Below are 56,365 nucleotides of genomic sequence, written 5' to 3' on the forward strand. Positions count from 1 at the left end.
TCATGAATGCGGATGCTGAGGGCGGCACGCTTGTCGTGTCGCGGGTTCTTCGTGAAGGGCGGCGGCCGTGCCTTCGTCAGAGGGTTCCTGCGAAGGCGCGGCGCTACGGTCATTCGCGCCGGGTGAAATGCCGATCAACCGGGAGCGCCCACAAAGTGCAGTGGGCGCCGCAACGGCCGCGAAAACCCGCAGTGTAGCGCCGTTGGCGCCGCACGCGGGCGAGTGGGGCGGGCTTAGTGCTTGCCTTCGGTCTTGACGTCGTGCTTGCGGTTCAATGCACGGTAGCCGATGTCGCGGCGGTATTGCATGCCGTCGAACGAGATCTGATTGATCGTCTCGTACGCGACCGATTGCGCGCTGCGTACCGAATCCGCTAGACCGACCACACACAACACGCGGCCGCCCGAGGTGGTCAGCTTGCCGTTCGTCAGCGTGGTTCCGGCGTGGAAAGTGACCGAGTCCGCGGCTTCGGCCGGGATATCGCTGATCCGGTCACCCTTGCGCGGCGTGTCCGGATAGTTGTACGCGGCGAGTACGACACCAAGTGCGGTACGGCGATCCCATTCGAGTTCGACCGTATCGAGCGTGCCGGCGATTGCCTGTTCGACCACCTTCGAAAAGTCGCCCTTCAGACGCGCCATGATCGGCTGCGTCTCGGGGTCGCCCATCCGGCAGTTGAATTCGAGCGTCTTCGGATTACCTTGCGCGTCGATCATCAGGCCGGCGTACAGAAAGCCGGTGAAGCGGATACCTTCTTTCTCCATGCCACGCACGGTCGGCTGGATGATTTCGCGCATCACGCGGGCATGCAGCTGCGGCGTGACGATCGGCGCGGGCGAGTAAGCACCCATGCCGCCGGTGTTCGGACCCTGGTCGGCGTCGAGCAGACGCTTGTGGTCCTGGCTCGAGGCGAGCGCCAGCACATGCTTGCCGTCTACCATCACGATGAAGCTGGCTTCTTCGCCGGCGAGGAATTCCTCGATCACGACGCGCGCGCCGGCATCGCCTAGCTTGTTGTCCGACAGCATCATGTCGACGGCGGCGTGCGCTTCTTCCAGCGTTTGCGCAACGACGACGCCCTTGCCGGCGGCGAGGCCGTCGGCTTTGATCACGATCGGCGCGCCCTTGGCGTCCAGATACGCGTGCGCGGCGGCGACGTCGGCGAAGGTTTCGTATTCGGCGGTCGGGATCGCATGGCGCTTCATGAACGCCTTGGCAAAATCTTTCGAGCTTTCGAGCTGCGCGGCTTCCTTGCTCGGCCCGAAAATCTTCAGACCGCGCGAGCGGAACAGGTTGACGATACCGGCGGCGAGCGGCCCTTCCGGTCCGACCAGTGTGAAGGCGATCTGCTCTTTTTCGACGAAATCGGCGAGTTCGGCCGGATCGGTGATGTCGATGTTGCGCAGACGCTCGTCCTGGGCGGTGCCGCCGTTGCCGGGAGCAACGTAGACGAGTTGGACCCGCGGCGATTGCGCGAGCTTCCATGCGAGCGCATGTTCGCGACCGCCGGAACCGACGACGAGTAACTTCATGTGAATCCCCGAGACTTAAAAACCATAAACGGCTGAAGCAGCACGCTCAGCCGTGGAATAACAGCGAGGTTTGCAATGGGCCCGCAGCCAGACAACGGCGCAGGTCACATAGCGAACCCGGGTGGAGGCGGTGTGGAAGGGCCCAAACCAGCGCCCGACCAATGCCCGTTCAGCAACAACGCGAGGGCCAACCGGCGGCGCGGGCGTGTGGTTCGATACCGATCCACGCGCGAGACGCCGCCGGGACACGCTCATTCGTCGGCGATCGCGGCGTTTGTATAGACTTCCTGCACGTCGTCCAAATTCTCCAGCGCGTCAAGCAGCTTCTGCATTTTCACCGCGTCTTCGCCCGTGAATTCGACTTCTGTCTGAGGTTTCATCGTCACCTCGGCCACTTCGGCCTTGAAGCCCGCGGCTTCAAGCGCGGCCTTCACCTTCGGGAAATCGTTCGGCGGGCACAGCACTTCGATACTGCCGTCTTCGTTCGTGACGACGTCGTCAGCGCCGGCTTCGAGCGCGGCTTCCATCAGCTTGTCTTCCGGCGTGCCGGGCGCGAACAGGAACTGGCCGACGTGATCGAACATGAACGACACCGAGCCGTCCGTGCCCATGTTGCCGCCGTTCTTCGAAAACGCGTGACGCACGTCCGCCACCGTGCGGGTGCGGTTGTCGGTCATCGTGTCCACGATCACCGCCGCGCCGCCGATGCCATAGCCTTCGTAGCGGATTTCTTCGTAGTTTGCGCCGTCGACACCGCCTACACCGCGTTGGATCGCGCGGTTGACGTTATCTTTCGGCATGTTGGCGTCGTACGCCTTTTCGACGGCGAGCCGCAGACGCGGGTTCGAGTCGATGTCACCGCCGCCCATGCGGGCCGCCACCTGAATTTCCTTGATGAGCCGCGTCCAGACCTTGCCGCGCTTGGCGTCGGCCGCTGCTTTCTTATGCTTGATGTTGGCCCATTTCGAATGACCCGCCATACTTTTCTCCATCGCGCGCGCCAGTGGGGCGCACGCATAGTGCAATTGTCGTTGCGATGTCGGGCGCGCGGCGCTGCTGATTGCGACCTTGCGCCTCGATGTCAAACCGCTCGGCGCCAGACCGCCCGGTGTCAGACCTTCCTCAGCTTGATCGCGCCCGGCCAAGCCCGGCTAACGGGACCGAAGGTCGGCGGCGCGGTTGGGGCGGGGCAGTGCGGTCAGCGGGCGGCTCAGTGGCGCCCCAAGCGCGCCGGTCCCGGCAGACCCGGCGTAAAGGCACGATGCACCGGGTGGCAGTGCAAGTCGAGCCGCTCTTTGAGCGGATTCGAATTTTATCACGCCGCGGGGGCGCGGCAGAGGGGCGCGTAGCCGGAAACTGCTCGGAAATTAAGCGGCGGCGGCGTTTTGCGCGCGCCGCCGCCGCTTTCTTCAGCCCGCTGTCAGTTTTTCGTGCCGAACAGGCGGTCGCCGGCGTCGCCGAGACCCGGCACGATGTACGCGTGCTCATTCAGGTGAGAATCGAGTGATGCCACGTACAGCTTGACGTCCGGATGGGCGTTCTGGAACACCTGCACGCCTTCCGGCGCGGCCACCAGCGCGAGAAACATGATGTTCTCGCCGGCCACGTTGCGGCGCTTGAGCACGTCCACGGCGTGCACGGCCGAGTAGCCGGTCGCGACCATCGGATCGCACAGAATGAACACGCGGTCTTCCAGATCCGGCAGGCGCACTAGATACTCGACCGGGCGATGATCCTCGGCGCGATACACACCGATGTGGCCCACGCGCGCCGACGGCACCAGCTCCAGCAGGCCGTCCGACATGCCGATGCCGGCGCGCAGCACCGGCACGATCGCCAGTTTCTTGCCGGCGATCACCGGTGCGTCGATTTCCACCAGCGGCGTGGTGATGCGGCGCGTGGTCATCGGCAGGTTGCGGGTGATCTCGTAGCCCATCAGCAGCGTGATTTCGCGCAGCAGTTCGCGAAACGTGCGGGTCGAGGTGTCCCGGTCGCGCATATGCGACAGCTTATGCTGGATCAGCGGGTGATCGAGGATGAAAAGATTGGGAAAACGGCTGTCCTGAGTCATGGCGGGGGCGCAAGCGGCGGCTAGAGGGATCGGTTTGGCGCTCCGCGCGGCCTGAAACCCGCTGGCGAACGCGCCACCGCGCAAGTTTACCGAAAGAGTGGCGCCGGAAGATACCGGAGATTGCAGTGGCCCGGCGCAGTCCGGCACCGATTCTTCTAGAATCGGGGGAAACTTTGCAACGATTGGGCAACCGCGGGGGCTCTCCGCGCTACGGCTACGCCAAGAGGATACTCACATGGACATGGGAATCGCAGGACGCACCGCGCTGGTTTGCGCGGCCAGCAAGGGACTGGGACGCGGCTGCGCGGAAGCGCTGGCAGCCGAAGGCGTCAATCTGACGATCGTCGCGCGCACCGCGGAGACTCTGGAGGCGACCGCCGCCGAGATTCGCAAGCAAAGCGGCGTGGAAGTGAAGACCGTGGCGTGCGACATCACCACGCCCGAAGGACGCGCCGCAGCGCTCGCCGCCTGTCCGCAGCCGGACATTCTGGTCAATAACGCAGGCGGCCCGCCGCCGGGCGACTTCCGCAACTTCACGCACGAAGACTGGATTCGCGCGCTGGAGAGCAACATGCTCACGCCGATCGAACTGATTCGCGCGACCATCGACGGGATGAGCGAGCGCGGCTATGGCCGCATCGTCAACATCACGAGCTCGGCGGTCAAGGCGCCGATCGACGTGCTCGGCCTGTCTAACGGTGCGCGCTCGGGGCTGACCGGCTTCGTCGCGGGACTTGCGCGCAGCAAGGTGGCCTCCACGGGGGTAACGATCAACAACCTGCTGCCGGGGCTGTTCGACACCGACCGCATCGCCACCACCTTCACGGCGCAAGCCACGGCGCAAAACATCTCCGTCGACGATGCGCGCAAGCAGCGCATGAAGACGATCCCCGCCGGCCGTTTCGGCAATCGCGATGAATTCGGCCGCGCCTGTGCATTCCTGTGCAGCGTGCATGCCGGCTACATCACCGGCCAGAACTGGCTGGTCGACGGCGGCGCTTACCCGGGTACGTTCTGAACGGGCACATTTTGAAGCCCGGCATCACCATCACTACAACAACGACATTCACAACGGTTTCAGGAGTCTTACGTCATGACCACCCGCATTGCGCTGATCGCCCACGATCACAAGAAAGACGACATCGTCAAACTGGCCGGCGAATACGTCGATACGCTCAGGCGTTGCAACATCATCGCGACCGGCACGACTGGCACGCGCATTGGTGACGCGCATGGCCTCACCGTCGAGCGCATGTTGTCCGGCCCGCATGGCGGCGACCTGCAGATTGGCGCGCAACTCGCAGAAGGGCGGGTAGACATGGTGATCTTTCTGCGCGACCCGATGACGCCGCAGCCGCACGAACCGGATATCAACGCGCTGGTGCGTGCCTGCGACGTTCACAACATTCCGTGCGCCACCAACATTTCGACCGCGCGAATGATTCTCGACGTGCTGACTTTGCGCCTCACGCAGCTGGTCTAGACCAACGCAGTGGTGCTTTACGATCGAACGAAACCACAAACCAGGGAGACATGATGGTCAAAGCAATCCGATTCGATAAAACCGGCGGCCCGGAGGTGATGAAATGGGTCGACGTCGAAGTGGGCGAGCCGTGTGCGGGCGAGATCCGCATTAAACAGAACGCGGTCGGGCTGAACTATATCGACGTGTATTTCCGCACGGGCTTGTACCAGCAGCCGTTGCCGGGTGGCCTCGGGATGGAAGCGGCGGGTGAAGTCACCGCGGTCGGCGCGGGCGTGACCGCGCTCAAGGTGGGCGATCGTGTGGCCTACGTAGCGCGTCCTCCTGGCGCCTATTCCCAGGAGCGTGTGTTGCCGGCGGCGCATGCCGTCAAGGTGCCGGACGCGTTGAGCGACGAGCAGGCGGCTTCCGTGATGCTGCAAGGGCTGACCGCGCAATATCTGTTGCGCCGCACGTATCCGGTAAAAGCGGGCGATACGATCCTGATCCAGGCCGCAGCCGGTGGCGTCGGCCTGCTGGTTTGCCAGTGGGCGAAGGCGCTCGGCGCAACGGTGATCGGTACGGTCAGCTCGGACGAGAAAGCCGAAATCGCCAAAGCGCACGGCTGCGATCACGCGATCGTCTATACGCGCGAGAACTTCACCAAGCGCGTGCGCGAGATCACCGATGGCGCAGGCGTGCCGGTCGTGTACGACTCGATCGGTAAAGACACGTTTACGGGTTCGCTCGATTGCCTCGCGCCGCTCGGCCTGTTCGTGAGCTTCGGCAATGCGTCGGGACCGTTGCCGCCGATCGATTCGTCGGAGTTCGCCGGACGGGGTTCGCTGTTCTTTACGCGCCCCACACTCTTCACCTATATCGCCAAACGCAGCGATTACGAGGCGATGTCCTCGGAGCTGTTCGACGTGCTGGAGTCGGGCAAGGTGAAGACGAGCATCAATCAGCGCTACGCGCTGGCGGACGTGGGCCGCGCTCACGCCGATCTCGAAGGCCGCCGTACCACGGGCTCGACGATTCTGCTGCCGTAAGCGCGTCAATGCCTGGGCGCGTGCCCACATCGCCACGCGGGAGCAGGCAGCACCCGGCAAGCAGCGCTCGGCAAGTCGCCGGCGCGCTGCATGCTGCCATCAAGGCGCAATAGCCACGCCATAAAAATTCCGCGCTGCACCACAGCCCGCGCGAGCGTTGCTTTTCCCCGCAAAGCCAGACCCCATGGGCCTCAGGCCGTTCCATACCCAGCGGAGCGGCCTGTTTCGTTTACGTGTTTTTTATACCACCCCTGCCATCTTTGACCAGGCCTTTACGCGGATCGGCATAACGTTCTACCCATCCAAAGTCCGCTACTGGAGAACACAAAATGGATGTGCTGTACGTCGGGGGGATGGTGCTATTCGCAGCGCTTACCTTTGCTTTGATTGCCGGCTGCGAGAAGTTGATGCAGTTCCGGCGCGGCCAGGGAGCACGCTCATGACCTGGATTCTGTGGTTATCGGGCGCTGCTACTGCGCTGCTGTTCGCTTACCTCGTCTATGCGCTGCTGCGCGCGGAGGACATTGAATGAACTCCAACAATGTCCTGCAAATGGTCATTTTTCTGGTCGTGCTGCTCGCGGCCGCAGTGCCCGTTGCCCGCTATCTGACGCGCGTGATGGACGGCACCTCTCGCGTGGTCCGCTTCGGCGGTCCGCTCGAGCGTTTGCTGTACCGTATCGCCGGGGTCGACTCGTCGACGGAAATGAGCTGGAAGCACTACGCCATCGCCACGGTCGCCTTCAACGTGCTCGGTGTGCTGGTCCTGTACCTCCTGTTGCGTGTTCAAGGCTGGCTGCCGGGCAACCCGCAAGCCTTCGGTCCGATGTCGGTCGACAGCGCCTTCAATACGGCTGTCAGCTTCGTCACCAACACCAACTGGCAGGATTACACGCCTGAGCAGACCGCCGGCTATCTGACGCAGATGCTCGGCCTGACGGTGCAGAACTTCCTGTCCGCTGCCACCGGCATCGTCGTGGTGATCGCGCTGATCCGCGGTTTCGCACGTCATACGGCGAAGACCATCGGTAACTTCTGGGTCGACATCACGCGTGTGACGCTATACATGCTGCTGCCGATGTCGGTGATTGTCGCTGGTTTGCTGATGAGCCAGGGCGTGATCCAGAACTTCAAGTCGTATCAGGACGTGCCGACTCTGCAGACCACGACCTATGCGGCACCGAAGCTCGATGCACAAGGCAACCCGGTGAAGGACGCGAAGGGCAATGCGGTGACGGTCGACACCAAGCTGACGACGCAGACCATCGCCATGGGCCCGGTGGCGACGCAGGAAGCGATCAAGATGCTCGGCACCAACGGTGGCGGCTTCTTCAACGCGAACTCGGCACACCCGTACGAAAACCCGACGCCGTTCAGCAACTTCCTGCAGATCTTCTCCATGCTGATTATCCCGGCGGCGCTGGCCCTGGTGTTCGGCCGGATGATCGCGGACCGCAAGCAGGGTATTGCTGTACTCGCCGTGATGACGATTGCTTTCGCCGCTTGCGTGGTGGGTGAAATCAGCGCGGAGCAGGCCGGCAACCCGACCCTGACCTCGCTGAACGTCGACCAGTCCGCCAATGCGTTGCAGTCGGGCGGCAACATGGAAGGCAAGGAAACGCGCTTCGGTATCGCGCAGTCGGGCATCTTCACGGTCGCCACGACGGCGGCATCGTGCGGTGCAGTCGACAACACGCACGACTCGCTGACCCCGCTCGGCGGCCTCTACCCGATGCTGCTGATCCAGTTGGGCGAAGTGGTCTTCGGCGGCGTGGGCTCCGGTATGTACGGGATGCTCGTGTTCGCCATGCTCGCGGTGTTCGTCGCAGGCTTGATGATCGGCCGCACGCCGGAATACGTCGGCAAGAAGATCGAAGCGTATGAGATGAAGATGGTGTCGATCGTCGTGCTGCTCACGCCGCTGCTGGTGCTCGTAGGTACCTCGATCGCGGTGCTGACCGATGCGGGTAAGGCAGGTATCGCCAACCCCGGTGCACACGGCTTCTCAGAAATTCTCTACGCGTTCAGCTCGGCTGCGAACAACAACGGTAGCGCGTTTGCTGGCCTGACGGTGAGCACGCCGTTCTACAACTGGTTGACCGCGATTGCGATGTGGTTTGGCCGCTTCGGCTCGCTGATTCCGGTGCTGGCGATTGCCGGCTCGCTGGCGGCGAAGAAACGCCTGGCTGTCACCGGTGGCACGCTGCCTACGCATGGTCCGCTGTTTGTGGTGTTGCTGCTTGGCACCGTGCTGCTCGTCGGCGCACTGACGTACGTGCCTGCGCTCGCTCTCGGCCCCGGCGTCGAACATCTGATGATGATCGCCGGCCATTAATACGGGCCATTCGAGAAAAACGAGGATTCAATGACTGAACATAATGCAACGCGGTCCATGTTCGATCCGGCGCTAGTGCGTCCGGCGATCGTGGACTCATTCAAGAAACTCACGCCACGCACGCAGTTCCGTAACCCGGTGATGTTCTGCGTGTACGTCGGCAGCATCCTGACGACGATCCTCTGGATCGCCGCGCTGGGCGGCCAGGCCGAAGCGCCTGCGGGGTTCATCCTCGCGGTCACGCTGTGGCTGTGGTTCACGGTGCTGTTCGCCAACTTCGCAGAAGCGCTCGCTGAAGGCCGCTCCAAGGCCCAAGCCGCGTCGCTGCGCAGTGCGAAGAAAGACGTGATGGCCAAGAAGCTCAACGAGCCGCATCCGAAGTCGCCGATTCGCATTCTGACGGCGTCCGATCTGCGTAAAGGCGACGTGGTGCTGGTCGAAACCGGCGACGTGATTCCGGCCGACGGCGAAGTGATCGACGGTGTCGCGTCGGTCGACGAATCGGCGATTACCGGCGAATCCGCACCGGTGATCCGCGAATCGGGCGGCGACTTTACGTCGGTGACGGGCGGCACGCGCGTGCTGTCGGACTGGATCGTCGTGCGCGTCACGGCGAATCCGGGCGAAGCCTTCCTCGACCGCATGATTGCGATGGTCGAAGGCGCGAAGCGTCAAAAGACGCCGAACGAAATCGCGCTGACGATTCTGCTGGTCGCGCTGACGATCGTGATGCTGCTCGCAACCGCGACGCTGCTGCCGTTCTCGATGTTCTCCGTCGAAGCCGTCAAGGCTGGCCATGTGGTGAGCATCACTGCGCTCGTGGCACTGCTGGTGTGTCTGATTCCGACCACGATCGGTGGCCTGCTGTCCGCCATTGGTGTGGCCGGTATGAGCCGCATGATGCAAGCTAACGTGATTGCAACGTCAGGCCGTGCTGTGGAGGCTGCAGGTGACGTCGACGTGCTGCTGCTCGACAAGACCGGCACGATCACGCTCGGTAACCGTCAGGCTTCGACCTTTGTGCCGGCGCCGGGCGTGACCGAAGAAACGCTCGCCGATGCTGCGCAACTTTCGTCGCTCGCGGACGAAACGCCGGAAGGCCGCAGTATCGTGGTGCTCGCCAAGCAGCGCTTTAACATCCGTGCTCGCGACATGGCGTCGTTGCATGCAGTCTTCCTCGCCTTCACCGCACAAACGCGGATGAGCGGTGTGGACCTGCCGGGCCGCGAGATCCGTAAGGGCGCAGCCGATGCCGTCAAGAACTACGTCGAAGCGAACGGCGGCCGTTATCCGACGGAAGTGAGCAACGCCGTGGCTGAAGTGGCGCGTCGTGGCAGCACGCCGCTGGTGGTGGCCGAGAAGGGCGAGCATGGCGCACGCGTGCTCGGCGTGATCGAGCTGAAGGACATCGTCAAGGGCGGCATCAAGGAGCGTTTCGCCGAACTGCGCAAGATGGGTATCAAGACCATCATGGTGACGGGCGACAACCGCCTGACGGCAGCCGCCATTGCCGCAGAAGCAGGCGTTGACGACTTCCTCGCGGAAGCCACGCCAGAAGCCAAGCTGTCGACGATCCGCGCGCACCAGGCCGAAGGCAAGCTGGTGGCGATGACCGGTGACGGTACCAACGACGCTCCGGCGCTGGCGCAAGCCGACGTCGCAGTGGCGATGAATACCGGCACGCAGGCGGCGAAGGAAGCCGGCAACATGGTCGACCTCGATTCGAACCCGACCAAGCTGATCGAGATCGTCGAAATCGGCAAGCAGATGCTGATGACGCGCGGCTCGCTGACAACGTTCTCGATTGCCAACGACGTCTCCAAGTACTTCGCCATTATCCCGGCTGCGTTTGCGAGCACCTATCCGGCACTGAACAGGCTGAACGTGATGCATCTGGCCACACCGGCCTCGGCGATCATGTCGGCGGTGATCTTCAACGCACTGATCATCGTGCTGCTGATTCCGCTGGCGCTGAAGGGCGTGAAGTACCGGCCGCTCGGTGCCTCGATCCTGCTGCGCCGTAATCTGCTGGTGTATGGCCTTGGCGGGATCATCGTGCCGTTTATCGGCATCAAGCTGATCGACATGGTGCTGGCCGCGCTCGGCTGGGTTTAACAGGCTGTGTCCGGCGGCGTTGGCTGCCGGACACGTCTAAAAGGATTGCCAATCATGAAACTTTTTCGTCCGCTTATCGTGATCTTTGTCGTGCTGTCGGCGATCACGGGCCTCGCTTACCCGGCCGTGATGACCGCCATCGGCCAGACCGCGTTCCACGATCAGGTCAACGGCAGCATGATCGAACAGAACGGCAAGGTGGTCGGCTCGAAGCTGATCGGCCAGCAGTTCGATGCGCCGCAGTACTTCTGGGGCCGTCTGTCGGCCAACAGCCCGAAACCGTACGACCCAACGAACTCGGGTGGCTCGAACCTCGGGCCGACCAACCCGGCGTTGTCGGATGAAGTCAAAGGCCGTCTCGACGCGTTGAAGGCGGCGGGTACCGACATGTCGAAGCCGGTGCCGATCGACCTCGTGACGTCGTCGGGTAGTGGCCTCGATCCGGAAATCAGCCCGGCTGCGGCGGCTTACCAGATCGACCGTGTCGCGAAGGCGCGCAAGATGTCGCCGAACGACGTGCAGGCGCTGGTCGACCGCTACACCACCGGCCGCCAGTTCGGTGTACTCGGTGAAGCACGCGTCAACGTGCTGCAGTTGAATCTCGCACTCGACGCTGCGCATCAAGGCTAAGCGGGTGGGGAGGACAAGGACGGCGCCCGGTGCGGCGCCGTCTTTGCCTTTTGTGGCGCGGCGTTTTGTGGCCGCCATTTGCGGTGAAGTCGCTGCAGTGCCACCATGTACGTGATGCAGCCCCGTGGACCCACGTAGGCTGTCATCAAACAGACCCATAAACAGAAAGCATGAACCGACCCGATCCTGACGAATTGCTCGACAAGCTGCAACGCGACGAAGAAAAGCGTCAGCGAGGCAGACTGAAGATTTTCTTCGGTGCGTCGGCGGGCGTCGGCAAGACCTATGCGATGTTGCAGGCCGCGCGGCGCCGTGCCGATGAAGGCGCGGACGTGGTGGTCGGCATTGCCGAAACGCATGGCCGCGGCGAAACCGCTGCGCTGCTCGAAGGCCTCGACGTGCTGCCGCTCGCGGTTATCGAGTATCGCGGCCGCAAGCTTGGCGAGTTCGATCTCGACGCCGCGCTCGCCCGCAAGCCGCAACTGATTCTCGTCGACGAACTCGCGCATTCGAACGTGCAGGGCGCACGGCATCTGAAGCGCTGGCAGGACGTCTACGAACTGCTCGACGCGGGCATCGACGTCTACACCACGGTCAATGTCCAGCACCTCGAAAGCCTGAACGACGTGGTCGGCCAGATTACCGGCATCCGCGTCTGGGAGACGGTGCCCGACCGCGTGTTCGATCGCGCCGACGAAGTCACGCTGGTCGACCTGCCCGCCGAGGAACTGCTCGACCGGATGCGCGACGGCAAGGTGTATTTGCCGCAGCAGGCCGAGCGCGCGGTGCGCAACTTCTTTCGCAAGGGCAACCTGATCGCGCTGCGCGAGCTGGCGCTGCGCCGTACCGCCGACCGTGTCGATGCGCAGATGCGGGAGTATCGCGCCGATCGTTCGATCCAGCGGATCTGGCAGGCGCGTGAGCGCTTGCTGGTGTGCGTCGGTCCTGGCCCGGAAGCGCCGATGCTGGTGCGCGCGGCGGCGCGCCTCGCCGCCAGCCTGAAGGCGGACTGGATCGCCGTCTATGTGGAAACGCCCGCGCTGCAGCGTTTGCCCGACGCGCGCCGCGAACGCACGCTGAACGCCTTGAAGCTCGCCGCCGAACTCGGTGCCGAAACCGCAACGCTCGCCGGTACCGATGCGGTCGCCGCACTGATCGGTTATGCGCAGGCTCGCAACGTCTCGAAGCTGGTGGCCGGCGCTTCGGCGCGCACCGGTCTCGGGCGCTGGCTGCGCCGGCCGCTCGGCGAGAGCATCGCCGAACGCGCGGGCGATCTCGATCTCACGCTGATTCGAGCGTCGTCGGAACGTGATGGCGCTGAACATCGCCGCTTACTGAACACCACCGCCAACGCGTGGCGCGAGGCGTTGAGCACGGCGCGCGAACGCCGTTCGCCGCCGCGCGCCTACGGCATCGCGCTGGCGATTTGTGCGGCCATTACGCTGCTGTCGAGCCAGCTGATCGACCATATCGATCTGACCAACCTCGTCATGCTGTACCTGCTCGGCGTGATCTTCACCGCCGTGAAGCTGGGGCGCGGGCCGGGCGTCGTGCTGTCGTTCATGAGCGTGGCGGCATTCGATTTCTTCTTCGTGCCACCGCGCATGTCGCTGTCGGTGTCCGATACGCAGTACCTGCTGACCTTCTTCGGCATGCTGCTGACGTCGCTCGTCATCAGCCATCTCACCTCGAGCCTGCGCCGTGAGGCGAGCGTGGCGCGGCGACGCGAGCAACGCACCGGCGCGATGTACGCAATGGCGCGTGAACTGGCGGCAGCGCTCACCACCGAGCAGATCGTCGGCATCGGCAGCCGGCATGTGAGCGAAGTGTTCGGCGCGCGCGTCGCGATCCTGTTGCCGGACAGCGTCGATCAGGTGAAGCAGAAGATCGAAGACCCTGACGCGGCGATCACGCTCGAAGGCGAGACGCTCGATATCGACGTCGGCCAATGGGTCTACGATCAGCAGAAGCCGGCCGGACACGGCACCGATACGCTGCCGGCCGCCGCCGCGCTATACCTGCCGCTGAAGGCGCCGATGCGTACGCGCGGCGTGCTCGCGGTCGTGATGCGGGACGAGCGCGAGCTGGACGTGCCCGAGCAGCAACGTATGCTCGACGCCTTCGCCGCGCAAATCGCGCTGGCGCTGGAGCGCGTGCACTACGTCGACATCGCGCGCGATGCGCTCGTCAATATGGAATCGGAGCGCTTGCGCAATTCGCTGCTGTCGGCGATTTCGCACGACTTGCGTACGCCGCTGACGACGATCGTCGGCTTCTCGTCGATGCTGGCGCAATCGCGTGAGGCGCACCCCGGTGCGCAACCCGGCGACGATCTCGTCGAAGCGATTCATGAAGAGGCGCTGCGCATGACCGGCATCGTCACCAATCTGCTCGACATGGCGCGCTTGCAGGCAGGCAGCCTGCAGCTGAACCAGCAGTGGACGCTTCTCGAAGAAACGGTGGGCGCCGCGCTGGGGGCGTGCAAACGCGTGCTGGCGAATCACCCGGTGCAGGTGAAGCTGCCCGCGGATTTGCCGCTGCTGCACCTCGATGCCGTGCTGATGGAGCGGCTCTTTTCGAACCTGTTCGAGAACGCGGCCAAATACACCCCGCCGGATACGCCGTTGACGATCGGTGCGCAACGTCTTGACTCGGACGGCAAGTCGTTCGTACGCGTCGCGGTCGACGATAACGGACCGGGTCTGCCAGCCGGCATGGAAGCGCGCGTGTTCGAGAAATTCACGCGCGGCGAGAAAGAGTCGGCCAAGCCGGGCATCGGCCTCGGCCTCGCGATCTGCCGCGCGATCGTGGAAGCGCACGGCGGTACAATCGGCGCGCTCAATCGGATGTCCGCGGACGGCCGCGTCGAAGGCGCGCGCTTCTGGTTCACGCTGCCGGTGGAAACGCCGCCCGAAGCACCGGATGCGCTGGAAGACGAAGGCGCCGACGCCTTGCCGGACCTCGATTCAACTCTTAACCCGCTTTCCAAGCCTAGCCATGAGTGACCCGAGCATCACTGTCGTCCTGATTGAAGACGAAAAGCAGATTCGCCGCTTCGTGCGAACCGCGCTGGAAGGCGAGGGCATCGTCGTGCACGACGCCGAGACCGGCAAGCAAGGTCTTGTCGAAGCCGCGACGCGCAAACCCGATCTCGTCATCGTCGATCTCGGCCTGCCCGACACCGACGGTCTCGACGTGATTCGCGAGCTGCGTGGCTGGAGTGAGCTGCCGGTCATCGTGCTGTCGGCGCGCACCCAGGAAGCCGAGAAAGTCGCCGCGCTCGATGCCGGTGCGGACGATTACCTCACCAAGCCGTTCGGCGTCTCCGAACTGCTGGCGCGGATCCGTGCGCATATGCGGCGCCGCAATCAGGGCGGCGCGAACGAATCGCCGCTGGTGCGCTTCGGCGCGGTGACGGTCGATCTGGCCTTGCGTCAGGTGAGCCGCGACGGCGCCGCCGTCCATCTCACACCGATCGAATATCGCCTGCTCGCGACGCTGGTGCGCCACGCGGGCCGCGTTCTGACGCACCGCCAATTGTTGCGCGACGTGTGGGGGCCGTCGCACGTGGAGAGCCATCACTATCTGCGTATTTATATGGCGCATCTGCGCGGGAAACTGGAGCGCGACCCGGCGCAGCCGGAGCATATCGTCACGGAAACGGGCGTTGGGTACCGGCTGGTCGGCGCGGTTTGACGCTACTTTGGTATAATTACAGGCTGTAAGGACGACCTTACGCATCCGCTACAAACGGGGACGGCCCCATCTGACCATGGAGCTGTCTCATGTCCTGGATTCTTCTGCTGATTGCCGGTTTGCTCGAAGTCGCATGGGCGGCCGGTCTCAAAACCTCCGAAGGCTTCACCCGGCTGTGGCCCTCCGTATTCACGGTCGTGACCGCGCTCGGCAGCTTTGTCCTGCTCGCAATGGCGATGCGCCAGTTGCCGCTCGGCACGGCCTACGCCGTGTGGACGGGGATCGGCGCGGTCGGCGCGTTCATCTTCGGCATCATCATGATGGGCGAGGCCCTGACGGCCGCGCGGGTGGCGAGCGCGGCCCTGATCGTGATTGGACTGATCGGGTTGAAGCTGTCGTCGGGGCATTGAGCCCTTGTTGTCCCGTCAGATTATCGTGTCCGCGTGCGCTCGAACCGGGCGCCAATCACCCGCTAACCACTCGCCATTAGAGCCCGTCATTTGTTCGCCGCTCTGCGTTCTGCGAATTAACGTGGCTATAATGAGATTGAATCCAACCTGAAATTGTCCGCGGCCCATTTGGCGCGGCCGGCTTGGCGCGGGTCTGACGACTTCGGTGCGGCGGCTCCCTTTCCTTTGCCCGTCGAAGCGCCCGGCACGCACAGCGCGCCTGGAGGCGGCCATGCTTGAATCACTTTCGCTCGCTGCGGGCCTCTCATGGGGCAGCGGTCTGCGCCTCTATCTGACAGTCCTGCTGGCCGGCGTGTTCGCACGTCTTGGCTTCATCCATCTCCCCGATACGCTGTCCGCTCTGTCCTCGCCGTGGGTAATCGGCGTCGCCGGCGTGCTGACGGTCACCGAATTTCTCGCCGACAAAATCCCCGCATTCGATTCCTTATGGGACGCGGTTCATACCTTTATCCGCATTCCCGCTGGCGCGGTACTGGCGGCCGGCGCGCTCGGTCATGCCGATCCCGCGCTGCTGACGGTGGCGGCACTCGCGGGCGGCACGCTGGCGGGAACCGCGCATCTGGCTAAAGCGGGTACACGCGCGCTGATCAATCTGTCGCCGGAACCGGTGTCGAATGTCGTGACCTCGACCGCCGAAGACGGTCTCGTGTTCGGCGGCATGCTGCTCGCGCTGTTCGTGCCGGTTCTGTTCCTGGTATTGATGGTGGGCTTCCTGATGCTGGCCGGCTGGGCGTTGCCGCGGCTGTGGCGCGGGGTGCAGGGCGGTTTTCGCGGGATGGCGACGCACATGGTGTCGCGGTTTGCCAGGAGTCGGCACGATTGAGCGATACGGTAAGGGGCGTTACGGCGCGGGCGGCCTCACGGCCAACCCGTCGGCTGGGCGGCGCGGATGTGCTGCGCCAGTCCATTCGCATGACGGCGCGCGACTGGCGCGCGGGCGAACTGACGATGCTGCTGCTGGCGCTGGTGCTGGCCGTCGCGGCGTTGTCGAGTGTCGGCTTTCTGGCTGACCGCTTGCATCAGGGGCTCGAGCGTGACGCGCGGCGCATGATCGCCGCCGATTTCATCGTACGCGCCGATCATCCTGTCGATTCGCAGTTCGCGCAGCAGGCGAGCGCGCTCGGTCTGAATACCGCCAGCACGGCGATCTTTCCCAGCATGGTCAATTCGGCCGGCGCGCAGCCGGTCTCGCGGCTGGCCGCCATCAAGGCGGTGTCGCCGGGTTATCCGTTGCGCGGCGCGTTGCGGATCGCTTCGGCGCCGGGTGCGGCGGACCATCCCACACAATCGATTCCGGCGCCGGGTGCGGCATGGGTCGATCAGGCACTGCTCGACGCATTGAAGCTGCATGTCGGCGACGCCGTGAAGGTCGGGTCTCGCAGTTTCACAATCGGCGCGGTCATCACCCGTGAACTCGACCGTGGCTTCTCGTTCGTCAATTTTTCGCCGCGGTTGATGCTGCGTGCCGACGATGTCCAATCGACCGGCCTCATCACCTTCGGCAGCCGCGTGACTTACCGGTTGCTGGTGGCGGGCCCGGATGCAACGGTTGCGCGCTTCGCGCAATTCGCGCATGACAAGGTGGACGGCGGCAAGATGCGCGGCGTCGCGCTCGAATCGTTGCAGGACGGCCAGCCGCAGGTGCGTCAGACGCTCGACCGCGCGGGTCACTTCCTCACGCTCGTCTCGCTGCTCACCGCGTTGCTCGCGGCGGTGGCGATCGCGATGGCCGCGCATCGGTATATGCGCCGGCATCTGGATGGCTGCGCGGCGATGCGCTGTCTTGGCGTCAGTCAGGCCACACTACGCACGCTGTTCACGCTTGAATTCATAGGGCTGGGTTTGATCGGCGGCGCGCTCGGCGTCGCGCTCGGTTACCTGGGGCATCTGGCGTTGCTGACGTGGCTCGGCAGTCTGATCGACGTCGCATTGCCGTACCCAACCGTCTGGCCGGCGCTCGAAGGTATCGCGGCCGGTCTCGTGCTGTTGCTCGGCTTCGCGTTGCCGCCGCTGTTGCCGCTGACGCGTGTGCCGCCGGTGCGCGTGCTGCGTCGCGAATGGGGCGAAGAGGGGCGCACCGCGTGGGCCGCCTATGCGCTCGGCATCGTGCTGTTCGCCGCACTCCTGATCGTCGCAGCGGGCGAGTTGAAGCTCGGCGGCATCGTCGCGGGCGGCTTTGCCGGCGGGCTGCTGGTGTTCGCGTGCATCGCGCGGCTGGCGTTGTGGGGTGCGTCGCGTGTCGTGCGCAGCGAGCGCGTGAATGCGGGAATGGGCTGGCGTTACGCGCTGGCGTCGTTGGAGCGGCGTAGCGGCGCGAGCGCGTTGCAGATCACCGCCCTCGGCATAGGTCTGATGTGCCTGTTGCTGATCGCGATGACGCGTAACGACCTCGTGGCCGGCTGGCGCAAATCGACGCCGCCCGATGCGCCGAACGAATTCGTGATCGACATCCAGCCCGACCAGCGCGAAGTCGTAACGCAATATCTGAGTACGCACGGCGTGCCCGGCACCGTGCTCTCGCCGATGGTGCGTGGCCGGCTGATTGCGATCAACGGCAAGCCGGTCAATCCGGATTCGTTCAAGGGCGACGATGCCAGGCGTCTCGTCGACCGCGAATTCAATCTGTCGTACACGACCGAGCTGCCCGACGACAACCGTCTCTCTGCCGGCACATGGTACGGCGACACGAAGACGCCGCAGATTTCGATCGAAGAGGGGCTCGCGAAGCTGATCAAGGTGAAGCCCGGTGACATGCTGCGCTTCGACGTGACGGGATTGCAGGTCGATGCACCGGTAACGAGTGTTCGCAAGCTCGACTGGGGTTCGTTCAAGGTCAACTTTTTCGTGCTGATGCCGCCGGCCTCCTTGCAGGATTTCCCGGCGACATTCATTACCAGTTTTCATTTGCCGCAAGAAAAACAGTCGACCATCGACGGGCTGATCGCCGCCTATCCGAACCTCACGGCAATCGACACCGGTCCGATTCTGGCGCAGGTGCAGCGTGTCTTGCAGCAGGTGATCGGCGCGGTGCAGTTTCTGTTCGCGTTCACGCTCGCGGCCGGCGTGCTGGTGCTCTACGCGGCGCTTGCCGGCACGCGTGATGAGCGTATGCGAGAATCCGCGCTGCTGCGCGCGCTGGGTGCGTCGCATCGCCAGGTGCGGGCGGTGCATATCGCCGAGTTTGTGGCGGTGGGGGCGCTGGCGGGTTTGATGGCGGCGATCGGCGCGCAAGTGATCGGGTGGGTGCTGGCGACGCGCGTGTTCGAGTTTTATCTGGCCTTCGATCCGTGGCTGTTGCCTGCGGGTATTGCAGCCGGAATCGCCTGCGCGGGCGTGGGCGGCTGGCTCAGCTTGAGGCATGTGCTGGCGCGGCCCGCGTTGCAATCGCTGCGGGACGCGTGATTATTCTCTTTTGGTTTTTGTGATTGGGTATGAGCGATCTTAACGATGAGGTGTCCGCCGCACAGCCGACGGCCTTCGAACTGGTGGGCGGTGAAACGCGTGTGCGTGAACTGGTCGACCGGTTTTATGACTTGATGGATCTCGAAACGGAATTCGCCGGGATCCGGGCGTTGCATCCGGAGTCGCTCGATGGCTCGCGCGACAAGTTTTTCTGGTTCTTGTGCGGGTGGATGGGTGGGCCCGATCATTACATCAGCCGGTTCGGCCATCCCAGGTTGAGGGCGAGGCACATGCCGTTTCCGATTGCGTCCAGCGAGCGGGATCAGTGGCTTCGCTGCATGGCGTGGGCGATGGAGGACGTTGGGCTTTCCGAGCAGTTGAGGGAGCGGTTGCTGGCGTCGTTCTTCGAGACCGCGGACTGGATGCGTAACCGCAATGGATGATGGAGCAGGGGGGGCAGAGGGGCCGGAAGCGGCAGAGGCGCGCGCAGTCCTGGACTGCTGGTTCGGCGCCCCGAATTCACCCGCCTTCGGCCAGGCCCGCAAGCTCTGGTTCTCCCGCGACAAGGCCTTCGATGCGATGCTGCTGGAACGCTTCGGGGCACTAATCGACGCGGCGCGCGAAGGGTCCCTCGACAGCTGGACGGCGACACCGCTCGGCGCGTTAGCGCTGGTCATCGTGCTGGATCAGTTGTCCCGCAATTGCCACCGCAATACACCGCGCGCTTTCGCTGCCGATTATCAAGCGCTGCGCATCGCGCAACAGACGATCGCAAGCGGCGCCGATCGCTTATTTCCGACCGTGCATCACCGCGCGTTCGCGTATTTACCGTTCGAACACGACGAAACGCTCGCCAGCCAGCACGAATCGTTGCGCCTGTTCAAACAGCTGAAGGCCGAGCCGGGTGGCGCGTCCTACTACTCATCCGCGGTCAGGCACGCCAGAATCATCGAGCGTTTCGGACGCTTTCCACATCGCAATGCGCTGCTCGGGCGGCCTTCGACGGATGAAGAAACGGCTTTCCTGAAAGGACCCGGCTCGTCGTTCTAGGCGCGAGGTAAATGCGCAAGCACCGGACAGAGACCGCCCGGTGCCACGCACTACTCGCCTTGCGCGGGCCTGGCCGGAGTCCGCACGAACACCCGCAACAACTCGTCGGTGTCGCCCGGGCGCGCGCCTGACCAGAACAGCCGCCAATCGCCTGCCGGCGCACGTGCATTGTCGCGGCGGCTCTGTTCAATCAGCCACGTGCATGCGGTCGTCGCGGTGTTCGCGGTCGGTTGATGCTCGATGCCGGTGTAGTAGTACAGCATCGGCGCTTCGGATTCGCCGAGCCCCGCGCTGGCCATGCAATCACCATCGTTCCATTCGATATTCATGCTGGCACCGAGATTTTCGAACACGGAGCGGTAACTCTTCGCATAGTCGAGCCACGGTAGCAGCAGCGTACTCACCAGTCCCCACGCGAGAATCGCGCCGGCGCACCAGCTCAGCGCGCCGCGCCATTTGCCGGTGTACTTGAAGACCGGCAGCAGCCACAGCCAGCCGAGCGTCATCAGCAGCGCGGCCGCGATCAGTCCGGGCTTGACCGGCAACACCCAGTCGAGCGGCAACCAGCGGCCGAGCAGGTGCAGCGACGCGTGTGTGTTGGCTGGACCGCTCATGATCGACCAGATGATCCACGCGAGCGCGGCCGTGCTGCCGAACAGCACGCGGCTCGCTATATCCCAGCTTGCGTGCAGACGCCGCGGCAGCGTTTCGATGCCTTGCATCGCCACCAATGCGAGCGGGGCGATGAACGGCAGAATGTACAGTTCGCGCACCGTTGCCGACGTTTGCAGTACGGCGAAACCGGTGCCCGCGAAAATCACCGGCATAGCCACGCGCGGGTCGCGCCAGAGGCGCCACCCGCCGCCGGCGAGCGCGGCTAACGCTAGCGGCACCACCGGAAAGCCGACGCTCAGCACGGTGCGCAGCACGAACAGACGGCTTTCGTTTTCAGAGCCGAGTTCTGGCACCGAAAAGCCGAGGAAGCGGCCGATGTTGTTGTCCCACAGCCAGACTTTGAAGAGCGCTTCGGAGCGCAGATAGAAGCAGATCGGCCAGATCAGCGCGAAGGGCGCGCAGACCAGCGCCGCGATGCCGAGCGCCGCTGCAAAGCTACGAGTACGGCAGGCGGGATACAGCACCAGCACTGCGACGGTGGTCGCGCCGAACACGAGCGGCACGAACAGGCCCTTGGCCAGCAACGACACGCCGACGCCCGCGCCGAACATCGCCGCGCCGCTCAGAATCGCGTGGCGCCGATGGCGTGCATCGACCGGCAGCGTGCGCGCTTGGTCGCGCAGGTGCACCAGCACCAGTTCGAACAGTCCGCAGAAACCGAGCGCGGCGCCGGCCATCAGCGCGACGTCGGTCATCATGTCGTGCACGTGCTTGATGACGACGAGCGTGCTCGCGAACAACGCCAGCGTGCCGATCACGCGGATATCGAACCAGCTCGACGCGGCCACCGCGCGGCGGGCGACGCGTGCCGTGTAGTAGACGGTCAGGCCGGCGAAGAGCGCGCTCGCGAGGCGTGCAGCGTCATGCAGAGGCAGATAGCGGCCGAACATCCAGGCGAAGCCGGCGGCGACCCAATCGTAGATCGGTGGCTTTTCCACAAAGGGCTGGCCGGCGTTGGTCGGCACGACCAGATCGCCGGTATCGAGCATGTGCTGGATGATGCCGAACGTATAGGTCTCGTCCTGCTTCCACGGCTCATGGCCCAAGGTGCCGGGCAGGAGCCACGCGCACAGGACGGCCAGCGCGACCAGCCACATCAGTGGACGGGCAGCCGTGAGCGCGCGCAAGCGCCGGGCGCCACGCGTAGCGGGAGCGGTGGGCTCCGAGGAACCGGCAGGGGCGGCAGGCCTTGCGGGCGCCGAGGCTTCGGCTGCGGCAGTGTGGCCGTCTGGCAAGGCGGCGCCCGATTCGGCAACGTGTGCCGAGCCGGGGCGCGTGTCCGGCGCACTGTCGGCAGGGCCGGCCGGCGCTGGCGTCGCAACCGCGACGTTCCCCGTGCGCCAGGGCGCGGATGGGTTTTCGTACATGAGAATCTCTGGTCGCCCTACGGGGGCGACTTAGGCAGCGGGCTTATGTTCTGACTGTGCGTCGCATGCGGTTGCATGCGAACGTTGCGATTGTAGTCCCAGTCTATTACGGTCGATTACAGAAAAAGCGGGGAATATTGCGGTCAGCCGAACGGAATGCGCCGATTCTTCTTCAAATCGACGGGAATGGGGCATCGGGTGTCGGGAAAGGAGAAGGCGGCCGCCTGAAACCGCCGGCCGCGGGAAAAGAAGAGGGGTATTCAGCGTCCGCCCGTGACGTCGAGCAGCGCGCCCGTCACGTACGAGGCGGCGTCGCTTAACAACCAGACGATCGACTCGGCGACCTCGTTGGCGCTGCCGGGGCGGCCCAGCGGCGTGGTCGCGCCGAGTTGGGCGGCGCGCTCAGGCTTGCCGCCGCTGGCGTGGATTTCGGTATCGATCAGGCCGGGACGCACCGCGTTCACGCGCACGCCCTGCGGGCCGAGTTCCTTGGCGAGGCCGATCGTCATGGTGTCGACGGCGCCTTTCGAGCCGGCATAGTCGACGTATTCGTTCGGCGAACCCAAGCGCGCAGCCGCCGACGAGATGTTCACGATCACGCCCCCCGCACCGCCACGGGTTGTCGACATGCGGCGCGCGGCTTCGCGTGCGCACAGGTACGCGCCGAGCACATTCACGTCGAACATGCGCTTCAGACGCGCAAGGTCCATATCTGCAAGCTGGCTCGACGGCGCGACGATCCCGGCATTGTTGACGAGCGCATCGAGCCGGCCGAACTTCTGCTGGAGCGCGTCGAACATCGCGATCACGTCGGCTTCGCTGGCGACGTCGCCGGCAATCGGCAACGCGTGGCCACCAGCGCGTTCCACTTCAGCGACAGTTTCCTGCGCGGCCGCGCGGTTTTGCGCATAGTTCACGCCGACCGACCAGCCGCGTGCACCCAGCAAACGCGCGGTTGCGCGGCCAATGCCGCGGCTGCCACCGGTGATCAGAACGGCTTTCGTCATCGCAACCTCATCGTTCGGGTGGGGGCAGCAGGAGCGTGCGGCCGGTGTTTGTTCAGAGGGTCGAAGAAACGCAGCAGGCGGCGCTCAAACGGCGTCGCGGTTGATGACCCATTTGTCGTTGGCAGGCGGCTTATAGCGTTGCAGCTTGTCGATCAGCGCGACCGGATCGGGATCCCTTTGCAGGATGTCGAAGTAGGTCTGCCGCATGAAGCCTTCGTCTACCGTGTGCTTGAGCAGCGCGATCAGCGGATCGTAGAAGCCGTCGATATTCAGCAGTGCCACCGGCTTCTGGTGATAGCCGAGTTGCGCCCACGTATAGACCTCGAACAGCTCTTCGAGCGTGCCCGCACCGCCTGGCATCGCGACGAACGCGTCGGACAGGTCGGCCATCATTTTCTTGCGATGATGCATGTCGGGCACCACATGCAACTCGGTCAAGCCGTTATGGCCGACTTCCTTGTTGACCAGCAACTCGGGAATCACGCCGATTGCGCGGCCGCCTTCGGCCATCACCGTATCGGCGATCACGCCCATCAGGCCAACCTTGCCGCCGCCATAGACCAGCGCGAGATCGGCCTGCACCAGCGCGCGGCCGAAGGCGCGCGCGGCTTCAGCGTACAACGGTCTGACTCCGTCGGAGGAGCCGCAATACACACACACCGACTTCATTCTCAAACGTCCTTCGGTTCGTTACGGGGCGCGGCGCCCTCCTTCGGCGGCAGGTAGTCGTAGAACTCGCGCTTGGGCAGCTTGCCTGAGACGAGGTCGTCGAAAATCTGCCGAGAGCGGCCGCGCAGATAAGGCGCCATCAGCGACACGATCTGCACGCTCACCTGATGCAGTTCAGCGCGAATGGTTTCCTGCTCGTTGTACTTGCGTGGGTTCATCACGAACTGATAGGACAGCCAGTACGTCGCGATCACGCCGATGTTGGTCGCGATCACCTGCAGTTCTTCGGGCGTGGCGACCATTTCGCCGTCCGCCACGAGTTGCTCGCAGAACTGGCTCGCAAAGCGCACCTTATGGCTGATGATCTGCTTGAAGTGCGTTTCGAGCGTGCGGTTGCGCGCCAGCAGATCGTTCAGATCGCGATACAGGAAACGATAGCGCCACGTGAAATCGACCATGTACTGCAGGTACGACCACATCTCGTCGATCGTTGCACGGTGATCGTCGGGAAAGCGCAGACGCTTTTCGATCTCCTGCTCGAACTGGCTGAAGATGCTGTTGATGATGTCGTCTTTGTTGCGGAAGTGGTAGTACAGGTTGCCTGGACTGATTTCCATTTCCTCGGCGATCGTCGTCGTCGTGACGTTCGGCTCGCCGATCTCGTTGAACAGCTTCAACGACAGTTCGAGGATCCGTTCGCGGGTGCGGCGGGGAGGTTTGGCTTCCATGTAGTCCGGCCCTGGTTACGCCGGGCTGAGCGCGTGGCGGCATGCCGCTCTCGCGCGATCCACCCGGACGCGGTTGGTATATGTGAGACTATCGGTCGATTATAAACCGACCGTTCTTATACCAAGGGGATACTCAGGGTTTTCATTTTTCAGGGCGCGAAGGGGCGCGCTGCGTGGTCTTCATAGCCACGCTTTGACCCAACGCACGACGAGCGGCCCGACGATCAGCCCCCACGTCATCAGACACATGCCGAGTGCGACCATCACCGCCGCGCTGCCGAGATCCTTGGCACGGCGCGACAACTCGTGGCGTTCGAGCGAAATCCGGTCGATGGCCGCTTCGACGCTCGAATTCAGCAATTCGACGATCAGCACCAGCAGTACCGAGCCGAGCAGCAACACGCGCGACACGGGATCGACCGGCACCAGCACGCCGCACGGAATCAGGATCGCGGCGAGCGTGAGCTCTTGGCGAAACGCGCTTTCCTCGCGGATCGCCACGCGAAACCCGGCGAGCGAATTTTTCATCGCGTGCCACGCACGGGTCAGGCCGCGATTGCCCTTGTACGGATTGAAGGGGAGCGGTGCGAACGGATCGTCGGGGCTGAGCGGTTCGTTGTGCGGGTCGCTCCCGGGCCTTTCGGGGCTTTCGAGGCTCGCGCCGTTCATGCCGTGAAAACCATTCGCGTGATCGACATGATTCGGCGTGCCGTGCTCGCTCACGTCGTCGAACGGCTCGATGGCGTCGGTGTCGTCATCGACAGCGCGCAACGCGCCGTTCGACGCGCGTGCCGCGGTGGAGTGTCGGGTTCGCATGAGCGGCTCGGCGCGTCGCATCACGCGGCGGCGCTTTCCTCGCTGTACGAGGTGCGCGGCAGCGGCTTCAGATGTGCCGCGAACTGCTCGGACGCCGCTGCCCACGAGAAGCGTTCGGCCCACGCGCGTGCATGGCTGCGTTCGATCTTCAGCGCTTCGAGGCAGGCCTCACGCAAGTCTTCGTGCATGGCGCCCGCGCCGCCGTCGCCCAGCACGTCGATCGGGCCGGTCACCGGATACGCCGCGACCGGCGTACCACAGGCCAGCGCTTCGAGCAGCACGAGCCCGAAGGTATCGGTGCGGCTCGGGAACACGAATACGTCGGCGGCGGCATAGACCTTGGCCAGTTCGGCTTGCGTCAGCACGCCCAGGTAGTTCGCTTGCGGATAGCGCGACTTCAGCTCGGCCAGCGCCGGACCTTCGCCCGCGACCCACTTCGAGCCGGGCAGATCGAGTTTGAGAAACGCCTCGACGTTCTTCTCGACCGCCACACGTCCCACGTACAGAAAGATCGGTCGCGCGGTGTTGAGAACCTTCGAGTCCATCTGGTGAAAGATCTCGAGATCGACGCCGCGGGTCCACAGCACCACGTTGGTGAAGCCGAACTTTTCGAGGTCAGCCTTGACCACCGGTGTGGGCGCCATCACCGCCAGCGACGCCTTGTGGAACCAGTGCAGAAACTTGTAGGTCACCGCTAGCGGAATGCCGAAACGCGCCTGTACATACTCTGGAAAGCGCGTGTGATAGGCGGTCGTGAACGGCAGCTTGTGCTGGATCGCATAGGCGCGCGCGGCCATGCCGAGCGGGCCTTCGGTGGCGATGTGCAGCGCGTCGGGCGCGAAGTCGTCAATGCGCTCGCGCAGCTTGCGGCGCGGCATCAGCGACAGGCGAATCTCAGGATAGGTCGGGCACGGAATCGTCTTGAACTCGAGCGGCGTCAGCAAGTCGACGTGGTGGCCGAGTGCGGTGAGCTCGCGCGTGGTGTTTTTCAGCGTGCGCACGACGCCATTGACCTGCGGTTCCCATGCGTCGGTGACGATCATGATCTTCATCGGTTTCGGCCCAATAGAAGTGGAGAGGGACTACGCGGTCGCCCGGGCCTTTTGCACGCCGACTTCCGGGGCGCGCATCACAGTCCAGTAGATCACCTTGAGTTCGCCTTCATACGTCTCGACGAGTGCCGACAGGCTTTCGACCCAATCGCCGTCGTTGCAATACAGCACGCCATCGATGTCGCGGATTTCTGCTTTGTGAATGTGCCCGCAGACCACGCCGTCGCAACCGCGGCGGCGTGCTTCGTCAGTCATCACGCGCTCGAACGACGAGATGAAATTCACCGCGTTCTTCACCTGGTGCTTCAGGTATTGCGACAGCGACCAGTAGGGGAAGCCAAGGCGGCTGCGGATCCGGTTGAACCAGCGGTTCAGGATCAGGATCATCGTGTAGAGCGTGTCGCCGAGATAGGCGAGCCACTTCGCGTGCTGGATCACGCCGTCGAACAGATCGCCGTGCACGATCCATAGGCGCTTGCCGGCGAGCGTCGTGTGAAACGCTTCGCCGCGCACGTGGATGTCGCCAAACGCGAGGTCGCAGAATTGACGCGCGGCTTCGTCGTGATTGCCCGGCACGTAGATGACCTGGGTGCCCTTGCGCGCTTTGCGCAGCACCTTCTGCACGACGTCGTTGTGCGCCTGCGGCCAGTACCAGCCTTTTTTCAACTGCCAGCCGTCGATGATGTCGCCCACGAGGTACAGGTATTCCGACTCGTTGTGCCTCAGAAAGTCGAGCAGATACGGTGCCTGACAACCGCTCGAGCCGAGGTGGATGTCGGACAGCCAGATGGTGCGATAGCGATGCGGTTCGGCGTGTTCGTCGTCGTGATGGCCGGCGTGCGCGTCGAGCGGCAGCGACGGCACGGGCAACGGCAAGCCGTGGCTAAGGTTGGGTTCCGGGTGGAACGCGACAGGGTCGACGCTCGGGCCGGTCTGGCGGAACAGGGAAGTCGCGGACGTTTTGGGGTCCATGGCTCACGCGTCGAGTTGCGGTGCCCGTATTGCGCCAGCCGCGCGTGACCCTGCCGTGACAGTCACAAGAAATTCTTATTACTGTGTCGGGAGAGGGCGACGGCGGTAGGGGAACGGCGGGGTGCGAAAAGGGCTGGGACGAGAGCTGTGACAAGAGCAACCGCTGTAAAGCGACCGCGAACCGCGGACGCGGCGGCGTGAATTGCAGGACGGCCAGTTTGCTCAGCCCGCGACGCTGATTACGCGTGTACCGGCGAGGCGGTCATGCAGGAATTGACGCTGCGAGTCGAAGCGGCCGGTGGCGGCCCACAGCACGAACCAGATCGCCGCGATCACCAGCGTCTGCGGCACGACGAGGTCCAGCAGCGGATGCAGCACGAGCGGCGGCAAAAACCACAGCCACGCGAATACGTAACGAACGATCGCGCGGCCCGTGGACAGCGGCGCGCCGTTGGCGGCGACGACGCGCAGGCGCCAGGTTTTCATCGGCAGTGTCTGGCCGCTGTGGGTCCAGAACCAGACGAAATACAGACCGACCACGAGGCCGATCCACGCTGCGAGCAGGTTGTGATGGGTCAGACCGTTGCGCTGCTGCGTCAAGGTGCTGAACAGATAACCCGCGATAAACACGACACCGAACAGGATCACGGCTTCGTAGAGCAGCGCGGCGAGGCGCCGGCGAACGGTGGGCGCGGTGCCGGATGCGTCGGCGGGCAGTGTCGAGGTGGCGAGCGGCTGGGACACAGTCGGGCGCCGATCAGGAGCCGTTGAAGATCGACGGCGCCTCGGCCGGCGAAACCGGCACCGGCGTGGCGGGCACGAAGCTGCCCGCAGCCGGAATCGCCGGCGTGACGGCCGTGCTCGGCAATGGAGCGGCCGCCGCGGCACTCGCCGCTGCGGCACCGCTCGCGCCGTGCTCCCGGGCATTGACCAGACGGTCCAAGCCCTTGATCTCGGTTTTGCCGGACGGCGGCGCGCTCACAACGCTCGGCCGCCGCTTACGCTCGCTCGCGGCGAGTCGCTCCTTCTGCTCTTCCGGCAATTGCTGATAAGCCTTCCATGCATTCTGGCGGGTTTCGCGCGGCAACTCTTTCGATACCTGGTAGTTTTCGCGTGCAACGCGCCGCTGATCGGGGGTCATACGAACCCATTCAGTCATTCGATCATGCAGGCGTTTTTGCGCATCAGGCGATAACTTCGGGTAACGCGATGCAATCTTGATCCATTTTCGCTTGCGCTCGTCGCTGAAGGAATCCCATAAGCTGGCGAACGGCGCGAGTGCAATGTGCTCGGCCGGGCTCAAGCGCGACCATGCCATCGGGCTGTTGCTGCCGGGCAGGCTCGGCAGGTCGACGGCGAGGGTGGGCACGGGCGCTTTGGCGGTCGCGTTGCCGCCTGCGGCAGGTGCGCTGGCGGTCGACGGGCTCGGATAAAAGCGCGGATACGTCGCGGCAAACGACACCAGGGCCGCGATCGCGCATCCGAAAACAACGGCCAAGCCGCGCTTGTAACTCACCCGAAGAATCTCCCGCTCAGTGGGCGCGTGATAGGTACGCGTTGAAGCCGTGGTCGAGATAGGCATTGAGCGGCAGGTCGTCGCTTAGCATGGCTGCATCGATATCGGCGAGTTCGGCGGTGCGTTGTTGATCTTCCCAATAGGCGATGCCCACGAGGCTGACGACTAGCGCGACGAGCGGCCAGGCAAGCGCAAAGCGGCGCAGCGGCGAACGGCGGCGCTGCGGCATGTCGATTTGCGGCATACCGGCCGGCATGCCGGCACCGGCGAAGGCGGGCACGAACACCGGCGCGCTCACGGTTTCGGGCTTCTTGCGAGCAAGCGCGGCGCGGCGCGCCACGGCGAGCCGGTCGACGGTGGCGGGTGGAATACTGGCGGCGTTTTCGTCGAGCGCGCGGCGCACCTGGCGGGCGAACTCGAGTTCTTTGGTTTCTAGGGAGCTCATAGCGTGATTCCTTTAGCCTTGAGCGCTTGCGCCAGCGTGTGCGTGGCCCGCGAGCAATGCGTTTTCACGCTACCCTCGGAGCAGCCCATCGCGGCGGCAGTCTCGGCGACATCCATATCTTCCCAATAACGCATGAGAAACGCCTCCCGTTGACGTGCCGGTAACTTTTGGATCTCGTCGTCGATTAACTGTAAGACTTGTTCGCGTTCGAGTTTCTGTTCGTTGCTCTCGGAGCCCGCCGAGCCTTGCTGCGCCTCGAATGTTTCGAGTGGGTCGAATTCGTCGTCGTCGGCGTTGCCGAGCGAAGAAAACAGACTAACCCAAGTATTGCGCACTTTGGCACGACGGAAATAGTCGTGCATCGCATTCTGGAGAATACGCTGAAATAGGAGCGGAAGTTCGGCCGGAGGACGGTCACCGTATTTTTCGGCGAGCTTGATCATCGCGTCCTGCACGATATCGAGCGAGGCGTCGTCGTCCCGCACGGCGTAGACCGTCTGCTTGAATGCGCGCCTTTCGACGCCCGCCAGAAAATCGGCGAGTTCCTTGTCTGATGCCATCCGTTTGGGGGTCGGCGCAGCGTGCGTGCGCGTAATCGGTCGAAAAATGTCGTAAAACTCGCGGATGCTAACAAACTTTCGCGCCGCTGGGGCGAAACGTGATGCACCTTGCGTTCTAATAACTCGCTTTCGGTCGTTTTTGGTCTGTGCGCGAGATTGCGGGGCAGGGCGCCAGGGCAATATTTACTTGACCGCGCGGACATCTGCGGATATCGTCGCTGGTTCGCAACATAAGTGACTTGTCTCAATTGAGGTGTGGCCCAAGAAGCTCACCTGTCAACTGGACGCGCCGCTTGAACCCGAGCCACAAGCCCGGCAGAGAGCACCCGATCAATTTTTTGCCGAAAATTCGAAAGGTGAATAATGAATATGCCCAGCGCGGAATTCTCCACGTCGGATACGACTTCCCCTCCTGAAGCTGACTCTATCGGCGCGACCGTGCTCATGAAGGCACTGGCCGACGAAGACGTCGAGTTTGTGTGGGGCTATCCCGGCGGCTCGGTACTTTACATTTACGACGAGCTGTACAAGCAGGACAAATTCCAGCACGTCCTCGTGCGCCACGAACAAGCCGCAGTCCACGCCGCCGACGCCTATGCGCGTTCCACCGGCAAAGTGGGTGTGTGCCTCGTGACTTCCGGCCCCGGCGTCACCAATGCGGTGACCGGCATCGCCACCGCCTACATGGATTCGATTCCAATGGTGGTGATCAGCGGCCAGGTGCCTACCGCCGCGATCGGCCAGGATGCGTTCCAGGAGTGCGATACAGTCGGCATCACGCGTCCCTGCGTGAAGCACAACTTCCTCGTGAAGGACGTGCGCGACCTCGCCGCTACCGTCAAGAAAGCTTTCTATATCGCCCGTACCGGCCGTCCAGGCCCGGTGCTGATCGACATTCCGAAAGACGTGTCGAAGACGCCGTGCCAGTACGAACCGCTCAAGACCGTTTCGCTGCGCTCGTACAACCCTGTCACGAAAGGTCACTCCGGCCAGATCCGCAAGGCGGTTGCCTTGCTGCTGTCGGCCAAGCGCCCGTACATCTATACCGGCGGCGGCATCATCCTCGCGGATGCATCGCGTGAGCTGAATCAGTTCGCCGATCTGCTCGGCTACCCGGTCACCAATACGCTGATGGGTCTGGGCGGGTACCGCGCGAGCGACAAGAAATTCCTCGGCATGCTCGGCATGCACGGTACGTACGAAGCCAACATGGCGATGCAGCACTGCGACGTGCTGATCGCGATCGGCGCGCGCTTCGACGACCGCGTGATCGGCGACCCGGCGCACTTCGCGTCGCGCCCGCGCAAGATCATCCATATCGACATCGATCCTTCCTCCATCTCCAAGCGCGTCAAGGTCGACATTCCGATCGTCGGCGACGTGAAGGAAGTGCTGAAGGAGCTGATCGAGCAGCTGCAAACGGCCGAGCATGGTCCGGACACCGCGGCACTTGCCGACTGGTGGAAGGACATCGAAACCTGGCGCGCCAAAGATTGCCTGAAGTTCGACCGCAAGAGCGACATCATCAAGCCGCAGTACGTGGTGGAAAAGGCGTGGGAACTGACCGACGGCAATGCCTTCGTGTGTTCCGACGTCGGCCAGCACCAGATGTGGGCGGCGCAGTTCTACAAGTTCAACAAGCCGCGCCGCTGGATCAACTCCGGTGGCCTCGGCACGATGGGCTTCGGCCTGCCGGCGGCGATGGGCGTGAAGATGGCGCACCCGGACGACGACGTGCTCTGTATCACGGGTGAAGGCTCGATCCAGATGTGCATCCAGGAGCTCTCGACCTGCAAGCAGTACGAGACGCCGATCAAGATCATTTCGCTGAACAACCGCTATCTGGGCATGGTGCGCCAGTGGCAGCAGATCGAATACAGCAAGCGCTATTCGCATTCGTACATGGATGCGTTGCCAGACTTCGTGAAGCTCGCTGAAGCGTACGGTCACGTCGGCATGCGTATCGAACGCACGGCCGATGTAGAGCCGGCGCTGAAGGAAGCGCTGCGCCTGAAAGATCGCACGGTGTTTCTCGATTTCCAGACCGATCCGACCGAAAACGTCTGGCCGATGGTTCAGGCCGGCAAGGGCATCACTGAGATGCTCATGGGTTCGGAAGATCTATAACGACGGTTTCTGCGTTGGCTTCGTCATGCGCGCCTCCACAAAGGGCGAAAGCGGACGAAGTGGCGCGAACCCGCTCGCATACATCGACAAAACATCTGGAAGAAGCGAAACATGAGACACATCATTTCAGTCCTGCTGGAAAACGAACCGGGCGCGTTGTCACGCGTGGTCGGTCTCTTCTCGGCACGCGGCTATAACATTGAAACCTTGACGGTGGCTCCGACCGAAGACCGTTCGCTGTCGCGCATGACCATCGTCTCCATTGGCTCGGACGACGTGATCGAACAGATCACGAAGCATCTGAACCGCCTGATCGAGGTGGTGAAAGTGGTCGACCTTACCGAGGGCGCCCACATCGAGCGCGAGCTGATGTTGATCAAGGTAAGGGCGGTCGGCAAGGAACGTGAGGAGATGAAACGGATGTCGGATATTTTCCGCGGCCGCATCATCGACGTCACCGAAAAGACCTACACGATCGAACTGACGGGCGCGAGCGACAAGCTCGATGCCTTCATCGAAGGGATCGACGCGACTGCGATTCTCGAAACCGTCCGTACGGGCAGTTCGGGCATTGGCCGCGGCGAGCGCATTCTGAAGGTTTGACGCGCGCGCTGAGTTGCGGTTCGAAGTTGCGTTCTAAGTTGCGTTATTAACCGTCTCGATCGAAGCCGGGCAGTGCCTTCAAGAACCCGGCCAAGCAACACAACATTCGCAGTATTTGTATTTCACTGAATCATCGAATTTAGCCAAGGAACCGACATGAAAGTTTTCTACGACAAGGACGCCGACCTCTCCCTCATCAAGGGCAAGCAAGTCACCATCATCGGCTATGGCTCGCAAGGCCATGCTCACGCACTGAACCTGAGCGAAAGCGGCGTGAAGGTCACGGTCGGTCTGCGCAAGGGCGGCGCATCGTGGAGCAAGGCTGAGAACGCCGGCCTGCAAGTCAAGGAAGTGGCGGAAGCCGTCAAGGGCGCAGACGTCGTCATGATGCTGCTGCCGGACGAGCAGATCGCTGAAGTTTACGCAAAGGAAGTGCACGCCAACATCAAGCAAGGCGCGGCGCTGGCCTTCGCGCACGGCTTCAACGTGCACTACGGCCAGGTGATTCCGCGTGCCGACCTCGACGTCATCATGATCGCGCCGAAGGCCCCGGGCCACACGGTTCGCGGTACGTACTCGCAAGGTGGCGGCGTGCCCCACCTGATCGCTGTTGCGCAAGACAAGTCGGGCGCAGCACGTGACATCGCTTTGTCGTACGCTGCGGCGAACGGCGGCGGCCGTGCCGGCATCATCGAAACGAACTTCCGCGAAGAAACGGAAACCGACCTGTTCGGCGAACAAGCCGTGCTGTGCGGCGGTACGGTCGACCTGATCAAGGCCGGCTTCGAAACGCTGGTGGAAGCGGGCTACGCGCCGGAAATGGCGTACTTCGAGTGCCTGCACGAACTGAAGCTGATCGTCGACCTGATCTACGAAGGCGGCATCGCGAACATGAACTACTCGATCTCGAACAACGCCGAATATGGCGAGTACGTGACGGGTCCGCGTATCGTGACGGCTGAAACGAAGAAGGCGATGAAGGCCGTGCTGACGGACATTCAGACCGGCGAGTACGCAAAGAGCTTCATCATCGAAAACAAGGCTGGCGCACCGACGCTGCAATCGCGCCGCCGTCTGACGGCCGAGCACCAGATCGAAACGGTGGGTGCCAAGCTGCGTTCGATGATGCCGTGGATCGCTGCGAACAAGTTGGTCGATCAGTCGAAGAACTAAGAAGCCAGCTTCACCGCATCTGACCGGCGCGGCGCATCGCCGCTGCCGCCGGTAATGCAAAAAGCCGTCCAAGGGTGCTGAACCCTGGGCGGCTTTTGCTATCCTACGGTTTTACAAAAATACTGAAGCCATCCATGAATTACCCTCATCCGATCATCGCGCGAGAAGGCTGGCCGTTCATCGCCATCGCAGCCGTCGTAGCACTACTGGTTCAATTCTTCGCGGGGTTCGGCTTTGCATGGCTGTTCTGGCTGATCCTGGCGTTCGTGGTGCAGTTCTTCCGCGATCCGGCACGCCCGATTCCGACTCAGGCCAACGCCGTACTGTGCCCGGCCGACGGCCGTATCGTCGCAGTCGAGACAGCGCATGATCCGTATGCCAACCGTGAAGCGCTGAAGATCAGCGTGTTCATGAACGTTTTCAATGTCCACTCGCAACGCTCGCCGGTGGATGGCGCAATCTCCAAGGTCGAATATTTTCCGGGCGCGTATCTGAATGCCGCGGTGGATAAGGCTTCGCTCGAAAACGAGCGCAACGCGGTGGTGATCGAAATGGCTGGCGGCCAGACGGTGACCTCGGTGCAGATCGCCGGTCTGATTGCGCGGCGTATTCTTTGCTACGTACGGTCAGGTGAGCCGCTCACGCGTGGTCAACGTTATGGATTTATCCGGTTTGGCTCGCGCGTCGACGTGTATCTGCCGGTTGGCAGCCGTCCGCGTGTGTCGATCGGCGAGAAGGTTTCCGCGTCGTCCACGATCCTCGCTGAACTATAAAGCGGCACCAAGGAGGTTTTCCGAATGGCCGCATTCAAACCGCGTCGACCCCGCAACAGTGGACCGCTACCGCGTCCGTTCCGCCGTAACAAGCCGATCGTGGCGGAGTCGCCGGCAGTCGATAGCCGGCGCGCTCAGCGTCAGCAGTTCCTGAGGAAGCGCGGCATTTACCTGCTGCCGAACGCGTTTACGACCGCCGCGCTCTTTTGCGGCTTCTTCGCCGTGGTGCAGGCGATGAACGTGCGCTTCGAAATCGCGGCGATCGCGATTTTCGTGGCGATGGTGCTGGACGGCATGGACGGGCGGGTCGCTCGCATGACGCATACGCAAAGCGCGTTCGGCGAACAGTTCGACAGCCTCTCGGACATGGTGTCGTTCGGTGTGGCGCCGGCGCTCGTGATGTACGAGTGGATCCTGAAGGATCTCGGCCGCTGGGGCTGGCTCGCGGCGTTCGTCTACTGTTCGGGGGCGGCGTTGCGTCTCGCGCGCTTCAACACGAACATCGGCGTGGTCGATAAGCGCTTCTTCCAGGGCATGCCGAGCCCGGCGGCCGCGGCGCTGATCGCCGGTTTCGTGTGGCTCGCCACCGATAACCGCGTGCCGCTCAAGCTGGTGTGGCTGCCGTGGGTCGCCTTCGTGCTGACCATCTACGCCGGTGTGACGATGGTGTCGAACGCGCCGTTTTACAGCGGCAAGGCGCTCGACGTGCGGCACCGCGTACCGTTCGGCGTGATTCTGCTGGTGGTGGTGGCGTTCGTGCTGGTGTCGTCCGATCCGCCGCTGATGCTGTTCGGCCTGTTCGTGCTGTACGGTCTGTCGGGCTATGTGTTCTGGGCCTATCAGGCGGTGCGGGGCAGGGCGAATCCGGCTCGGTCCGTGCAGCGGGATCGATAAGCGCATCCGCACATTCGTGTGTCGGCGAGATGAAAAAACGGCGGCCTTCGGGCTGCCGTTTTGCTTGATGCGAGCGGTGTCCGAGGCCGCCCGGAGGCAGGTGTGACGCCAATTGCACGGCGCTGGGAATGCCGCTATAGTCGTTGGATGAATGCGTTCACGCTCTCCCACAATTATCAGCAAGCGTATCAACGAGCCGGTGCGCCGCTGGGCGTGCTAGCGCTAGCGCGTCTATCGCGCTGATCGCTTCGTTTTCCGCCTTCCGTCTGCCTCGTCTATGGTTTAGCGTCGCCAGCGGTGGCGCAAACACCCGAATTCCAATATCCGATCCCCGCAATTGAACGACTCCCCAGGAGACCCGACATGGCCGACAAACTGATCATATTCGACACCACGTTGCGTGACGGCGAGCAATCGCCCGGCGCGTCGATGACGAAAGAAGAAAAAATCCGTATCGCGAAGCAACTCGAACGGATGAAGGTGGACGTGATCGAAGCGGGCTTCGCCGCCAGCTCGAATGGCGACTTCGATTCGATTCACACGATTGCGGGCCTGATCAAGGACAGCACGATCTGCTCGCTGGCCCGTGCGAACGACAAAGACATTCAACGCGCTGCTGACGCACTCAAGCCGGCCGATCATTTCCGCATCCACACGTTCATCGCAACGTCGCCGCTGCATATGGAAAAGAAGCTGCGCATGACGCCGGATCAGGTGTTCGAACAGGCGAAGCTGGCGGTGCGTTTCGCCCGCAAGTTCACGGACGACGTCGAGTTTTCGCCGGAAGACGGCAGCCGCTCGGACATGGATTTTCTGTGCCGTGTGCTGGAAGCGGTGATTGCCGAAGGCGCGACTACCATCAACATCGCGGATACGGTCGGCTACGGCGTGCCGGAGTTGTACGGCCAGCTCGTGAAGACGCTGCGTGAGCGTATTCCGAACTCGCATAAGGCTGTGTTTTCGGTGCATTGCCATAACGATCTCGGCATGGCGGTGGCGAACTCGCTGGCCGGTGTGAAGATCGGCGGCGCGCGTCAGGTCGAGTGCACGATCAACGGCCTCGGTGAGCGCGCGGGTAATACGTCGCTCGAAGAAATCGTGATGGCCGTGAAGACCCGCAAGGATTATTTCGGCCTCGATATCGGTCTCGATACGACGCAGATCGTGCCGGCTTCGAAACTGGTGTCGCAGATCACCGGTTTCGTCGTGCAGCCGAACAAGGCCGTAGTCGGCGCGAACGCGTTTGCGCACGCATCCGGCATTCACCAGGACGGCGTGCTGAAAGCGCGCGACACGTACGAAATCATGCGTGCCGAAGATGTGGGCTGGAGCGCGAACAAGATCGTGCTTGGCAAGTTGTCGGGCCGGAATGCGTTCAAGCAGCGTCTGCAGGAACTGGGTATCGCGCTCGATAGCGAAGGCGAGTTGAATACCGCGTTCGCACGCTTCAAGGAATTGGCGGACCGCAAGTCGGAAATTTTCGACGAAGACATCATCGCGATCGTCACTGAGGAATCGGCCGAAGCGCAGGAGAAGGAGCACTACAAGTTCCTGTCGCTGTCGCAGCATTCGGAAACCGGCGAGCAGCCGCACGCGAAGATCGTGTTCTCGGTCGAAGGCAAGGAAGTGACCGGGGAAGCACGCGGCAACGGTCCGGTGGATGCCACGCTCAATGCGATTGAAACGGAAGTGGGAAGCGGGTCGGAACTGCTGCTGTATTCGGTGAACGCCATCACAACCGGTACGCAGGCGCAGGGCGAAGTGACCGTGCGGCTGTCGAAGAGCGGGCGCATCGTTAACGGCGTGGGCACCGATCCGGATATTGTCGCGGCTTCCGCGAAGGCGTATATCTCGGCGCTCAACAAACTGTATTCGAACTTCGATAAGTTGAATCCGCAACGCTCGGAGTGATGGGGGAGCAGGGCGCGCTGGCTGCGCGCTCGCTGAACCAGATTGACAAGAAGCCCCGTGCCCTGAAAAGCACGGGGTTTCCTGCTTTTGCGGTGTGCGTTTTACGCGCTGCGAGCGCTCAGAACAGGTTGCGGCGATTCGGATCGTGCATCGGATCAGGCGTTTTCTGCGTGAGCCGCACAATACCCTGATCGTCGAAATAAAAGCTGTACATCATGTACCAGACGTTGTCTTCCAGATAGCGATACGTCCAGACCTCGCGCTTCATCAATGGGAAGTACGACGTTTCGACTGGGCGGCCGAAGTTCACCAGCACGTCGCTCTTGGTCCATTTGCCGATTTCCGCCCGGTAGAACTCGTTAGGCTGAAGCACCTGGCGCACGGTGACGATCTTGCCGGATGCGTCGATGTCGGCAGCGGTAGTGGTTTCACCCATTGGCTGGGTCGGCCACATCAGCCGCTTGCCACCGTTGGGCAGGTCGTAGCTTTCACGCGGTGCACCGAGGCGGGCGACGATGGTCGATTCGTCCGCGCCTTGGCTGTATTGCTGCCAGGGCTGCACGCAGCCGGCGAGCGTGACCGTGAGCGTGAGCGCGCCCAGGCAGGCGAGCGCGGCGCGGCGCAGGCGTGCTGCGGGCGGCGCTTCGATCGAGGCCGCCGTGGATGGGTGGCGGTTGAACATGAATTCCTCCGATGGCATTTGACTCGCGGTTTTTATCATCGAGACGCATTATTTTGACACGGGCGGCAGCAAAAGATTTGCGCCTCGTGCGAGGCGTCCCTGGATGCACAGTAACGAATTCGCCGGCTTGCTTATTCCGTCTGGAACGCCCTATGATCCGCGCTTCGACGAATCAAGCGGGGCAATGACGATGGCGAAATGGCAACGGGCGGCAGCAGCGGCAGTCGTCGCGCTGGCGGCGATTTCGATGGCCGCGGCGCCTCACGCCGCGGGAGATACGGCGTCTGATGCAGCCAGCAAGCCGGTAAATCAGCCCACGGGTGCGCCGATCCAGCTTGCGCTGATCGAAGGCATGTCCGGCCCATTCGCCAACGCGGGCGCGGCGGTGGAGCGCAATCTGCGCTTCGGCGTCGAACAGGTGAATGCGCAAGGCGGCGTGAAGCTCGCCGGCGGCGCGCATCCGCTCGAACTGGTCGTGCTCGACAGCAAGGGCAGTGCGGAAGAGGCGTTGGTGCAACTGCGCGCCGCCGCGGACCGGCACATCGGTTACATCATGCAGGGCAACAGTTCGGCAGTGGCGGCCGCGCTGATCGGCGCGATCGATAAACAGAACAGCCGCGAGCCGGGCAACCGCGAACTGTTCCTCAATTATTCCGCCGACGATCCCGCCCTGACCAATGCCAATTGCAGTTTCTGGCACTTCCGCTTCGACGCGCACGCGGGCATGCGCATGGATGCGCTGGTTGACGTGGTCCAGCGTGACAAGGCGGTGAAGAAGGTCTATCTGCTGAACCAGGACTATAGTTTCGGCCATGATGTCAGCAGTCTCGCGCGCTCGACGCTGGCCGCGAAGCGGCCGGATATCGCGGTCGTGGGTGACGAATTTCATCCGATCGGCCGCGTGAAGGACTTCGCACCGTACATCGCGAAGATCCGCGCGAGCGGCGCGGACGCGGTTATCACCGGCAACTGGGGCAACGATCTGACGCTGCTCGTGAAAGCGGCGAGGGAGCAGGGGCTGGACACCCGGTTCTACACGTTCTACGGCAATAGTCTTGGCGCGCCGGCCGCGTTGGGCGACGCCGGCGTCAAGCACGTGATCGCGGTGGCCGACTGGCACCCGAACGCCGGCGGCGCGGCCTCCGACGCTTGGTACGCCGCATTTCGCGCCCGTTTCCCGGCTGCCCAGGATGACTACCCGGTGCTGCGCATGCCGTTGATGATCGAAACCCTCGCCGCGGCGATGAACCGCGCTGGCAGCGCCGACCCGACGGCTGTCGCCCGGGCCCTGGAGGGGATCAAGTTCGACAACGGCTTTCACGCCTCGTGGATGCGGGCCGATGACCATCAGATGATCCAGCCCCTTTACGTGATGGAGATGGACAAGGCCGGCACGCCGGGAGTCAAGTTCGACAATGAAGGTTCAGGCTACGGTTTCCGCACGGTGCTGGCGTTGCCGCCCGAGCGCACTGTGCCGCCGACGGTGTGCAGGATGAAACGGCCGTAAAGCGGGCCCCGAGCCGACCTACGCCGCCCACGACCCCGCCCGGCACAGCAGGGTTCGCGGCCGGATTGGGCTGTGCTACAATACGCGTCCCGTTGTGAGGCATGCATGGCTGTAATGCGATTGAATGCGCTTGCACACACGGGTAACCCACGGCACGGCCTTTCTTCCGTGACCGCCTGTCTAGTTCTCAAGGAAATCGACATGTCCGCAGTTGAAACAAGCAAGAAGTCCGAAGTCGTTGCGCAATTCGCACGCGCAGCTAACGACACCGGCTCCCCCGAAGTTCAGGTCGCGCTGCTCACGACCCGCATCAACGAACTGACCGTTCACTTCAAGGCCCACACGAAGGACCACCACAGCCGCCGCGGTCTGCTGCGCATGGTGAGCCGCCGTCGTAAGTTGCTCGACTACCTGAAGGGTAAGGACGCGGATCGTTACCGCGCACTGATCGAGAAGCTGGGTCTGCGTAAGTAATCGGCCAGTCGTTCAGCAAGATGCCTGTGTCAGTTCCACTGATACAGGCATTTTGTTTTTGCACGGTGCGCTTCATGTGATGTGCACCGCCTGTTGTCCGCAGTAGCGTGCTGATTCATGCGGCGGTCAGCGGGAACAAGCAGTACAGGCAGTAGAGATAAAGCAGTTAGAAGAGAGAAACACGGCCGGGCTTCAGGGGCGGAGCTTTGTGTCATTCCAGCGGTTCGCGCGCGTACATAACGTAGGGCGTGGTTCTCTGGAATGGCATAACACTACTCTTCCCATGTGGCGCCGGTCCTGGCGTTGCCGCGCCGCTTCTGGTCCGCGCGGCATAACGATGAGGAAAAGCAATGACTATGTTCAATAAGATCGTCAAAGAATTTCAGTGGGGACAACATAAGGTTCGCCTCGAAACGGGCGAAATCGCTCGTCAGGCGGGCGGCGCGGTGATCGTCGACGTCGAAGACACCGTTGTGCTGGCTACAGTGGTCGGCGCCAAGACGGCCAAGCCGGGTCAGGATTTCTTCCCGCTGACCGTCGATTACCTCGAAAAGACCTATGCCGCCGGCAAGATCCCGGGTGGCTTCTTCCGCCGCGAAGGCCGTCCGTCGGAAGGCGAAACGCTGATTTCGCGCCTGATCGATCGCCCGCTGCGCCCGCTGTTCCCGGAAGGCTTCTACAACGAAGTTCAGGTCGTGATCCACGTCCTGTCGCTGAACCCGGAAATCCCCGCTGACATCCCCGCGCTGATCGGCGCGTCGGCGGCGCTCGCCGTCTCCGGCCTGCCGTTCAACGGCCCGGTCGGCGCAGCACGCGTGGCCTACATCAACAACGAATACGTGTTGAACCCGACGCGTCCGCAAATGAAGGAATCGGCACTCGACTTGATCGTCGCCGGTACGGAACGCGCGGTGCTGATGGTGGAATCGGAAGCGCAGCAGCTGAGCGAAGAAGTGATGCTCGGCGGCGTGGTGTTCGGTCACGAGCAAATGCAGATCGCGATCGACGCGATCCATGAACTCGTGCGCGAAGGCGGCAAGCCGGAATGGGATTGGAAGCCGGCCGCCAAGAATGAGCCGCTGATTGCCCGCGTGTCGGAACTGGCGCAAGCCGATCTGCTCGCCGCTTATCAGATTCGCGACAAGCAAGCTCGTTCGGCCAAGCTGAAGGAAGTCTACGCAGCGACGTCGGCCAAGCTGGAAGAAGAGGCAGCGGCTGCCGGCACGGTTGCAGCTGACAAGGCTAGCGTCGGCAATGTGCTGTTCGACATTGAAGCGAAGATCGTCCGTACGCAGATCCTGAACGGCGAGCCGCGTATCGACGGCCGCGACACGCGCACCGTGCGCCCGATCGAAATCCGTACCGGCGTGCTGCCGCGTACGCATGGCTCAGCCTTGTTCACGCGTGGCGAAACGCAAGCAATGGTGGTCGCAACGCTGGGCACCAAGGGCGACGAGCAGAACATCGACGCGCTCGAAGGCGAGTACCGCGAACGCTTCATGCTCCACTACAACATGCCTCCGTTTGCGACCGGCGAAACGGGCCGCGTCGGTTCGCCGAAGCGCCGTGAAATCGGTCACGGCCGTCTGGCCAAGCGCGCGCTGGCTGCGTGCCTGCCGAGCGCCGACGAATTCGGCTACTCGATCCGCGTCGTTTCGGAAATCACCGAATCGAACGGTTCGTCGTCGATGGCTTCGGTGTGCGGCGGCTGCCTCGCACTGATGGACGCTGGCGTGCCGATGAAGGCGCACGTCGCCGGCATCGCCATGGGCCTGATCCTCGAAGGCAACAAGTTTGCCGTGCTGACCGACATTCTCGGCGACGAAGATCATCTCGGCGACATGGACTTCAAGGTGGCGGGTACCGAGCAAGGCGTGACTGCGCTGCAGATGGACATCAAGATCCAGGGCATCACCAAGGAAATCATGCAGGTCGCCCTCGCGCAAGCGAAGGAAGGCCGTATGCACATCCTCGGCAAGATGACCTCGGCTGTGTCGGGCGCGAACACGCAATTGTCGGAGTTCGCACCGCGCATGATCACCATCAAGATCAATCCGGAAAAGATCCGCGACGTGATCGGCAAGGGTGGTTCGGTGATCCGCGCGCTGACCGAAGAAACCGGCACGACGATCGATATTTCGGACGACGGCGTCGTCACCATCGCCAGCACGAGCAGCGAAGGCATGGCCGAAGCGAAGAAGCGTATCGAGAACATCACGCTGGAAGTCGAAGTGGGTCAGGTGTACGAAGGCACCGTGCTCAAACTGCTCGATTTCGGCGCGATTGTGAACATTCTGCCGGGCAAGGACGGTCTGCTGCACATCTCCGAAATCGCCAACGAGCGTATCAAGGACATCAACGACTACCTGAAGGACGGCCAGCAAGTGAAGGTCAAGGTCATCCAGACGGACGAAAAGGGCCGCGTGCGTTTGTCGGCCAAGGCGTTGCTGAACGAGGCCTCGAACGGCGCGCCGCAAGGCGAACCGACGCCGCAGTAATGCGGTAGCAGGGCGACGGCCGGCAGCGCGAATGCGTGCCGGCCGTTTTTCATGAGGGGTGCAGGGTGGATTGCGTTGCAAACAGGCAGAAGACGGCACAAGCAGGTGCAAGCGAGTGCAAACCGGCACAAACGGGTACTCTGTGTGCATGAAGCGTTTCGTCGGAGTTCAGACGATTTTCGCCACTTCGTGCCAGCAGGCAACGCAATCCAATCTTGGAGTTGACGCAGATGAAAGCGATCGAAATCACCGAATTCGGCGCGCCGGAAGTCCTCAAGTTGGCGGAGCGGCCCATGCCGCAGCCGAAAGCGGGCGAGGTGCTGATCAAGGTGGCGGCATCAGGCATCAATCGCCCGGACGTGTTCCAGCGCAAAGGCGGTTACGCGCCGCCGCCGGGTGCTTCGGACCTGCCTGGACTGGAGGTGGCGGGTGAGATCGTCGGCGGCACCATCGACGAAAAGAGCAACCCCTTCGGTCTGAAAGTGGGTGACCGCGTGTGTGCATTGCTCGCAGGTGGTGGTTACGCGGAATATGCGACCGCGCCGCTGTTGCAGTGCCTGCCGGTGCCCGCTGGTTTGTCGGATGTCGAGGCGGCTTCGCTGCCGGAAACATTCTTCACGGTGTGGAGCAACGTGTTCGACCGTGCGCAACTCGGCAAGGGCGAAGGCGCGCCGAACGAGACGCTGCTGGTGCAGGGCGGTTCGAGCGGCATCGGTGTGACAGCGATCCAGATCGCGCATGCGTTGGGTTTTCGTGTGTTCGCCACGGCCGGATCGGATGAAAAGTGCCGCGCGTGCGAAGCGCTCGGCGCGGAGCGTGCGATCAACTACAAGACTGAGGATTTCGTCGAGGTCATCAAGTCGCTGACGAACGATCGCGGTGTCGACGTGATCCTCGACATGGTGGCGGGCAGCTACGTGCCCCGTGAGCTCACCGCGCTGGCCGACGGCGGCCGCATTGTGCTGATCGCCTTGCTGGGCGGCGCGAAAGCGGAGCTGAATCTGAATGAAGTGCTGCGCCGCCGTTTGACGGTGACGGGTTCGACGTTGCGTCCGCGCCCGATCGAGTTCAAGGCGAAGATCGCCGCGCAATTGAAAGAGCGCGTGTGGCCGCACCTCGAAGATGGCCGCATCAAGCCGGTCGTGCATCGTGTGTTTCCGGCCGCGCGGGCCGCTGAAGCGCACGCGCTGATGGAAAGCAGCACGCACGTCGGCAAGATCGTGCTGACTTGGGGTCAGGACGCTTGACACGGTCGGTTTGACAGGGTCAGTTTGACCCGATCCACCCCAGGCAGTAAAATTGCGCGTTTTGCGCACGCCGCATGAATCCGGAAGGCGGGCTGTGGGCGCAAACCAAGTCCGCCGCCAATTCAAGACGAGACGACGAGACGATGTCGAAACAACGAGCCAAGCTGGTAGTCGGTAACTGGAAGATGCACGGGCGCCTCGCCGAGAATGCGACGCTGTTGCAGGCGGTGGCGCAAGGTGCGGGCGAATTGCCGGCTGATGTGCGCGTCGGTGTCTGTGTGCCGTGTCCTTATCTCGCGCAGACTCAATCGTTGCTGGAAGGCAGCAAGGTCGTGTGGGGCGTGCAGGATGTCTCTGCATTCACGCATGGAGCCTATACCGGCGAAGTGGCAGCGCAGATGGTAGTGGATTTCGGCGCCACGCTCGCGATCGTTGGGCACTCGGAGCGCCGTGCTTACCATCGCGAAAGCGCAGAGTTGGTTGCGGTGAAGACGCAGCGTGCACTGGGAGCGGGTTTGACCCCGATCGTGTGTGTCGGCGAAACGCTCGAAGAGCGTGAAGCCGGTTCGACGGAGCAGGTGGTTGGCGCGCAACTGGATGAGGTGTTGGCGAAACTGTCGGTGGCGGATGCGGCACGCATCGTCGTCGCGTATGAGCCGGTCTGGGCGATCGGTACCGGCAAGAGCGCTACGTCGGATCAGGCGCAGGCAGTGCATGCTTTCCTGCGTTCGCGTCTGGCGGCAAAAGGCGCGGCGGTGGCGGATGTGCCGTTGTTGTATGGCGGCAGTGTGAAGCCGGAAAATGCGGAAGAATTGTTCCGCGAGCCGGATATCGACGGCGGCCTGATCGGCGGTGCGTCGTTGAAAGACCAGGATTTCCTGGCGATCTGCAAGGCAGCGGGCGCGACGAGCGTCGCCGGTTAAGCAGGGCGCCTTGGCGAGGATGACCCAATCCCGCGCGGCACACTTTGTGTGGCGCGGTTAAATAAAGACTCAGGTGAGTGTGATGCTGTATTTGAAAACATTGATTATCGTCGTTCAGCTGTTGTCGGCACTCGGGGTCATCGGCCTTGTCTTGCTGCAACACGGCAAAGGCGCCGATATGGGTGCTGCTTTCGGTAGCGGCGCATCGGGCAGCCTGTTCGGCGCGACCGGTTCGGCAAACTTTTTGTCGCGTACCACGGCCGTCCTCGCCGCCGTGTTTTTTGTAACGACTTTGACGCTCACGTACCTTGGCGCGTATCGTGCAAAACCGTCCGCAGGCTTGCTGGGCGCGGCTGTGACTGCGCCGGTCGTGGCTTCTGCTGCGTCCGCGCCGGCAGGCGGCTCGGCAGTATTGCCGGCGTCGGCCGCATCCGTCCCCGTTACAGACGTCCCGAAATAAATTTTCGTTCAAAGTGCTTTTGTGCGTTGAACAAACTGTTTAGACCAGTTACAATCTAAGTCTTGAAGCGATTCGCGGGTTTTATAAGTTGTTTTCCCGGATTGCAGTTAGTGCCGACGTGGTGAAATTGGTAGACACGCTATCTTGAGGGGGTAGTGGCGAAAGCTGTGCGAGTTCGAGTCTCGCCGTCGGCACCAAATGTTATCTAAATGCCAGCCGCTTGCTTCGCTTCGGCTGGCATTTTCACTTCTGACGCGCGGCTTGCGTTGGGCTTGCGGCATGTGCATTGTCGAAGTGATTTCGCGTCAGGAGTGCTATGCTCTTGGCGGCATTCAGAACCAACCGATAGAGGATAGTCTTGAACCTCGCAGCCTATTTCCCCGTCTTGTTGTTCCTCATTGTGGGCACCGGTTTAGGCGTAGCACTGGTCAGCATTGGCAAGATCCTCGGTCCCAACAAGCCCGATACCGAGAAAAACGCACCATACGAGTGCGGCTTCGAAGCATTCGAAGATGCGCGCATGAAGTTCGATGTGCGCTACTACCTCGTCGCCATTCTCTTCATCATTTTCGACCTTGAAACCGCGTTCCTGTTCCCGTGGGGTGTGGCCCTGCGCGACATCGGCTGGCCTGGCTTCATGGCGATGATGATTTTCCTGCTCGAATTCCTGTTGGGCTTTGCCTATATCTGGAAGAAGGGCGGCCTCGACTGGGAATGATGGATTAATCGCCGGTTTGCGAGGGTGGCCAAGGCTTGCCACCCCGTCTGGAGTGGAAAGCAAATGAGTATCGAAGGGGTCTTGAAGGAAGGGTTTGTCACCACTACGGCAGACAAACTGATCAACTGGACGCGCACCGGCTCGTTGTGGCCGATGACGTTCGGTCTCGCGTGCTGCGCGGTCGAGATGATGCATGCGGGCGCTGCCCGTTATGACCTTGACCGTTTCGGCGTGGTGTTTCGTCCGAGTCCGCGTCAATCGGACGTGATGATCGTCGCCGGCACGCTGTGCAACAAGATGGCGCCGGCTCTGCGCAAGGTCTACGACCAGATGGCCGAGCCGCGCTGGGTGATTTCGATGGGCTCGTGCGCGAACGGCGGCGGCTACTACCACTATTCCTATTCGGTAGTGCGCGGCTGCGATCGGATCGTGCCGGTCGACGTCTACGTGCCGGGTTGCCCGCCTACGGCGGAAGCGCTGGTGTACGGCGTGATCCAGCTGCAGGCCAAGATCCGTCGCACCAACACAATCGCCCGTCAATAAGGCCAACGCCTCCCCCACAATATGGCAAGCAAACTCGAGACCCTGAAAGCGAACCTCGAGGCGGCCTTTGGCGGCCTCCTGTTGAGCACCACCGAGGCAATCGGTGAGTTGACGATCGTCGTGAAGGCGAGCGACTACATCAACGTGGCAACGCGTCTACGCGACGATCGCTCGCTCGGCTTCGAGCAGCTGATGGATCTGTGCGGCGTCGATTATCAGACCTACGCCGATGGCGCATACGACGGTCCGCGTTTCGCGGCCGTTCTGCATTTGTTGTCGGTGCAGAACAACTGGCGTCTGCGTTTGCGCGTATTCGCACCGGACGACGAAGTGCCGATCGTCGCGTCAGTCGTCGATATCTGGAGTTCGGCCAACTGGTACGAGCGCGAAGCATTCGACCTGTACGGCATCGTCTTCGAAGGCCACCCGGACTTGCGCCGCATCCTGACCGACTACGGTTTCATTGGTCACCCGTTCCGTAAAGATTTCCCTGTCTCGGGTTACGTCGAAATGCGTTACGACCCGGAAGAGAAGCGCGTCGTCTATCAGCCTGTGACGATCGAGCCGCGGGAAATCACGCCGCGCGTGATCCGCGAGGATCGCTATGGCGGTCTGAAACACTAAGAGAACGCCATGGCAGAGATCAAGAACTACACGCTCAACTTCGGCCCTCAGCATCCGGCGGCGCACGGTGTGCTGCGCCTCGTGCTCGAACTCGACGGCGAAGTCATCCAGCGCGCCGATCCGCACATCGGTCTGCTGCATCGCGCGACCGAAAAGCTCGCGGAAACCAAAACCTTCATCCAGTCCGTGCCGTATATGGACCGCCTCGACTACGTGTCGATGATGGTCAACGAACACGGCTACGTGATGGCGATTGAAAAGCTGCTCGGCATCGAAGTGCCGGTGCGCGCGCAGTACATCCGCGTCATGTTCGATGAAATCACACGGGTGCTGAACCACCTGATGTGGATCGGCGCACACGCGCTCGACGTCGGCGCGATGGCGGTGTTTCTGTATGCGTTCCGCGAACGCGAAGACCTGATGGACGTGTATGAAGCGGTATCCGGCGCACGGATGCACGCGGCTTACTATCGTCCGGGTGGCGTGTATCGCGATCTGCCTGACGCAATGCCGCAATACAAGGCGTCGAAGATTCGCAATGCGAAGGCATTGTCGAAGATGAACGAGAACCGTCAAGGTTCGCTGCTCGACTTCATCGACGATTTCTTTACGCGTTTCCCGAAGTGCGTCGACGAATACGAAACGCTGCTTACCGACAACCGGATCTGGAAGCAACGTCTGGTCGGTATCGGTGTGGTCAGCCCGGAACGGGCGCTGAATCTCGGTATGACCGGCGCGATGTTGCGCGGCTCGGGTATCGAGTGGGATTTGCGCAAGAAGCAGCCGTACGAAGTTTACGACAAGATGGATTTCGACATTCCGGTCGGCGTTAATGGCGATTGCTATGACCGATATCTGGTTCGCGTCGAAGAAATGCGCCAATCCACGCGGATTGTGAAACAGTGCATTGAGTGGCTGCGTAAGAATCCAGGCCCGGTGATGATCGACAATCACAAGATTGCGCCGCCGTCGCGTGTCGGCATGAAGTCGAACATGGAAGAGCTGATTCACCACTTCAAGCTCTTCAGTGAAGGCTTCCACGTACCGGAAGGCGAAGCGTACGCTGCTGTCGAGCATCCAAAGGGCGAGTTCGGTATCTACCTGATCTCGGACGGCGCGAACAAGCCGTATCGTCTGAAGATTCGCGCACCGGGCTATGCGCACCTGTCCACGCTCGATGAAATGGCGCGCGGTCACATGATCGCCGACGCTGTGACGATCATCGGTACGCAGGACATCGTGTTCGGCGAAGTGGATCGCTAGGACGTATTCATCGGCGCGCGTCTTCAGATTGCACCGAAGCACGCGTCAAGCAAAGGAACGCCGGGTCTGTCGCAGCATGATGTGAGCGACGGGTTTTCGTTCGGTAGGAATTGAAAGAGTCGTGTCTGAAAATGATCTCAGCTGAAGGCCTGAAAGAAATCGATCGTGCGATCGCGAAGTATCCCGCCGATCAGAAACAGTCCGCCGTGATGTCGGCGCTGGCTACTGCTCAGGAAGAGCATGGCTGGCTGTCGCCCGAACTCATGCAGTTCGTTGCGGACTATCTCGGCATGCCGGCGGTCGCCGTGCAGGAGGTGGCTACCTTCTACACGATGTACGAGACCTCGCCGGTCGGCGAGTACAAGATCACCCTCTGCACGAACCTGCCGTGCCAGCTCGGCCCGGACGGCGGCTCTGACAGCGCCGCTGAATATCTGAAGCAGAAGCTCGGCATCGACTTCGGTGAAACCACGGCTGACGGCAAGTTCACCTTGAAAGAAGGTGAGTGCATGGGTTCGTGCGGCGATGCGCCGGTGATGCTGGTGAACAACCATCGCATGTGCAGCTTCATGAGCCGCGCGAAGATCGACCAGCTGCTCGAGGAACTTTCGAAATGACGTCTTTACACGATCGTCACATCAAACCGCTGATTCTCGCCGGCCTGAACGGCGACAACTGGCATCTCGAAGACTATGTGGCGCGCGGCGGTTACGCTCAGCTGCGCCGCATTCTGGAAGAAAAGATTCCGCCCGAGCAGGTGATCGCCGACGTCAAGGCGTCGGGTCTGCGCGGCCGTGGCGGTGCGGGCTTCCCGACCGGTCTGAAGTGGAGCTTCATGCCGCGTCAGTTCCCGGGGCAGAAGTACCTCGTCTGCAATTCGGACGAAGGCGAACCGGGCACGTTCAAGGATCGCGACATCCTGCGTTTCAATCCGCATTCGCTGATTGAAGGCATGGCCATCGGCGCGTACGCGATGGGCATCACGGTCGGCTACAACTATATCCACGGCGAAATCTGGGAAGTCTACAAGCGCTTTGAACAAGCGCTGGATGAAGCCCGCCGCGCCGGGTTCCTCGGCGACAACATCATGGGTTCGGGCTTCTCGTTCGAACTGCATGCACATCACGGCTACGGCGCCTACATTTGCGGCGAAGAAACCGCGCTGCTCGAATCGATCGAAGGCAAGAAGGGCCAGCCGCGCTTCAAGCCGCCGTTCCCGGCGAGCTTCGGCGTCTATGGCAAGCCGACCACGATCAACAACACCGAGACGTTCGCTGCGGTGCCGTTCCTGCTCGCGATCGGTCCGCAGAATTACCTCGAAATCGGCAAGCCGAACAACGGCGGCACGAAGATTTTCTCGGTCGCAGGCGACGTTGAGCGTCCCGGCAACTATGAAATTCCGCTCGGCACACCGTTCGCAACGCTTATGGAACTGGCCGGCGGCATGCGCGGCGGCAAGAAGATCAAGGCCGTGATTCCTGGCGGCTCGTCGGCACCGGTGATCCCCGGCGAAATGATGATGCAGACCGACATGGACTACGACTCGATCGCCAAGGCTGGCTCGATGCTCGGTTCCGGCGCGGTCATCGTGATGGACGAGACGCGTTGCATGGTCCGTTCGCTGTTGCGTTTGTCGTATTTCTATTATGAAGAGTCGTGCGGTCAGTGCACGCCGTGCCGCGAAGGCACCGGCTGGCTGTATCGCGTCGTGCATCGTATCGAACACGGGCAAGGCCGTCCGGAAGATCTGGATCTGCTGAACTCGGTTGCTGAAAACATCATGGGCCGCACGATTTGCGCGCTCGGCGATGCAGCGGCCATGCCGGTTCGCGGCATGCTCAAGCACTACTGGGACGAATTCGAATATCACGTCGCTCATAAGCATTGTCTCGTCGGCGGTCACGCCGGTGCGGCAGCGGCGTCGGAAACAGTGGCTGCTTAAGTGCCGAAATAAGTACGCTAAATAGCGCACCAGAACACATCATCCGCGGGATTCACCGCCTGAAACGGGCGTTGAACAGGGCGAACGATTGAGCGGTAACAGGTTAAGGAAGATTGACCATCATGGTTGAACTTGAAATAGACGGCAAGAAAGTAGAGGTGCCTGAAGGCAGCATGGTGATCCAGGCTGCGCATAAGGTCGACACGTACATTCCTCACTTCTGCTATCACAAGAAGCTGTCGATTGCGGCCAACTGCCGGATGTGTCTGGTCGATGTCGAAAAGATGCCGAAGGCCGTGCCCGCATGCGCCACGCCGGTGTCGGCCGGCATGATCGTGCGCACCAAGTCCGATAAGGCGGTGAAGGGCCAGCAAGCCGTGATGGAATTCCTGCTGATCAACCACCCGCTGGATTGCCCGATCTGCGATCAGGGCGGCGAGTGCCAGTTGCAGGATCTGGCCGTGGGCTACGGCAAGTCGTCGTCGCGTTATAGCGAAGAAAAGCGCGTGGTGTTCCACAAGAACGTCGGCCCGCTGATCTCGATGGAAGAAATGTCGCGTTGCATTCACTGCACGCGTTGCGTCCGCTTCGGCCAGGAAGTCGCCGGCGTGATGGAGCTCGGCATGCTGGGCCGTGGCGAGCATTCGGAAATCACGTCGTTCGTCGGCAAGACGGTCGACTCGGAACTGTCGGGCAACATGATCGATCTGTGCCCGGTCGGCGCGCTGACCAGCAAGCCGTTCCGCTACAGCGCCCGCACGTGGGAGCTGTCGCGCCGCAAGTCGGTGAGCCCGCACGATTCCGTCGGTGCAAACCTTGTGGTGCAAGTCAAGAACAACCGCGTGATGCGTGTTCTGCCGTTCGAAAACGAATCCATCAACGAGTGCTGGATTTCGGACAAGGACCGGTTCTCGTACGAAGCCCTGAATAGCCCGGAACGTCTGACGCAGCCGATGCTCAAGCAAGGCGGCAAGTGGGTCGAGACCGACTGGCAAACCGCGCTCGAATACGTGGTCAAGGGTCTGAAGGGCATCAAGGGCGACCACGGCGCGAACGCGCTGGCCGCTCTCGGCAGCGCCCACAGCACGGTCGAAGAACTGTTCCTGTTGAAGCAGTTGGCCCAGGCGGTCGGCACGCCCAACGTCGATTTCCGTCTTCGTCAGTCGGATTTCTCCGCACCCGTCAACGGTGCACCGTGGCTCGGCACGGCGATCGCCGATCTGTCGAACGTGGATTCGGTGCTCGTGATCGGTTCGGATCTGCGCCGTGATCATCCGCTGTTCGCCGCGCGTCTGCGTCAAGCTGCCAAGAGCGGTACGAAGCTCACGCTCGTGCAAGCCACCAACGACGACGCGATGATTCCGCAAGCGCGACGCGTGGTCGCTGCACCGTCGGCGTGGCTCGATGCACTGGCTGGCATCGCCGGCGCGGTGTCGGAAGCAAACGGCGTGGCACCGCCGGAGGCCTTCGCCGGCACGCAGCCGACGGACTCCGACAAACAGGTCGCGAAGTCGCTCGCCAGCGGCGAACACCGCGTGGTGTTGCTCGGCAATGGTGCGGTCCGTCATCCGGACTTCGCCGCGATTCACGCTGCGGCGCAATGGATCGCGGACGCGACCGGCGCAACGTTGGGTTTCCTCACGGAAGCCGCCAACACGGTCGGCGCGCATCTCGTGAACGCATTGCCGGGTGAGGGCGGTTTGAACGCTCGCGAAGTGTTCGAACAACCGCGCAAGGGCTATGTGCTGCTGAACGTCGAACCCGAGTTCGACACGGCCAATCCGGCGCAGGCTCTGGCCGCGCTGAAGCAGGCTGAAATGGTCGTCGTGATGTCGCCGTTCCAGATTGGGGCCGACTACGCCGACGTGCTGCTGCCGATCGCACCGTTCACAGAAACGGCCGGCACATTCGTCAACGCCGAAGGTACCGTGCAGACGTTCAACGGCGTCGTGCGTCCGCTGGGCGACACGCGTCCGGCATGGAAGGTTCTCCGTGTCCTGGGCAGCCTGCTGGGCGTGCCCGGCTTCGAATTCGACACCTCGGAAGAAGTGCGCACGGCAGCCCTCGGCGATGGCGAGATCAAGTCGCGTCTGTCGAACAAGACGGGCGTCGCGGTTGCACGCGGCAAGGCAGCGAAGGCAGCGGAAGACAAGTTCGAGCGTATCGCCGACGTGCCGATCTACCACGCCGACGCGCTGGTGCGTCGCGCTGAGTCGCTGCATCTGACGGCAGCGGCGCGCGCAGCGAATTCGGTCGGTCTGCCGGCTGCGCTGTTCGACAAACTGGGTTTGAAGGAAGGCGACGCAGTGCGCGTGCGCCAGGGCGAGCAATCGGTGCAGTTGCCGGCCGTGCGCGACGCGAATCTTGCGGAGACGGTCGTCCGCGTATCGGCGGGTACGCCCGCCGGTGCCGCGCTGGGCAGCCTGTTCGGTGAACTGCTGGTGGAGAAGGCGTAAATGAGCTTGTTCGATACGATCAACTCGGGCGGCACCCAGCTTCTCGGTGTGGCATGGCCCACGGTGTGGGCACTGGTGCGCATCCTGGTGGTGGCCGTCGTGATCCTGCTGTGCGTGGCTTACCTGATTCTGTGGGAGCGTAAGCTGATCGGCTGGATGCACGTACGTCTCGGCCCGAACCGCGTGGGCCCCGCAGGTTTGCTGCAGCCGATCGCCGACGTGCTGAAGCTGTTGCTGAAAGAAGTGATTCAGCCCGCCCAGGCGAGTCGCTGGATCTACATGATCGCGCCGATCATGGTGGTGGTGCCGGCCTTCGCGGTGTGGGCGGTGATTCCGTTCCAGGCTGGCGCGGTGCTCGGCGACATCAACGCGGGTCTCTTGTATGCGATCGCGATTTCGTCAGTCGGTGTGTACGGCGTGATCCTGGCCGGCTGGGCGTCGAACTCGAAGTACGCGTTCCTCGGCGCCATGCGCGCGGCCGCTCAAATGGTCTCGTACGAAATTTCGATGGGCTTCGCCCTCGTCGTCGTGCTGATGACCTCGGGCAGCCTGAATCTGTCGGACATCGTGACGTCGCAGGAGCGCGGCATTTTCGCCGGCTACGGCTTGAACTTCCTGTCGTGGAACTGGCTGCCGCTGTTGCCGATGTTCGTCGTGTACTTCATCTCGGGCATCGCCGAAACTAACCGTCACCCGTTCGACGTGGTGGAAGGTGAGTCGGAAATCGTCGCGGGCCACATGATCGATTACTCGGGGATGGCGTTTGCGCTGTTCTTCCTCGCCGAGTACATCAATATGATCGTGATCTCGGCATTGGCTGCAACACTGTTCCTCGGCGGCTGGAGCGCACCGTTCGGCTTCCTGTCGTTTGTCCCGGGCATCGTTTGGCTCGTCGCCAAGGTTTTCTTGCTGCTGTCGGTATTCATCTGGGCGCGTGCCACGTTCCCGCGCTATCGCTATGACCAGATCATGCGTCTGGGCTGGAAGATTTTCATTCCGGTTTGCGTGGTGTGGCTCATTGTGGTCGGCTTCTGGATCATGTCGCCGTTGAATATCTGGAAATAAAGGGCGGATGAACCCATGACCGCAATCCAAAACTTTTTCAAGACCTTCTTCCTGACGGAATTGCTTAAGGGCCTCGCGCTGACGGGACGTTACGCGTTCCAGCGCAAGATCACGGTGCAGTTCCCGGAAGAGAAGACCCCGATCTCGCCGCGTTTTCGCGGCCTGCATGCGCTGCGCCGCTATGAAAATGGCGAAGAACGCTGCATCGCCTGCAAGCTGTGCGAAGCGGTATGCCCGGCGCTCGCCATCACGATTGAATCGGAAACCCGTGCGGATAACACGCGCCGCACGACGCGTTATGACATCGACCTGACCAAGTGCATCTTCTGCGGTTTCTGCGAAGAGAGCTGCCCGGTCGACTCGATCGTCGAGACGCACATTCTCGAATATCACGGCGAAAAACGCGGCGACCTGTATTTCACGAAGGACATGCTGCTGGCCGTGGGCGATCGCTACGAAGCGGAGATCGCCGCGAACAAGGCAGCCGACGCACCGTATCGTTGAAGCGCTTCTGTTGAAGCAGTAAATGCAGCAGTAACACGGCCTGTTGTCGGGCCGAGCGCCGCGGTCTGACCGCCGCGGCACGGCGCACTTGTGCGGCTGTTCTGACGGTTTCGGCCGCTTCTACCCGCCACACGTGCCAAAGAACAATGCCTGACGATGGCCTAACGATGAACCGGTAATCATGGAATTCACGACCGTACTGTTCTACATCTTCGCGCTGCTCCTGGTGGTTTCAGGGCTGAAGGTGATCACCTCGCGCAACCCGGTTTCGTCCGCACTGTTTCTGGTGCTGGCGTTCTTCAACGCAGCCGCGATCTGGATGCTGCTGCAGGCCGAGTTCCTCGCGATCCTGCTGGTGCTGGTGTACGTTGGCGCGGTGATGGTGCTGTTCCTGTTCGTCGTGATGATGCTGGACATCAACATCGACGTGCTGCGAAAAGACTTCAAACGCTTCGTGCCAATGGCCACGCTGGTGGGCGCGATCATCGTGATCGAGACGGCGCTGATCCTGTGGCACGGCTACGGCGCGACCACCACGGTGCTGCGTGACACCACGGCTGCGGCCAACGGGATGGCGGGCTGGTCGAACACCCGCATCATCGGCAAGGTCATCTACACCGACTACATCTTCGCGTTCGAAGTCGCCGGCCTCGTGCTGCTGGTGGCGATCATCGCGGCGATTGCGTTGACCACGAGTCACAAGAAAGACAGCAAGCGCCAGAACATCAGCGAGCAGGTCAAGGTGCGTGCTCAGGACCGCGTGCGCATCGTGAAGATGGCATCTGAAAAGACCGCGGCAACTGTCGCGGCAGAAGAAGCCGCCGCAGCGGCAGCAGCGGCCGACTCGGCACCCGCTAAAAACAGCTGAGCGGACAGGAGATAAAAATCATGTTGACCCTTGCTCATTACCTTGTCCTCGGCGCGATCCTGTTTGCGATCAGCGTCGTGGGCATTTTCCTGAACCGTCGCAACGTCATCATCATCCTGATGGCGATCGAACTGATGCTGCTGGCGGTGAACACCAATTTCGTCGCGTTCTCGCATTACCTCGGCGACGTGCATGGTCAGATCTTCGTCTTCTTCGTGCTGACGGTTGCAGCAGCTGAAGCGGCGATCGGACTCGCAATTCTGGTGACCCTGTTCCGTAGCCTCGACACGATCAATGTCGAGGACCTCGATCAGCTCAAAGGTTAATTTCAGGTAAAGCGGTTATGTCAACGACACTCAATGAAAACCTGCTGCTGGCGATCCCGCTGGCACCGCTGGCCGGCTCCCTGATTGCGGGGCTGTTTGGGAAAGCGGTGGGGCGAGCCGGTGCGCACTCGGTCACGATCCTCGGCGTCGCGATCTCGTTCATCCTCTCGGTCATCGTCTTCTTCCAGGTGATGGACGGCGCGAGCTTCAACGCCACCGTCTATGACTGGATGCAAATCGGCAAGACGAAGTTCGAGATCGGCTTCCTGGTCGACTCGCTGACGGCGATGATGATGTGCGTGGTGACCTTCGTGTCGCTCATGGTGCACATCTACACGATCGGCTACATGGCCGACGACGACGGCTACCAGCGCTTCTTCTCGTACATCGCGCTGTTCACGTTCTCGATGCTGATGCTCGTGATGAGCAACAACTTCCTGCAGCTGTTCTTCGGCTGGGAAGCGGTGGGTCTGGTGTCGTACCTGCTGATCGGCTTCTACTTCACCCGTGAGAGCGCGATCTACGCGAACATGAAAGCGTTCATCGTGAACCGCATCGGCGACTTCGGGTTCCTGCTCGGCATCGGCCTGCTGTTCGCTTTCGCCGGTTCGATGAACTACGGCGACGTGTTCGCGAAGCGCACCGAACTCGCGGCATTGAGCTTCCCGGGCACGGACTGGGGCCTGCTGACGGTCGCCTGCATTTGCCTTTTCATCGGCGCGATGGGTAAGTCAGCGCAGTTCCCGCTGCACGTCTGGCTGCCGGATTCGATGGAAGGCCCGACGCCGATCTCCGCACTGATTCACGCGGCAACCATGGTGACGGCCGGTATCTTCATGGTCGCGCGCATGTCGCCGCTGTTCGAACTGTCGGATACGGCGCTGTCGTTCGTGATGGTGATCGGCGCGATCACGGCGCTGTTCATGGGCTTCCTCGGGATCGTCCAGAACGACATCAAGCGCGTGGTGGCTTACTCGACGCTGTCGCAGCTCGGTTACATGACGGTCGCACTCGGCGCATCGGCTTACTCGGTCGCCATCTTCCACCTGATGACGCATGCCTTCTTCAAGGCGCTGCTGTTCCTCGGCGCGGGTTCCGTGATCATCGGCATGCACCACGATCAGGACATGCGCAACATGGGCGGCCTGCGCAAGTACATGCCGATC

Annotated in this window: 55 protein-coding genes and 1 tRNA gene (2 of these 56 running past the window's edge); 40 read left to right on the forward strand and 16 right to left on the reverse strand. The window is 62.4% G+C overall.

What is annotated here, in order from left to right:
- The 4 genes from hemF to upp all read right to left on the reverse strand — a co-directional run.
- Positions 1-4 carry the start of an oxygen-dependent coproporphyrinogen oxidase gene (gene hemF / locus GNZ13_RS23930; protein ID WP_172168721.1) on the reverse strand. Its footprint begins 920 nt before the window's first position, so 4 of the gene's 924 nt are visible here — the first part of the coding sequence; it begins with the start codon at positions 2-4; its stop codon lies off the left edge, out of view.
- A 229-nt stretch (positions 5-233) separates the two neighbouring features.
- Positions 234-1,532 (reverse strand): phosphoribosylamine--glycine ligase, encoded by a 1,299-nt coding sequence (gene purD / locus GNZ13_RS23935; RefSeq protein WP_172168723.1) that lies wholly within the window; start codon positions 1,530-1,532, stop codon positions 234-236.
- Between the two features lie 251 nt (positions 1,533-1,783).
- A complete protein-coding gene (locus tag GNZ13_RS23940) occupies positions 1,784-2,512 on the reverse strand; it encodes a YebC/PmpR family DNA-binding transcriptional regulator (RefSeq protein ID WP_172168725.1) in 729 nt (242 codons plus the stop codon).
- 440 nt (positions 2,513-2,952) lie between these two features.
- Positions 2,953-3,603 carry a uracil phosphoribosyltransferase gene (gene upp, locus GNZ13_RS23945; protein ID WP_172168728.1) on the reverse strand — a complete coding sequence of 217 codons (651 nt, stop codon included), beginning with the start codon at positions 3,601-3,603 and terminating at the stop codon, positions 2,953-2,955.
- Between the two features lie 235 nt (positions 3,604-3,838).
- Here upp and GNZ13_RS23950 point away from each other — a divergent pair, with 235 nt between their 5' ends.
- The 15 genes from GNZ13_RS23950 to GNZ13_RS24015 all read left to right on the forward strand — a co-directional run bounded on the left by GNZ13_RS23950 (position 3,839) and on the right by GNZ13_RS24015 (position 19,811).
- Complete coding sequence (locus tag GNZ13_RS23950; protein ID WP_172168731.1) at positions 3,839-4,621, forward strand: SDR family oxidoreductase; 783 nt, start codon at positions 3,839-3,841, stop codon at positions 4,619-4,621.
- A gap of 75 nt (positions 4,622-4,696) precedes the next feature.
- Entirely contained in the window at positions 4,697-5,086 is a 390-nt protein-coding gene (locus GNZ13_RS23955; RefSeq protein ID WP_172168734.1) for a methylglyoxal synthase, read from the forward strand.
- Positions 5,087-5,139: 53 nt separating this feature from the next.
- Complete coding sequence (locus GNZ13_RS23960; protein ID WP_172168861.1) at positions 5,140-6,114, forward strand: quinone oxidoreductase family protein; 975 nt, start codon at positions 5,140-5,142, stop codon at positions 6,112-6,114.
- 329 nt (positions 6,115-6,443) lie between these two features.
- The gene (locus tag GNZ13_RS52645) at positions 6,444-6,557 is read left to right on the forward strand and encodes a hypothetical protein (RefSeq protein ID WP_063495261.1); all 114 of its coding nucleotides are present in this window, start codon (positions 6,444-6,446) and stop codon (positions 6,555-6,557) included.
- Positions 6,554-6,646, forward strand: coding sequence for a K(+)-transporting ATPase subunit F (gene kdpF, locus GNZ13_RS23965; RefSeq protein WP_063495262.1), 93 nt, complete (start codon positions 6,554-6,556; stop codon positions 6,644-6,646). The genes GNZ13_RS52645 and kdpF overlap by 4 nt, the downstream gene beginning before the upstream one ends.
- Entirely contained in the window at positions 6,643-8,448 is a 1,806-nt protein-coding gene (gene kdpA, locus GNZ13_RS23970; RefSeq protein WP_172168737.1) for a potassium-transporting ATPase subunit KdpA, read from the forward strand. The genes kdpF and kdpA overlap by 4 nt, the downstream gene beginning before the upstream one ends.
- Before the next feature lie 30 nt (positions 8,449-8,478).
- Positions 8,479-10,563: a potassium-transporting ATPase subunit KdpB gene (gene kdpB, locus GNZ13_RS23975; RefSeq protein WP_172168740.1), complete on the forward strand. Its 2,085-nt coding sequence runs from the start codon at positions 8,479-8,481 to the stop codon at positions 10,561-10,563.
- 51 nt (positions 10,564-10,614) lie between these two features.
- The gene (gene kdpC / locus GNZ13_RS23980) at positions 10,615-11,193 is read left to right on the forward strand and encodes a potassium-transporting ATPase subunit KdpC (protein WP_172168864.1); all 579 of its coding nucleotides are present in this window, start codon (positions 10,615-10,617) and stop codon (positions 11,191-11,193) included.
- A 170-nt stretch (positions 11,194-11,363) separates the two neighbouring features.
- On the forward strand, positions 11,364-14,198 hold the full coding sequence (locus tag GNZ13_RS23985) for a DUF4118 domain-containing protein (RefSeq protein WP_172168743.1): 2,835 nt from the start codon (positions 11,364-11,366) through the stop codon (positions 14,196-14,198).
- Entirely contained in the window at positions 14,191-14,889 is a 699-nt protein-coding gene (kdpE, locus tag GNZ13_RS23990) for a two-component system response regulator KdpE (RefSeq protein ID WP_172168746.1), read from the forward strand. Before GNZ13_RS23985 ends, kdpE begins: the two co-directional genes overlap by 8 nt.
- An 89-nt stretch (positions 14,890-14,978) precedes the next feature.
- Positions 14,979-15,299, forward strand: a complete 321-nt coding sequence (sugE, locus tag GNZ13_RS23995; protein ID WP_172168749.1) for a quaternary ammonium compound efflux SMR transporter SugE — start codon at positions 14,979-14,981, stop codon at positions 15,297-15,299.
- 271 nt (positions 15,300-15,570) lie between these two features.
- Positions 15,571-16,182, forward strand: coding sequence for a DUF4126 domain-containing protein (locus GNZ13_RS24000; protein ID WP_169489237.1), 612 nt, complete (start codon positions 15,571-15,573; stop codon positions 16,180-16,182).
- A complete protein-coding gene (locus GNZ13_RS24005; RefSeq protein WP_407945659.1) occupies positions 16,179-18,761 on the forward strand; it encodes an ABC transporter permease in 2,583 nt (860 codons plus the stop codon). The genes GNZ13_RS24000 and GNZ13_RS24005 overlap by 4 nt, the downstream gene beginning before the upstream one ends.
- Before the next feature lie 29 nt (positions 18,762-18,790).
- Positions 18,791-19,204, forward strand: coding sequence for a group II truncated hemoglobin (locus tag GNZ13_RS24010; protein ID WP_172168752.1), 414 nt, complete (start codon positions 18,791-18,793; stop codon positions 19,202-19,204).
- Positions 19,197-19,811 (forward strand): DUF924 family protein, encoded by a 615-nt coding sequence (locus tag GNZ13_RS24015; protein ID WP_172168755.1) that lies wholly within the window; start codon positions 19,197-19,199, stop codon positions 19,809-19,811. Before GNZ13_RS24010 ends, GNZ13_RS24015 begins: the two co-directional genes overlap by 8 nt.
- Positions 19,812-19,861: 50 nt before the next feature.
- Here GNZ13_RS24015 and GNZ13_RS24020 read toward each other — a convergent pair whose 3' ends face one another.
- The 11 genes from GNZ13_RS24020 to GNZ13_RS24070 form a co-directional block, all read right to left on the reverse strand.
- Entirely contained in the window at positions 19,862-21,853 is a 1,992-nt protein-coding gene (locus tag GNZ13_RS24020) for an ArnT family glycosyltransferase (protein ID WP_172168758.1), read from the reverse strand.
- Positions 21,854-22,113: 260 nt separating this feature from the next.
- Complete coding sequence (locus GNZ13_RS24025; RefSeq protein ID WP_172168761.1) at positions 22,114-22,860, reverse strand: SDR family oxidoreductase; 747 nt, start codon at positions 22,858-22,860, stop codon at positions 22,114-22,116.
- An 84-nt stretch (positions 22,861-22,944) separates the two neighbouring features.
- Positions 22,945-23,529, reverse strand: coding sequence for an LOG family protein (locus tag GNZ13_RS24030; protein ID WP_172168764.1), 585 nt, complete (start codon positions 23,527-23,529; stop codon positions 22,945-22,947).
- Positions 23,530-23,531: 2 nt separating this feature from the next.
- Entirely contained in the window at positions 23,532-24,257 is a 726-nt protein-coding gene (locus tag GNZ13_RS24035; protein WP_028196931.1) for a TetR/AcrR family transcriptional regulator, read from the reverse strand.
- 180 nt (positions 24,258-24,437) lie between these two features.
- Positions 24,438-25,073, reverse strand: coding sequence for a diacylglycerol kinase (locus GNZ13_RS24040; RefSeq protein ID WP_172168767.1), 636 nt, complete (start codon positions 25,071-25,073; stop codon positions 24,438-24,440).
- A 20-nt stretch (positions 25,074-25,093) separates the two neighbouring features.
- Complete coding sequence (locus GNZ13_RS24045) at positions 25,094-26,125, reverse strand: glycosyltransferase family 4 protein (protein ID WP_172168770.1); 1,032 nt, start codon at positions 26,123-26,125, stop codon at positions 25,094-25,096.
- Positions 26,126-26,155: 30 nt separating this feature from the next.
- Complete coding sequence (locus GNZ13_RS24050) at positions 26,156-27,097, reverse strand: UDP-2,3-diacylglucosamine diphosphatase (RefSeq protein ID WP_172168773.1); 942 nt, start codon at positions 27,095-27,097, stop codon at positions 26,156-26,158.
- A 222-nt stretch (positions 27,098-27,319) separates the two neighbouring features.
- Positions 27,320-27,841 (reverse strand): RDD family protein, encoded by a 522-nt coding sequence (locus GNZ13_RS24055; RefSeq protein WP_172168776.1) that lies wholly within the window; start codon positions 27,839-27,841, stop codon positions 27,320-27,322.
- A 13-nt stretch (positions 27,842-27,854) separates the two neighbouring features.
- On the reverse strand, positions 27,855-28,613 hold the full coding sequence (locus tag GNZ13_RS24060) for a DUF3106 domain-containing protein (protein WP_172168779.1): 759 nt from the start codon (positions 28,611-28,613) through the stop codon (positions 27,855-27,857).
- A gap of 16 nt (positions 28,614-28,629) precedes the next feature.
- Positions 28,630-29,058, reverse strand: a complete 429-nt coding sequence (locus GNZ13_RS24065) for a DUF3619 family protein (protein WP_172168782.1) — start codon at positions 29,056-29,058, stop codon at positions 28,630-28,632.
- Positions 29,055-29,618, reverse strand: coding sequence for an RNA polymerase sigma factor (locus GNZ13_RS24070; RefSeq protein ID WP_063495282.1), 564 nt, complete (start codon positions 29,616-29,618; stop codon positions 29,055-29,057). The genes GNZ13_RS24065 and GNZ13_RS24070 overlap by 4 nt, the downstream gene beginning before the upstream one ends.
- Before the next feature lie 363 nt (positions 29,619-29,981).
- On the opposite strand from GNZ13_RS24070, the gene GNZ13_RS24075 reads away from it, so the two are divergent.
- From GNZ13_RS24075 to GNZ13_RS24100, 6 genes are all read left to right on the forward strand, one after another.
- Positions 29,982-31,745: an acetolactate synthase 3 catalytic subunit gene (locus tag GNZ13_RS24075; protein ID WP_172168785.1), complete on the forward strand. Its 1,764-nt coding sequence runs from the start codon at positions 29,982-29,984 to the stop codon at positions 31,743-31,745.
- A 111-nt stretch (positions 31,746-31,856) separates the two neighbouring features.
- Positions 31,857-32,348 carry an acetolactate synthase small subunit gene (gene ilvN, locus GNZ13_RS24080; RefSeq protein WP_011487482.1) on the forward strand — a complete coding sequence of 164 codons (492 nt, stop codon included), beginning with the start codon at positions 31,857-31,859 and terminating at the stop codon, positions 32,346-32,348.
- Between the two features lie 156 nt (positions 32,349-32,504).
- Positions 32,505-33,521: a ketol-acid reductoisomerase gene (gene ilvC, locus GNZ13_RS24085; RefSeq protein ID WP_063495284.1), complete on the forward strand. Its 1,017-nt coding sequence runs from the start codon at positions 32,505-32,507 to the stop codon at positions 33,519-33,521.
- Between the two features lie 134 nt (positions 33,522-33,655).
- Positions 33,656-34,294: a phosphatidylserine decarboxylase gene (locus tag GNZ13_RS24090; RefSeq protein ID WP_172168788.1), complete on the forward strand. Its 639-nt coding sequence runs from the start codon at positions 33,656-33,658 to the stop codon at positions 34,292-34,294.
- A gap of 24 nt (positions 34,295-34,318) precedes the next feature.
- A complete protein-coding gene (gene pssA, locus GNZ13_RS24095; RefSeq protein ID WP_172168791.1) occupies positions 34,319-35,188 on the forward strand; it encodes a CDP-diacylglycerol--serine O-phosphatidyltransferase in 870 nt (289 codons plus the stop codon).
- A gap of 363 nt (positions 35,189-35,551) precedes the next feature.
- On the forward strand, positions 35,552-37,099 hold the full coding sequence (locus GNZ13_RS24100; RefSeq protein WP_172168794.1) for a 2-isopropylmalate synthase: 1,548 nt from the start codon (positions 35,552-35,554) through the stop codon (positions 37,097-37,099).
- Positions 37,100-37,217: 118 nt separating this feature from the next.
- Here GNZ13_RS24100 and GNZ13_RS24105 read toward each other — a convergent pair whose 3' ends face one another.
- Positions 37,218-37,781 (reverse strand): hypothetical protein, encoded by a 564-nt coding sequence (locus tag GNZ13_RS24105; protein ID WP_172168797.1) that lies wholly within the window; start codon positions 37,779-37,781, stop codon positions 37,218-37,220.
- A 184-nt stretch (positions 37,782-37,965) separates the two neighbouring features.
- Between GNZ13_RS24105 and GNZ13_RS24110 the strand changes: the two genes are divergently transcribed.
- The 19 genes from GNZ13_RS24110 to nuoL all read left to right on the forward strand — a co-directional run.
- Entirely contained in the window at positions 37,966-39,288 is a 1,323-nt protein-coding gene (locus GNZ13_RS24110; protein WP_172168870.1) for a branched-chain amino acid ABC transporter substrate-binding protein, read from the forward strand.
- Positions 39,289-39,489: 201 nt separating this feature from the next.
- Positions 39,490-39,762 (forward strand): 30S ribosomal protein S15, encoded by a 273-nt coding sequence (gene rpsO / locus GNZ13_RS24115; RefSeq protein WP_011487489.1) that lies wholly within the window; start codon positions 39,490-39,492, stop codon positions 39,760-39,762.
- A gap of 350 nt (positions 39,763-40,112) precedes the next feature.
- Positions 40,113-42,260: a polyribonucleotide nucleotidyltransferase gene (pnp, locus tag GNZ13_RS24120; protein WP_172168800.1), complete on the forward strand. Its 2,148-nt coding sequence runs from the start codon at positions 40,113-40,115 to the stop codon at positions 42,258-42,260.
- Between the two features lie 230 nt (positions 42,261-42,490).
- Complete coding sequence (locus GNZ13_RS24125; RefSeq protein ID WP_172168803.1) at positions 42,491-43,507, forward strand: NAD(P)H-quinone oxidoreductase; 1,017 nt, start codon at positions 42,491-42,493, stop codon at positions 43,505-43,507.
- A gap of 143 nt (positions 43,508-43,650) precedes the next feature.
- A complete protein-coding gene (gene tpiA / locus GNZ13_RS24130) occupies positions 43,651-44,430 on the forward strand; it encodes a triose-phosphate isomerase (protein ID WP_172168806.1) in 780 nt (259 codons plus the stop codon).
- An 82-nt stretch (positions 44,431-44,512) separates the two neighbouring features.
- Positions 44,513-44,890, forward strand: coding sequence for a preprotein translocase subunit SecG (gene secG, locus GNZ13_RS24135; protein WP_172168809.1), 378 nt, complete (start codon positions 44,513-44,515; stop codon positions 44,888-44,890).
- 112 nt (positions 44,891-45,002) lie between these two features.
- Positions 45,003-45,087, forward strand: a tRNA-Leu gene (locus tag GNZ13_RS24140).
- Between the two features lie 161 nt (positions 45,088-45,248).
- On the forward strand, positions 45,249-45,608 hold the full coding sequence (locus tag GNZ13_RS24145) for an NADH-quinone oxidoreductase subunit A (RefSeq protein ID WP_007175615.1): 360 nt from the start codon (positions 45,249-45,251) through the stop codon (positions 45,606-45,608).
- Between the two features lie 63 nt (positions 45,609-45,671).
- Positions 45,672-46,151, forward strand: a complete 480-nt coding sequence (locus GNZ13_RS24150; RefSeq protein ID WP_006052903.1) for a NuoB/complex I 20 kDa subunit family protein — start codon at positions 45,672-45,674, stop codon at positions 46,149-46,151.
- A gap of 21 nt (positions 46,152-46,172) precedes the next feature.
- Positions 46,173-46,775, forward strand: a complete 603-nt coding sequence (locus tag GNZ13_RS24155; protein WP_097391876.1) for an NADH-quinone oxidoreductase subunit C — start codon at positions 46,173-46,175, stop codon at positions 46,773-46,775.
- Positions 46,776-46,784: 9 nt separating this feature from the next.
- A complete protein-coding gene (locus GNZ13_RS24160) occupies positions 46,785-48,038 on the forward strand; it encodes an NADH-quinone oxidoreductase subunit D (protein WP_172168812.1) in 1,254 nt (417 codons plus the stop codon).
- A 131-nt stretch (positions 48,039-48,169) separates the two neighbouring features.
- Positions 48,170-48,655, forward strand: coding sequence for an NADH-quinone oxidoreductase subunit NuoE (gene nuoE, locus GNZ13_RS24165; RefSeq protein ID WP_172168815.1), 486 nt, complete (start codon positions 48,170-48,172; stop codon positions 48,653-48,655).
- A complete protein-coding gene (nuoF, locus tag GNZ13_RS24170) occupies positions 48,652-49,980 on the forward strand; it encodes an NADH-quinone oxidoreductase subunit NuoF (RefSeq protein WP_172168818.1) in 1,329 nt (442 codons plus the stop codon). The genes nuoE and nuoF overlap by 4 nt, the downstream gene beginning before the upstream one ends.
- Before the next feature lie 122 nt (positions 49,981-50,102).
- The gene (gene nuoG / locus GNZ13_RS24175; protein WP_172168821.1) at positions 50,103-52,436 is read left to right on the forward strand and encodes an NADH-quinone oxidoreductase subunit NuoG; all 2,334 of its coding nucleotides are present in this window, start codon (positions 50,103-50,105) and stop codon (positions 52,434-52,436) included.
- Positions 52,437-53,501: an NADH-quinone oxidoreductase subunit NuoH gene (gene nuoH, locus GNZ13_RS24180; RefSeq protein ID WP_172168824.1), complete on the forward strand. Its 1,065-nt coding sequence runs from the start codon at positions 52,437-52,439 to the stop codon at positions 53,499-53,501.
- Positions 53,502-53,516: 15 nt separating this feature from the next.
- Positions 53,517-54,005: an NADH-quinone oxidoreductase subunit NuoI gene (nuoI, locus tag GNZ13_RS24185; protein ID WP_063495298.1), complete on the forward strand. Its 489-nt coding sequence runs from the start codon at positions 53,517-53,519 to the stop codon at positions 54,003-54,005.
- Between the two features lie 181 nt (positions 54,006-54,186).
- On the forward strand, positions 54,187-54,873 hold the full coding sequence (locus tag GNZ13_RS24190) for an NADH-quinone oxidoreductase subunit J (RefSeq protein ID WP_172168827.1): 687 nt from the start codon (positions 54,187-54,189) through the stop codon (positions 54,871-54,873).
- 20 nt (positions 54,874-54,893) lie between these two features.
- A complete protein-coding gene (gene nuoK, locus GNZ13_RS24195) occupies positions 54,894-55,199 on the forward strand; it encodes an NADH-quinone oxidoreductase subunit NuoK (protein WP_013339863.1) in 306 nt (101 codons plus the stop codon).
- 17 nt (positions 55,200-55,216) lie between these two features.
- Positions 55,217-56,365: the 5' portion of an NADH-quinone oxidoreductase subunit L gene (nuoL, locus tag GNZ13_RS24200; protein ID WP_172168830.1), read on the forward strand. The gene runs 924 nt beyond the window's last position; only the first 1,149 of its 2,073 coding nucleotides appear in the window; its start codon is at positions 55,217-55,219; its stop codon lies off the right edge, out of view.

The organism is Paraburkholderia elongata (assembly GCF_013177735.1).
Classification (GTDB): domain Bacteria; phylum Pseudomonadota; class Gammaproteobacteria; order Burkholderiales; family Burkholderiaceae; genus Paraburkholderia; species Paraburkholderia elongata.

What these genes read in the sequence shown, in the direction of transcription:
- purD (WP_172168723.1), bottom strand. Translation starts at nt 1,532, where the DNA reads ATGAAGTTACTCGTCGTCGGTTCCGGCGGTCGCGAACATGCGCTCGCA.
- GNZ13_RS23940 (WP_172168725.1), bottom strand. Translation starts at nt 2,512, where the DNA reads ATGGCGGGTCATTCGAAATGGGCCAACATCAAGCATAAGAAAGCAGCG.
- upp (WP_172168728.1), bottom strand. Translation starts at nt 3,603, where the DNA reads ATGACTCAGGACAGCCGTTTTCCCAATCTTTTCATCCTCGATCACCCG.
- GNZ13_RS23950 (WP_172168731.1), top strand. Translation starts at nt 3,839, where the DNA reads ATGGACATGGGAATCGCAGGACGCACCGCGCTGGTTTGCGCGGCCAGC.
- GNZ13_RS23955 (WP_172168734.1), top strand. Translation starts at nt 4,697, where the DNA reads ATGACCACCCGCATTGCGCTGATCGCCCACGATCACAAGAAAGACGAC.
- GNZ13_RS23960 (WP_172168861.1), top strand. Translation starts at nt 5,140, where the DNA reads ATGGTCAAAGCAATCCGATTCGATAAAACCGGCGGCCCGGAGGTGATG.
- GNZ13_RS52645 (WP_063495261.1), top strand. Translation starts at nt 6,444, where the DNA reads ATGGATGTGCTGTACGTCGGGGGGATGGTGCTATTCGCAGCGCTTACC.
- kdpF (WP_063495262.1), top strand. Translation starts at nt 6,554, where the DNA reads ATGACCTGGATTCTGTGGTTATCGGGCGCTGCTACTGCGCTGCTGTTC.
- kdpA (WP_172168737.1), top strand. Translation starts at nt 6,643, where the DNA reads ATGAACTCCAACAATGTCCTGCAAATGGTCATTTTTCTGGTCGTGCTG.
- kdpB (WP_172168740.1), top strand. Translation starts at nt 8,479, where the DNA reads ATGACTGAACATAATGCAACGCGGTCCATGTTCGATCCGGCGCTAGTG.
- GNZ13_RS23985 (WP_172168743.1), top strand. Translation starts at nt 11,364, where the DNA reads ATGAACCGACCCGATCCTGACGAATTGCTCGACAAGCTGCAACGCGAC.
- kdpE (WP_172168746.1), top strand. Translation starts at nt 14,191, where the DNA reads ATGAGTGACCCGAGCATCACTGTCGTCCTGATTGAAGACGAAAAGCAG.
- sugE (WP_172168749.1), top strand. Translation starts at nt 14,979, where the DNA reads ATGTCCTGGATTCTTCTGCTGATTGCCGGTTTGCTCGAAGTCGCATGG.
- GNZ13_RS24000 (WP_169489237.1), top strand. Translation starts at nt 15,571, where the DNA reads ATGCTTGAATCACTTTCGCTCGCTGCGGGCCTCTCATGGGGCAGCGGT.
- GNZ13_RS24010 (WP_172168752.1), top strand. Translation starts at nt 18,791, where the DNA reads ATGAGCGATCTTAACGATGAGGTGTCCGCCGCACAGCCGACGGCCTTC.
- GNZ13_RS24015 (WP_172168755.1), top strand. Translation starts at nt 19,197, where the DNA reads ATGGATGATGGAGCAGGGGGGGCAGAGGGGCCGGAAGCGGCAGAGGCG.
- GNZ13_RS24020 (WP_172168758.1), bottom strand. Translation starts at nt 21,853, where the DNA reads ATGTACGAAAACCCATCCGCGCCCTGGCGCACGGGGAACGTCGCGGTT.
- GNZ13_RS24025 (WP_172168761.1), bottom strand. Translation starts at nt 22,860, where the DNA reads ATGACGAAAGCCGTTCTGATCACCGGTGGCAGCCGCGGCATTGGCCGC.
- GNZ13_RS24030 (WP_172168764.1), bottom strand. Translation starts at nt 23,529, where the DNA reads ATGAAGTCGGTGTGTGTGTATTGCGGCTCCTCCGACGGAGTCAGACCG.
- GNZ13_RS24035 (WP_028196931.1), bottom strand. Translation starts at nt 24,257, where the DNA reads ATGGAAGCCAAACCTCCCCGCCGCACCCGCGAACGGATCCTCGAACTG.
- GNZ13_RS24040 (WP_172168767.1), bottom strand. Translation starts at nt 25,073, where the DNA reads ATGCGAACCCGACACTCCACCGCGGCACGCGCGTCGAACGGCGCGTTG.
- GNZ13_RS24045 (WP_172168770.1), bottom strand. Translation starts at nt 26,125, where the DNA reads ATGAAGATCATGATCGTCACCGACGCATGGGAACCGCAGGTCAATGGC.
- GNZ13_RS24050 (WP_172168773.1), bottom strand. Translation starts at nt 27,097, where the DNA reads ATGGACCCCAAAACGTCCGCGACTTCCCTGTTCCGCCAGACCGGCCCG.
- GNZ13_RS24065 (WP_172168782.1), bottom strand. Translation starts at nt 29,058, where the DNA reads ATGAGCTCCCTAGAAACCAAAGAACTCGAGTTCGCCCGCCAGGTGCGC.
- GNZ13_RS24070 (WP_063495282.1), bottom strand. Translation starts at nt 29,618, where the DNA reads ATGGCATCAGACAAGGAACTCGCCGATTTTCTGGCGGGCGTCGAAAGG.
- GNZ13_RS24075 (WP_172168785.1), top strand. Translation starts at nt 29,982, where the DNA reads ATGAATATGCCCAGCGCGGAATTCTCCACGTCGGATACGACTTCCCCT.
- ilvN (WP_011487482.1), top strand. Translation starts at nt 31,857, where the DNA reads ATGAGACACATCATTTCAGTCCTGCTGGAAAACGAACCGGGCGCGTTG.
- ilvC (WP_063495284.1), top strand. Translation starts at nt 32,505, where the DNA reads ATGAAAGTTTTCTACGACAAGGACGCCGACCTCTCCCTCATCAAGGGC.
- GNZ13_RS24090 (WP_172168788.1), top strand. Translation starts at nt 33,656, where the DNA reads ATGAATTACCCTCATCCGATCATCGCGCGAGAAGGCTGGCCGTTCATC.
- pssA (WP_172168791.1), top strand. Translation starts at nt 34,319, where the DNA reads ATGGCCGCATTCAAACCGCGTCGACCCCGCAACAGTGGACCGCTACCG.
- GNZ13_RS24100 (WP_172168794.1), top strand. Translation starts at nt 35,552, where the DNA reads ATGGCCGACAAACTGATCATATTCGACACCACGTTGCGTGACGGCGAG.
- GNZ13_RS24105 (WP_172168797.1), bottom strand. Translation starts at nt 37,781, where the DNA reads ATGTTCAACCGCCACCCATCCACGGCGGCCTCGATCGAAGCGCCGCCC.
- GNZ13_RS24110 (WP_172168870.1), top strand. Translation starts at nt 37,966, where the DNA reads ATGACGATGGCGAAATGGCAACGGGCGGCAGCAGCGGCAGTCGTCGCG.
- rpsO (WP_011487489.1), top strand. Translation starts at nt 39,490, where the DNA reads ATGTCCGCAGTTGAAACAAGCAAGAAGTCCGAAGTCGTTGCGCAATTC.
- pnp (WP_172168800.1), top strand. Translation starts at nt 40,113, where the DNA reads ATGACTATGTTCAATAAGATCGTCAAAGAATTTCAGTGGGGACAACAT.
- GNZ13_RS24125 (WP_172168803.1), top strand. Translation starts at nt 42,491, where the DNA reads ATGAAAGCGATCGAAATCACCGAATTCGGCGCGCCGGAAGTCCTCAAG.
- tpiA (WP_172168806.1), top strand. Translation starts at nt 43,651, where the DNA reads ATGTCGAAACAACGAGCCAAGCTGGTAGTCGGTAACTGGAAGATGCAC.
- secG (WP_172168809.1), top strand. Translation starts at nt 44,513, where the DNA reads ATGCTGTATTTGAAAACATTGATTATCGTCGTTCAGCTGTTGTCGGCA.
- GNZ13_RS24150 (WP_006052903.1), top strand. Translation starts at nt 45,672, where the DNA reads ATGAGTATCGAAGGGGTCTTGAAGGAAGGGTTTGTCACCACTACGGCA.
- GNZ13_RS24155 (WP_097391876.1), top strand. Translation starts at nt 46,173, where the DNA reads ATGGCAAGCAAACTCGAGACCCTGAAAGCGAACCTCGAGGCGGCCTTT.
- GNZ13_RS24160 (WP_172168812.1), top strand. Translation starts at nt 46,785, where the DNA reads ATGGCAGAGATCAAGAACTACACGCTCAACTTCGGCCCTCAGCATCCG.
- nuoE (WP_172168815.1), top strand. Translation starts at nt 48,170, where the DNA reads ATGATCTCAGCTGAAGGCCTGAAAGAAATCGATCGTGCGATCGCGAAG.
- nuoF (WP_172168818.1), top strand. Translation starts at nt 48,652, where the DNA reads ATGACGTCTTTACACGATCGTCACATCAAACCGCTGATTCTCGCCGGC.
- nuoG (WP_172168821.1), top strand. Translation starts at nt 50,103, where the DNA reads ATGGTTGAACTTGAAATAGACGGCAAGAAAGTAGAGGTGCCTGAAGGC.
- nuoH (WP_172168824.1), top strand. Translation starts at nt 52,437, where the DNA reads ATGAGCTTGTTCGATACGATCAACTCGGGCGGCACCCAGCTTCTCGGT.
- nuoI (WP_063495298.1), top strand. Translation starts at nt 53,517, where the DNA reads ATGACCGCAATCCAAAACTTTTTCAAGACCTTCTTCCTGACGGAATTG.
- GNZ13_RS24190 (WP_172168827.1), top strand. Translation starts at nt 54,187, where the DNA reads ATGGAATTCACGACCGTACTGTTCTACATCTTCGCGCTGCTCCTGGTG.
- nuoK (WP_013339863.1), top strand. Translation starts at nt 54,894, where the DNA reads ATGTTGACCCTTGCTCATTACCTTGTCCTCGGCGCGATCCTGTTTGCG.